This window comes from Rhodococcus sp. UFZ-B548 (assembly GCF_903819475.1).
GTDB lineage: Bacteria > Actinomycetota > Actinomycetes > Mycobacteriales > Mycobacteriaceae > Rhodococcus_F > Rhodococcus_F erythropolis.
On record NZ_CAIJDS010000014.1, the window covers coordinates 1 to 57,671 of the forward strand.

Sequence of the window (57,671 nt, forward strand, 5' to 3'; positions counted from 1 at the left end):
GTTCTTCTCCACAGCGCCCATGTCCGCGAACCCGTGCCACAATGCCGAAGCCATCGTCGTTCTCTCCCAACTGGATACGTTCGAAATAGATTAGGTCAGTTCACGCGGAGTGCGGGAGGAAGAACCCGCTCGACCCACTGGGTTGCCTGCTCGAATGCGTAGGCGAGTTGGAGTACGTCCACGTCGGCTCCGTGCCGACCGATGATCTGGATACCCATGGGAAGCGAACGATCGTCGAAGCCGACCGGCATCCCCGCAACCGGAACCCCGGCCATCGTCCAGGGAACAACCGTCTCCATCCACCGGTGATACGTGTCCATCGACCGCCCGTCGACGGTCTCGGGCCAGTGAGTGTTCTTGTCGAAAGGAAACACCTGAGCACTCGGCGCGAGAATGTAGTCGTAGGTTTCGAACATCTTGGTAATGGCCGACAGCCAGCCGTTGCGGGCCTCCGCAGCCTTGGTCACGTCGAGTGCCGAGAGGGTGACCGCATGCCCGAGTTCCCACAACAGTTCGGGCTTCATCAACTCACGCAAACTCGGATCGTTGTACTGATCGATCAAACCGAGCTGCGCCCACCAACGCCATCGCAGGAACAGTTGCCAGATGTCCTCGGGTTTGAAGTCAGGAAGCGCAGCCTCGACGCGGCACCCCAACTGTTCGAAGACCTCGAACGAGGATTCGCACAACTCGAGAACTCCAGGTTCGGTTGCCAGGTAGCCGTTCCAGTCACCGACCCATGCGATCCGAGAGCCCTTCAGATCCCGTGCGAGGCTTTCGGTGAACACAGCGGGATTCTCACGAATCCCCAACGGTGCATAGGCATCCGGTCCCGCCATCGTGGAGAGCAGGTGAGCCACGTCGGTGACGGTTCGGCCCATCGGACCCACAACAGCGCCCTGAGCGATGAATCCCGTCTCCGGTATCCGACCCCAGGAAGGTCGAAACCCCACAACGTTGTTGAACGCCGACGGGTTTCGGAGCGAACCCATGTAATCGCTTCCATCAGCCACCGGCAGCATGCGAAGCGCCAACGACGCTGCTGCGCCTCCGCTGCTACCGCCGGCAGTGCGCGAATTGTCGTACGGCGACACCGTCGTACCCCACACCGGGTTGTACGTCTGCGATCCGAGCCCGAACTCCGGTGTGTTCGTCTTGCCGATCACGATGGCACCGGCAGACTTGATCCGCTTGACGAACAGGTCGTCCTCTTCGGCGATTCGATCCGCGAACATCGGCGACCCGGACGTGAACGGCAGACCCTTGGCTGCCGAAAGATCCTTCACCGCATGCGGAAACCCGTGCATCCAACCGAGATACTGCCCACTCGCCAACTGCGAATCACGCTCGCGCGCCTCCGCCGTCAACGCTTCCCGATCCCGCAATGCGACGATCGCGTTCACCGCCGGGTTATGAACTTCGATCTGGTCGAGGTAGCTGTCCATCACCTCGACACACGACACTTCACGCCTGCGTATCAGACCACTGAGCGTGACCGCATCGGCCATGACGAGCTCGCGATTCTCGGGCGCACCGGAAACGCTCTCGTCGACAGGGTCAGCAGCATGAACCATCGTGAATCCTTTCAAGCAGTGAAGTGGGTTGCGCCGGCAGAATCTCGGTCGGATTCGCCGCCACCGGCAACTGATTCGAGGACGAATTACCGGTGGCGGCGCGCGACTGTCGAAGTTTCCAGCGAGGTTCTTACCGGCTACTGACCGAGATCGACGATGGCGGCGACAGGGCCGCCGCCCTCGGGGCCCTGATGCGCTGCCGAGACCGAGACGAACACTGCCGGATCACCGGTGACAGCTGCCGTGACTCCACCTACGCACGACTTGATCTGGCGGTGCCAGTGCACGTCGGAGTCGTCGAGCATCGCATTACGACGGCCGCGGACCGTTCCGTCCTGGCTGGCCTCGCACTTCAAGAACACGTTGACGAGTTGACCGTCCAGGTCGCTCGAGTGCGGCCGCTCCGGAAGTTCGAGTCCGGCGTCACGGATCGCCGCCCAGATGCCGTCCTGGTCGAGCGGATCCTTCATCACGCTGTGGCCGATCCGGTAGCGTCCGCCGACGCCACGTGCGTTACCGACGACAACGATCTGAGCACGGTCCAACTCGACGCCGGACGAGCAGGATGCAACAGAGGAGAAGAGCTCGCGGCTGTGCATGACATCCTCGTCGGTCGGCATGTCGATTTCGCCGAGTGCAACCGCGATTCCGAGCGCCGTACCGCCGTTGGACAGGTCCATCGACTCATGAGTCTGTTCGGTCCACACGGTCTTGCCGCGACTCTTGGCGTCACGGATGGTGTGGATTGTCAGCAACGGAGTCTTGGTCTGTACGTAGTGCACGTCGGCGGGATCGGTGATGCCGGCATCGGCCATCGCATCTTTCACTGCCGCAGCCACTTTGGTGATCATCGCGGTACGACCGATGTCCTCGGGCAGCAACTGCTCACTCATGGCGACACCCACGGTCAGTCGCGGCTCGTCGGTCTTGGTGACCTTGTCTGCCGGTACCGTCGCGAAGATCGTCGCGTGCGGGCTGATCACACCGTCCGTGCCGCCTGACCAGACGATCGGCACCTCCGCCACCTCTTCGGGGCTGCGATTACCCTTGGCGGAGAGAACCTCTCGAAACGCTCGGTCCGCGATGATGCGCGTGTAGTCGTTGACGCCGCCGTTACCCTCGGTTTTGCCGATGACTGCAATGACGCGGTCGGCCTCGAGGACACCGTCGTCGATCAGCTTGGCGAGCTCACTGGCGTCGGAGACGCTGTGTAGCGGAACCTTACGGACCTCGATTGCTTCGGGCATTGGCATCTCCTTGTATAGGGAATCGTGGAGGCAAAATTGGGCCTTGACAGCTCCTGGCGCCCAGTCCAGCCGAGCGGTTCGGAACTGCCATGCCGACCACGCTATGACGACTCGAACCCTTCGGCATCGTCAATAGTTGCCCAAACGAAAACCGCGATTGGTTATTTCGACTCCAATTCACCGGTTGTGCGCCGCCCCATCGGTTCTCACTTACGATTCGACCATGGACACCACTGTTGTCGACCATCCGCTGGCGGCATCGCTGCTCACGACCATGCGCGACGCTCGCAGCGACAACGCAACTTTCCGGTCCGCCTTGCGCAGACTGACCCATATGTTGGTCTACGAGGCCATGCGCGGCGCAGAAGTGGAGCAGTTCGACATCGAGACGCCAGTTGCTCCGACGCTGGGAGTGCGGCTGGCAAATCCACCGCTCCTGGTACCGGTCTTGCGAGCAGGCCTCGGCATGGTCGAGCAGGCGAGTGCCCTCATTCCGCAGGCAGGCGTCGGTTTCGTGGGAATGGCACGAGACGAGAAGACACACCAACCGGTTCCGTATCTGGAGTCCCTTCCCGCTGATCTGTCGGGCACCCCCGTCTACGTCCTCGATCCGATGTTGGCGACCGGTGGATCCATCATCCGCACAATCGATCTGCTCATTGCACGCGGAGCCACCGATGTGACTGCAATATGTGTCGTCGTGGCTCCGGAGGGGATCGAAGCACTGAGGAACTCCGGACATCCAGTCAGGCTCCTCACTGCGAGCATCGACGACGGCCTGAACGAAAATGCTTTCCTGATACCTGGACTCGGAGACGCGGGCGATCGCCAATTCGGCCCACGGTAGTTGGCAGACATACGGAGAACCACTCATTTCGAGAGGCTATTTTCGTCAACTGTTGACAATGTTCGTCGCGTGATCGAGCGTAGTCTCGCGACATGGATAGATCTGCCAAATATTCGAGCGAAGAGCTTCAACATTTGCCAGAAGGTGGCGACTACAGACTGACGGTTCGGGATGTCCTCGAGCTGCCCAGTCTGCGTGGAGCCGAAGCCCTTGCCGGGCACGGGGGCTTGCGCCACCTCGTTCAATCGGTGAACGTGATGGAAGTACCGGACATCCTCGCTTGGGTGAAGCCGAACGAACTGTTGGTGACAACCGGGTTCCCGCTGCGTTACGGGCGAACCGGAGAGCTTCTCGACGATACAGATCTCAGCGACCTCGTCGACGGTCTCGCACGCCGAGGAGTCGCGGCACTTGCCGTGAAAACGGGCCGCTATCTCGACGAACTGCCGGAAGCCATGCTGCACATGGCAGAGCAGCGAGGGCTGCCGTTGTTGGTTCTTCCCGTCACCGCAGGATTCGACGAGGTGATCTCGGAGGTCTTCACCAAGTTGGTGGCGAAGCAGTCTGCGGCACTCGACATTGCCGATCGTCTTCACCGCTCGTTGACGTCGATCGTCTTGGAAGGTGGCGATCTACCCCAGATCGCCGCGGAATTCGCCGCGCTTTTCGACGTCAGCGTTCTCATCTGCTCGCCGGACGGAAGAGTGTTGACGGAGGCCGGAGATTCAGCCGCGCTGAACGCGCTTCCGTTGTTCGAAAGCACCGGTCGGTTCCTGACCGAACGGGTCGCTGTCGGTTTACAGAACGCGCCCAAAGGATTTCCTGGTCAGTTGGCGCTCACCCGGGTGGTGGCCGGCGGCACCGACCACGGCCGAATGGTCGCGTACGCCGGCACCCACGAACTCGGCGCAGTTGTCGTTCAAGCACTGGAGCGAGCGGCCACCGTTGCTGCGCTGGCCGTCACCAAGCAGCTGGCAGTTGCGGCAGTGGAATCCAAATTCCGCGGCGACTTCCTCCGCGACGCACTGATAGGTGAAGCCGGCTCGCCGGCGGAAGTGAGCGCGCACTTCACCCAGTTGGGGTGGGATGTCACTCGTCCACTTGCCGTAGTGGTTGCAGAACTCGACGTCGATCACCCGGAATCCCAGCACGCGAATTCCACGCGCACGGACCAAGATCGACTCAGCGACGGCTGGCAACAAGTGGTACGCACCCACGAGCGGACGGCACCCTCCGTCGGGTTTCGACACGAGGTGGTCACGCTTTTCCCCACCAGCACCGACCGTGCGGTTCGGGACATCGAAGGGTTGGTGCGCAAGGTTGCCGGAGATCGCACCAGCGGCCGCCGCTCCTTCAGCACGGGAGTGAGCCGGGTGATCTACTCCCTGGCCGATCTACCTGCTGCCTACGACCAAGCCTGTACGGCCGTGGTCGTCGGCCGACGTATCAACGGGCCGGGCCAGATCGCGCACTTCGACGAACTCGGCGTACACCGACTCCTCTCGCTCCAGACGGACAAGAGCGAACTGCGTTCGTTCACCGATGACGTTCTGAAGTCACTGTCGGCAGACAACGCCGAAGCCGCAGATTTGCGTCTGACACTCCAGACGTTGCTCGACTGCAATTGCAATGTCGCCGAGGCGTCCCGGGCACTGCATATGCACTACAACACTTTGCGATACAGAATCGGAAAGCTGGAGAGCGTCGTCGGATCGTTCACCGACGACCCCGTCCTTCGATTGAACGTCTCACTCGCCCTGCAGGTCATGAAGATGCACGAAATGTCATGAAGATGCACCAAATAGGCTGACAGAGCGCCCTGATTACGGTTCGACACAACCGCAATCGCGCCATGCGTTGAGCGTTCGTCACTTCTTACCCACCACTGATACCCGTCATCGGCAAGGTTACCCATGTGCCGTTTACCGGTGCGCGCTTACGGTTCGAAAGACGGGCCGCACATACCTCCTTCAGTGGCCCTGGCCGATTTCTCGGTCCAGCGGACCGGAGTCGACCGAACTACGGAGGCCTCAACCACCAACTGGCTCAGCCAATTACACCAGAACACGGCGGTGCGACATGAACTCGACTTCGAAGCCTCACAACACAAGTGCTCGTAGTGGTCCGCTACACGACGTGATTGTCGTCGACCTCACGCGCGCACTCGCGGGTCCTCACGCGGCAATGATGCTCGGCGATCTGGGTGCCGACGTGATCAAGGTCGAATCACCTCACGGTGGCGACGACACCCGTGGGTGGGGGCCGCCTTTTGTGGAGCCACCGCTGGAACCACCGAACACGCAACGGGAATCGACGTACTTCCTCTCCACGAACCGGAACAAGAAGTCGATCACGCTCGACCTCAAATCCGACAGCGGGCGCGCAACCCTCGAAGATCTTGTCTGCCGCGCCGACGTTCTCATGGAGAACTTCCGCACCGGAGTTCTCGATCGACTCGGATTCTCCACCGAGCGGCTGGCCGAACTCAATCCTCGACTGATCGTCCTGTCCATCAGCGGTTTCGGCCACGACGGCCCGGAAGGTGGTCGCGCCGGCTACGACCAGATCGCCCAGGGGGAAGCCGGACTCATGTCGCTGACCGGCTCGAATCCGGACGACGTTCAACGAGTCGGAGTTCCGATCGCCGATCTTCTCGCCGGGATGTACGGGGCGTTCGGTGTCGTCGCGGCTTTGAAGGAACGCGAACAGACGGGCAGAGGCCGTGTCGTTCGAACGTCTCTCTTGGCCAGCGTGGTCGGTGTTCACGCGTTTCAAGGAACGAAGTGGACCGTCGCCGGCGAGGTAGGCACAGCGCAAGGCAACCACCATCCCTCGATCGCACCGTACGGGCTCTTTCGTACCGGCGATGGCGCAGTGCAGATCTCGGTCGGCAGCGAAAGCCTGTGGAGAAGATTCTGCGAAGGGTTCGAACTCGATCCCGATGCCCCCGGTATGGCAACAAACGCCGAACGCGTCGAGAATCATTTCCAGGTCGTCGAATTGATCGAACGTACCTTCAAACCGTATTCGCGTGACGAGCTTCTGACCGAACTCGACCGCATCGGAGTACCGGCAGGACGGGTTCGGACGATCTCCGAAGTGTACGAATGGGAGCAGACCCGATCACAGGGATTGCTCGTCGACGTCGACCACAGCACGCTCGGCAACATCACTCTGCCCGGGCCGCCGCTGCGATTCTTCGATCCGGACGGAACAGAAGTGACGGAGACCCGGCACACCGCACCGCCGGTACTCGGTGAAGACACTGACGAAGTCATGTCGTGGCTACAAGGATTCACCCGATGAACCGCCTGACGGCTCGCGACTTGCTCGACCTGGTGATCGATGCCGGCACCTGGGAGTCGTGGGATACCCCTCCGATCCCCGTCGCGACCGACTCCGATTACGCCGAAGCACTTCTGCGGGCGCAGGAGAAGACCGGGCTCGACGAGTCCGTCCTGACCGGAAGCGCCTCCGTCCGAGGCCGCCGTGTGGCAATCATCGTCTGCGAGTTCGGTTTTCTCGGCGGATCGATCGGCGTGGCGGCGGGCGAACGCCTCGTCGTCGCCATCCGTCGAGCGACGCAAGAGCAGCTGCCCCTTCTTGCGCTTCCCACCTCCGGAGGAACGCGTATGCAGGAGGGGACAACGGCATTTCTGCAGATGGTCAAGATCACCGCGGCGCTCATCAAGCACAAAGAAGCGCACCTGCCCTACATCGTCTACCTCCGAAACCCCACCACCGGAGGCGTATTCGCGTCCTGGGGGTCACTCGGTCACGTGACGATCGCGGAGCCAGGAGCCCTCGTGGGATTCCTCGGCCCCCGGGTGTTCGAGGCTTTGTACAACTCACCTTTCCCCGTCGGTGTCCAGACAGCGGAGAACCTTCACGAGCACGGACTCATCGATGCGGTGAGGCCGCCAGACCAGCTCGCCGAAATCGTCGACCGCGCATTGCGCATCATCACCTCGAGACGTCGTGGGTACTCGTTGCCGAGTGACCCGTGCTCGTACGATTGCCCACCCGATACGTCGGCCTGGGAATCCGTCGTCGCATCCCGACGCGAAGACCGACCGGGGATCCGGGAAGTGTTGCTCAATTCGGCCTCGGACATGCTCCCGCTCAACGGAACCGGCCAAGGAGAGAACGATCCCGGCATCATGCTCGCGCTCGTTCGCTTCGGCGACATGCCCTGCGTCCTTCTCGGACAGGACCGACGCGGGCAGACTGCTCACTCCCCACTCGGCCCCGGCGCTCTGCGGGAAGCTCGGCGAGGGATGCGGCTTTCCGCAGAGCTCGACCTGCCGTTGGTGACGATCATCGACACGGCAGGCGCGGCACTGTCGAAGGAAGCCGAAGAAGGTGGATTGGCCGGCGAGATCGCTCGGTGCATAGCCGACATGATTTCACTCGAGGTCCCGACCATTTCCCTCCTGCTCGGGCAGGGCACCGGCGGCGGCGCCCTGGCACTGATTCCGGCCGATCGAGTGCTGGCGGCCCGCCACGGTTGGCTCTCGCCCTTACCTCCCGAGGGGGCGAGCGCGATCATGTTCCACGACATCACGCACGCTCCGGAGATGGCGGCCGGTCAAGGGATACGGTCCTACGATCTGCTCACGGGCGGCATCGTCGATCGGGTCATCCCCGAATTTCCCGATGCCGCGGACGAATCCGCCGCCTTCTGCACTCGCGTCGGAGCGGTACTGCACTACGAGCTGAGCGTGCTCAGTGCTACCGGTGCGACTGAACGGCTCATCACCCGCACCGAACGCATCGACCGTATCGGCCTGGCCGAAGCCAGCACTGCCGTCTGATCGATCAGCACACAGCACACAGAACACGCACACACCGCGAAAGGCCGGACATCCTCCAAGGAGGATGTCCGGCCTTCGACAATCGAGCACACTCAGCCAAGTGTCACGTGAGCTGCGGGGCGGGTTCTTCCCGTTCGCCGCCGGGAGCCTTCGATTCCGGCTTGTTCGGTTCCGGATTCTTCGCATTCAGCTCCGGGTTCTTCGAACCGATGAACTGGCACAGGTGGTACATCCCGATCACGACGATGGTGCCGAGCGCGATGCCGCTGAGCGAGAACGTGTCACTGAACTTCAGAGCCGTGTCGCCGATACCGATGATCAGACCGGCCGCGATCGGCATGAGGTTGAGCGGATTGCCGAAGTCGACGCCGTTCTCCTTCCAGATCTTGGCGCCGAGCAGACCGATCATGCCGTAGAGCACCACTGTGATTCCGCCGAGAACACCGCCGGGCGTCGCCGAGATGACGGCACCGAACTTGGGGGAGAAGCCGAGCATCATCGCGACGATGCCCGCGACCGCGTAGGCGGCGGTGGAGTACACACGGGTCGCTGCCATGACACCGATGTTCTCGGCGTACGTCGTGGTGGGCGAACCGCCGACGCTGCTGGCGATAGCGGTGGCGAAACCGTCACCGGCGAGCGCGCGTCCCATGTACGGGTCGAGATCGTCGCCGGTCATCTCTGCGACTGCCTTGACGTGACCGGCATTCTCCGCGATCAACGCGATGACGCCGGGAAGGACCAGGATGATGAACGTCAGGCTGAACGACGGAGCGTGGATGCCGACGATTCCGTTGGCCTCGTCCGAGAACGGGGGCAGGCCGAACCACGACGCCGACTGCACCGAATCCCAGTTGACGCGGAAGTGCTCGGTGATCTGACCGGTGCCTGCGTCGTACGAGGTGATCGTGCCCGAGACCCGGTCGAGGATCCAGGAGAGGACGTAGCCGAAGATCAGCGCGAGGAAGATGGCGATGCGCGCCATGAAGCCACGTAGCGCGATACTCATGACGATCAGGGCCACCATGACGATCAGAGCCACCCACTGGTCCTGCGGCCAGTACAGCCCCGCGACGACGGGTGCCAGGTTGAATCCGATCAGCATCACCACTGCGCCGGTCACCACCGGGGGAAGAACCTTGAATACGACCCGGCCACCGAGGAAGTGGATCGCGATACCGATGGCTGCCAGGACCAGTCCGGACACCAGGATCGCGCCGGTCACCTCTGCGGACGTTCCGCCTTGGGCACGAATGGCGGCGATACCGCCGACGAAGGCCGCCGACGTACCGAGGTAGCTGGGAATGCGTCCCTTGACCACCAGCAGGAAGAAGAGCGTACAAAAGCCCGACATCATCACGGCAAGTTGAGGATTGAGCCCCATGATGATCGGGAAGACGAACGTCGCGCCGAACATCGACACCACGTGCTGGCTGCCCAGCCCGATGGTTCTTCCCCAGCTGAGCCGCTCGCCGGGAGCGACCACTTCACCCGGTCTGATGTTCTTTCCATCTCCGTGCAACGTCCAAATCGGCATGATGGGACCTTTCGTGCAGAGGAAGGTGTCCGAACGCTGAGTGTGCTCCAGCTCACAAAACACCGTGACTGGAGTGAAACGCTATTACAGCGAGGGGGTATCGACGTGATGACAATCTGCCAGAACCCACGGACCCGGATTGGCAATATTAGTGATTGATGCCGCGCATCGCGGTTATCTTCAGTGCTAGAGACAGATCCAGCCGGAGCTCGGGTTGCGCGGTGAAGGGTCCAAGCATTTTCTCCAGCTTAACGACCCTGTAACGCAGTGTGTTGTAATGGAAGTGGAGCTTGCGCGCTGTCTCGGCGATGTTGATGTTGGTCGCGAGCAAGACTTCCAATGTCTTGCGCATGTCCTGCGCTTCGGCAGTTTCCTCCGTCAGTTCCCGCAATGTCTCCCGGGCGAACGTCTCCAGCTCGTTTTCGTCCTCGACCAGACTGAGCAGTCTGTACACACCGAGATCGTCGAACTGAGTCACCGTCCACGGACCGGAGATCCGGCGTCCGACGGTCAGTGCGGTGCGCGCCTGACTGTAGAGCGCGGGGACGGCGTCGATCGCCGCTGTCGGCCGGGACACCCCGACACTGAACGGCCTTCTCCCGCCGCCACCTTCACCGCGAACGACCGTGACAAGGTCCCGCACCAATGCCATCGTGTCGGTGCTGACGCCCATGACGATCACCGTCTCGCCCGTCAGCGCGGTCACCGCCGCACCGGGATCGCGGTGGGCGATCGCCCCGGAGAACGCCATCGCCTGGCGATCGACGACGGGCAGCCGAGCGGGCGCCGCAGAGGCCGGTTCGTCGATCGGGTCCGGCTCGATCGAGACGATCACCAGCGGGCGATCGAAGTCCCAACCGAACGTCTTGGCGTGGGAGACAACGTGATCGTGGTCCCCGGCCCGGCCGAGGAGCAGGTCGTGAACGAAGTTGGCGCGATGGCGTTCTTCCACCGACGCCACGGCCTGCTCACGGGTGATGACCAACGCGCACACCGACGCCGCTCGCTCGACCAGGTACTGGTCGTAACTCGTCATCACGCGCTCACCGGTGAACAACGCGAGACGCCCGTGGTCGATGTGATTGGCGGAAATCGCGGACACCGCGATGAATTGACCGTCGAACTCGTGCAGACCCAACCCGCCCTCGACGGTGTCGGTCCGCAGACGACCGGTGGAATCGACGGCGGGACAGGCAGACAGATGCTTGCGCTCCGCCGCATCCCCGGCGCGGCAGATCTCGCGTCCGTCCGAGGTGGTGATCAGGGCGGCGCCCTTCATCTCCCGTGCGATGACCTCGGTCAATTGTGGGAGGCCGCCGCCGCCCATCACGACGTCGACCAGCAGCCGTCGCAAGCGCTCGGCCCCGAACATGGCGTCGATCTGGGCCGACTCCGTCTGCTCACGGTCTCTCGCCGCAGGGTGATCGCACGCACCGTGAAAAACCAGGAGCGGGAAGCCGGCGCTTTCGGCCGCGTCGACCAGTTCCGGCGCGAGAGTGTCCCCGTCTGCGCCGAATTGGACGGCGAGCGCTGCAACTCCGCGCGTCGACAACCGTCCGACAAATGCTTTGAAGGTTTCGGTGACCCGGGCGAGGGTTTCCGGCGTGGTGATCAGCAACTGTCCGTGTCGCAGCCACGGTCCGATGTCCGGAACCGCCATGAATCCCACCCGGGCTACCGTCGGGTCTTCGGAGCCGCCGGCGACCTTTCGAACACCAGGAAGGAGCGGGGTTCGAAGAAGTTCGGAGAGAACAGCATTCACCTCGGATGCCGGTACGGCCGGGTTTGCCACTTGGCAGGCACCTCGATTTCATTCGGATCACGGAAGATGGTTCACGAAAGAAACGATCCTATCCCCACCGAACACAAGATGTCCGAATTCAGCGCAGTCGACTCAGGCCGTTCGATGCAGGGCGGTCGGATTCTCCTGAGGTGGCGGGTGGATCGGCCCCTGCAGATCCCGCAGTTCCAAACCGGAGGCATTGCGCAGGGTCTTGGTCATCTCGGCGAGGATCGACACTGCAGTCTCCTCCGGCGTCCTGGCGCCGAGATCCAACCCGATCGGTGAGTGCAGACGCCCCAACTCGGCGTCGGTGACGCCTCGCTCCTTCAACAGCGCCACCCGACGCTCATGCGTCGCACGACTTCCCATCGCGCCGACGTATGCAGCCGGCGAACGCAGCGCGATCTCGAGCAAGGGGATGTCGAACTTCTCGTCGTGCGTGAGCACGGCCAGGACGGTTTTGTTGTCGATCGGTGCGGTTTCGAGGAACTTGTGTGGCCACATGACGACCAGATCGTGGGCGTCGGGGAAGCGCGCTCGTGTCGCGAAGACCGGCCGTGCGTCCACGACGGTCACTCGGTAACCCGCAAAGGCACCCAACGTACACATCGAGGCGGCGAAGTCGATGGCTCCGAAGACGTACATCCTCGGTAGCGGCGCGAAGATCTCGACCAGCAAGTCGTGCTGCGAATCGATGAGAGTTCCCGCCGGCGCGACAAAGGCTACGGACTCACCGGTGTCCATAGTGCGCAACAGGATGGAGACCTCGTCCTCCGTGGCGTCCAGATCCCCGCTTCGTCGGCCGTGCTCGACGACGAGGTGCCGCGCCGGCGCTCCCGGACGCACTTCGGTGACCACGACGACGGGCGTATCGGCTTCGATCCGTTCACAGACCTGACCGAACTCGGCGAAATCGGCTCCGACGGCCTGGACGAACACTTCGATGGTTCCGCCGCAGGTCAGCCCTACTCCGATGGCGTCGTCGTCGGAGACACTGAAGACCTCGACGCGACTGGTGCCGTCGGCGAGAACCTCCTGGGCGATCTCGTACAGCGCACTCTCGATGCACCCGCCCGAGACGCTGCCGACCACCTCGCCGGAGCGTGAGACGGCCATAGAAGCACCGGGCATGCGCGGTGAGGATCGCCAGGTACGGACAACCGTCGCCAGTGCAAAATCCTCGCCGCGGGCGTGCCACTGCGCCAGCTGAGTGGAAATGTCGCGCATCGCCTCGCCTCCCGCTTGCATCGCCGTCCGTAGAGAGTTCACGGTATCGGCCCACCGCAATCCTGCCTGTCACACAATGCGCCTAAATCCGGGCCCTGCAGTTGTGCAATGTCGCCGTCGCATCACCGTGCGCTCTCGACCAGTGTTGTCACCGAGCCCAGCCGAAAGCAGGCCTGACCTTCATTCTTCCCCTCTCCGACGATCACTGCAGCGGTAATTCACGCAGATGGTGCGACGGATCGAGTGGGCGACGTTGCACACCACAGAACCGAGGTTTCTCCCATGGACCAATTGCTCAGCGGTATCAAAGTTCTCGACCTCACCCGCGCTCTCGCGGGCCCTCTGTGCACGTCGCTGCTCTCGGACTTCGGCGCCGACGTGGTCAAGGTCGAAACCCGTGGCTCCGGCGACAGTTCGCGTCAGTGGCCGCCGTTCGACGGCGATCGAAGCCTCTACTTCGCTTCCGTGAACCGCGGCAAGAGGTCGATCGCCATCGACATGCGCAGTGACCGCGGGCGGAAACTGCTTCGCAGCCTGGCCCTCGACGCGGATGTGCTGGTCGAGAACTTCCGTCCGGGAGTGCTGGCCGACATGGGGCTCGATCCCGATTCGCTAGAGCAGGAGAATCCGGGTCTCGTCGTGATGAGCATCAGTGGTTTCGGCCCGGTGGGCCCGGACCAGTTCGCGCCCGGACTCGATCAGGTGGCCCAGGGCATGTCCGGGTTGATGTCGGTCACCGGCGCCGGGGAACAGACCCCGATGCGGGTCGGTATCCCCATCATCGACACGGTCTCGGGCATCTACGCGGCGCTGGGTATCACGGCGGCGTTGGCTTCGCGCGGACGCGACGGTCGTGGGCACCGCGTGCAGACCTCGTTGCTGGAATCCGCGATCTCGATCATGACCTTCCAGGCGCAGGACTACCTGAGCACCGGGCGGGTGTCGACGCCGAACGGCAATACGCACCCGACGATCACGCCGTACGGCGCTTTCGACACTGCCGACTTCCCGATCAACATTGCCACCGGCTCGGACAAGCACTGGATCGCGCTGTGCTCGGTGATCGGCGACCCCGATCTCGCCTTCCGTGCCGAATATGCCACGGGTAAAGAACGTTTGGCGCACCGAGACCAACTGACCAAAGAACTCGAGGACCTACTGACCACGAAGGGCGCCGCACAGTGGATCGCCGAGATCCGCGGTGCCGGAATCCCCTGCGGCCCGATTCATTCGATCGATCAGGTGTTCTCCGACCCGCAGGTCGAGGCATTGCAGATGGTCGAGCAGACCCAGAGCGCCGACGGAACATCGATTCCCGTTGTCCGCGGACCGTTCTGGGTGGACGGCAAGACCCTTCCCGTCAGGAATGCGCCACCCATGACTCTCGGCGGTGACGCCGACGGCGTACTCACCGACTTCGGCCTGCGCCCGGAGGAGATCGAGGATCTTCGCGCAAATTCGGTGATCTGACCGCACACTAGTAACAGAGCAGACGCTCTGTTACTGTGCGTTCATGCCTCGGCCACGCGTCCACGATCTCGACACGCTGCTCGACGCTGCCGAAAAACTTGCCGCCACTGCCGGGCCGAGCGCTGTCACGGTCAGGGCGGTCTCCGACGCCACCGGTGTATCCAACGGGGCGATCTATCACGCATTCGGCTCTCGCAGTGGACTGGTCGGTAGCGCGTGGCTGCGTGCCGCGCAACGATTTCTCGCGCTTCAGCAATCGAGAGTGGACGACGCTCTCGCGGACCCCGCGCCGACCTCCGCGGTTTCCGCCGTCGTCGCAGCCGCCGAAGTTCCGGCCGTCTTCGCGCTCGACTACCCACAATCCGCGTTGCTGCTGCTGACGATTCAGCGCGACGAACTGCTCGGCACCGACGTCCCTGCCGACATCGCCGAGAAACTCACACAACTCGACCGGTCTCTGGTCGAGTTGTTCATCCGGTTGTCGACCGCGCTCTGGGGCCGCAAGGACAGCCGAGCCGTCGAAGCAATCGAGGCCTGTGTTGTCGGCCTGCCTACCGGACTGCTCATTCATCCCGCCAAACGCGCCGACGGTTGGCGAGTCCCCGACGCCGCAGCACGCGCGCGGTTGGATGCCGCCGTTCGAGCGGTTCTGCATCTCGACCCACCACTGCCCAAGCCCCGCAACAGGAAAGGCCAATCATGACCGCAACTCTGCGCTTCGAAGACAAGATCGCCGTTCTCGATCTCGGTGAGGACGAGAATCGATTCTCGCCGGATTGGCTCGATTCCGTCGACAAGCTACTCGACCAGGCTTTAAGCGAAGGCGCACATGCCCTGGTCACCACGGCGACGGGCAAGTTCTACTCCAACGGACTCGACCTCGACTGGCTGGGCGCGAACGGCGACAAGGCGAAGTGGTATGTGCAGCAAGTCCAGTCGCTGTTCGCCCGGATGCTGACGTTCCCCATGCCCACCGTCGCGGCGATCAACGGCCACGCCTTCGGAGCCGGCGCCATGCTCGGCATCGCGCACGATTACCGCGTCATGCGCGATGATCGCGGCTACTACTGCTTCCCGGAGGTGGACATCAACATCCCCTTCACCGAAGGAATGGCAGCTCTCATCCAGGCCAAGCTCAGCCCGGCGTCGGCAATCGTCGCCATGACCACGGGGCGGCGATACGGCGGAAGTGACGCATTCGCAGCCGGTTTGGTGGACTTCACCGCATCCGTCGATGCTTTGACCGCCAAGGCCATCGAAATGGTTGCGCCGATCGGCCCGAAGAATGCGGGCACACTGGGGGCAATCAAATCGACGATGTTCGCTTCAGTGGTCACCGCTCTGAACACCGACAGCTAGGAGCGCTGGACTGCGTTCTCGCAGAGCCGCTTCCAGATCATCGGCAACACTTTCGGGATCGCGGCCTTCTGTGCTCAGAACCACGTCGACCCCACTGAGCGTCGGCATCGAACCGGCCAGCAGTTGTGACGCTTCCACCAGATCGTCCAACCCGGCCCAGCCGGCCGGTTCACGTTCGATGATTCTGGTGCGCAACGTATCCGGATCGGCCTCGAGGCGCGCCAGCAGGTGCCCCTCGGCGCCGGTCGCGGCCAGCAGGGCACGCCCGTAGTCGTCGTCTTCGACGGTCGCCGTGAGGAACAGGAGTTCGTACCCCGCTTCCCGGTACGACGCGCACAGCATCCCGACATGTGCGATTGCCCGTTCGGTTCCCAACGGCGGGTAGCACCGCTCGAGTTCGTCCACCTCGATCATCGCGTTGCTCACCCCGACCTCGCCGAGTCGATCGTGAAGCGCGGTCAGCACGGAACTCTTCCCCGCGCCCGGCGGGCCTGTCAGCAGTAGTACGAACACGTCCTCCACTATTCCAGAGCCTTGTGCAGGCGCGAGGCGGCGAGAAGGCTGGAGAAGACAGATTGACGTGCACAACAGCCCTGATCGGAGCACAGCGATGACCACCACGATCACCGAAATCGCGCCGGACATCTACCGACTGTCGACCTTCGTGGACGAAGCGAACCTCACGATGAACCAATTTCTCGTCGACGGCGAGGAACCCTTGCTCTTCCACACCGGGCAGCGAGCGTTGTTCACCTCGGCTTCCGACGCACTCTCCACGCTGATCGACATCGACCGTCTGAAATGGATCACGTTCGGTCACGTCGAGGCCGACGAGTGCGGGTCCATGAACTCCTGGCTTGCGGCGGCCCCCGAAGCACAAGTGGCGCACGGCGCGATGGGGTGCTTCGTTCAGGTCAACGATCTGGCCGATCGGGCGCCACTTCCCTTGCAGGACGGCGACGTACTCGAAACCGGCAGCCGCCGAGTCCGGCACATCGACACCCCACACGTCCCGCACGGTTGGGACGCGGGCCTGATGTTCGAGGAGACGACGTCCACGCTGTTCTGCGGAGACCTCTTCACAGCGTTCGGGCACCACCCCGCGACTACCGAGCACGAAATCGTCGGTCCCGCTTTGGAAGCCGAGGACTTGGGCCACGCCACCTGCCTCACCCCGGATCTTGAACCCACGATCCGCGCCCTGGCCGACCTCGAGCCGCGGATTCTGGCTACCATGCATGCACCGACGTACTACGGCGACTGCGTCACCACGCTTCACGACCTGGCCGACTCGTACGCAACACGTTTCGCAGCCGAAACCGAAAGATGGAAGTCAGACTAGAGCTTGCGCATTCGACGTGATTCGCGCCGCCACGGACAGCGCAACATGCTCGTGGAACGGCCGCGCCACCACCTGCACTCCGATCGGTAAACCGTTGCGGGAGAGTCCTACCGGAACCACGACCGACGGAAGGCCGAGCACACTGATCGCCCGGCAACTCGCGAGCGCGTCCATCCACGTGAGTTTGCGACCGCCCACCTCGAAGCTCTCCACACCGAGCGGCGGAGCGAGCACCGACGCAACCGGCAGAATCAGGACGTCGCCCATCTCGTCGAGGAAGTCGGTGATCAACACCGCGCGATCCGCCCACAGCGCTTCCACCTCGGCGGAACTCCGATCATGGCCTGCCGCAAGCATGGCGGTGATGTCCGCGTCGAAAGAGTGCACTGAACCTGCTGCGAGAGAGTGGATGTCCGCGTGAGTCTCGACCGATCGCAACGCGCCGAACAGTACGTTAGCCCGCGGCAGAGCCAGACCGTCGTACTCGCTCGCATCCAGACTGTTCGCCGCCGAGCGAACCGCCGCCAGGATTTCTTCGTCGACAGGCATGGTCCCTTCGCCGGGTGCCCAGCGGATGTCGAGGTGTTCGACGTCGACCGACTCCGGCTCGGTCCACGAGAAATGCGGCTTCGACAGGACGCGCAGCGCAAGCGTCGCATCACCGAGGTTGCGGGCCAGTGGGCCGATGGTCTGGATCGTGCCGTGCATCGTCGCCGGATTGGCGAGTACCCATCCATCCGAAAGCACGCCGGGGTATTGCCCTTCCGGGTCGATACGGCCGAGCGTCGGGCGAACCGAAGTGAGGCCGGTGCAGTGGGCGGGCCAACGCACCGAGCCACCAAAATCCGTACCGAGTCCGAGCACGCTCATTCCGGCAGCAACCGACGCGGACTCACCGCCACTCGATCCGCCGGGGGACCGGACGACGCCGTCCGGTCGCACCGGGCTGGCCGTGGTTCCAAACAGTTCGTTGCGCGTCAGGCCGCACGCGCCGAATTCCGGCGTGTTGGTCTTGCCGATCAGGATTGCGCCGGCAGCCTTGAACGCTGCAACGGCCGGGGCGTCGACGGCCGGTATGTTGTCCGCCAGAGTGCGAGAACCGGCGGTGGTACGCACGCCGGCAGTAGCGATCAAGTCCTTGACCGTGAACGGAACCCCGGCAAGGGGACCGAGTGTCTCGCCGAGAAGGCGACGTTCATCCAGGTTGTCTGCGGCCGCACGCGCGTCCTCGGCGCACACGGTGACCAGTGCGTTGAGTTCGCCGTTACGTTCGTCGATCCGTGCGAGATGATCTTCGACGACGGTCCGCGTCGACGCCTGACCCGATCGCACGGCTTCGGCGATGGATCGGGCATCACGGCCCACCCAGCTCTCACGACTCATCGCACGCCTCTCCTCGCCGGACTCCTCTGCCGAGCGTAAGGACAGTAAGCAACCCGAGAAACGACCACAATGCACATACCGACGGCTCCGGCGATGTGAGGTTTTGCCACAACGTCCGCGGTTCCGGAGGGATCGGTCAGGTGCTGGTACCTACAAGCCCTGCCTGATGAATGCAGCAAGCTTCTCGATCTGTTGCTCGTTTCGTTTGTAATGCCTCCACTGGCCGATTCGTGTGGTGGTGACCAGATCCGCGGCCTGGAGTGCGGCCATGTACTGAGACGCAGTCGATTGCGACACCTTCGCCCTCGCTTGTATGTGCTTGAGGCACACTCCGACCTCCTCGGCAGGCTCGAGCTGAGGGGGAAAGCTCCCGGGGTCTTTCAACCACTGCAGGATTTGTACACGCATCGGGTTGGCCAGCGCCTTGAACGCCGTTTCCCACTCGGTTGTTGCGTCTTCCATGCTCGAGATCATACCGCTAGATCGCGAAATGCCGATATATATGGTTCACTCCCTATATCGCAACATCGCGATATTCCAATGGGAGGCTGAAATGGTGCATCACAATAAAGTCGCACTCGTGGTCGGAGCCCGAGGTGTGATCGGTGGGAACTTGATCGATCACCTCGAATCAACCGACGAATGGAAGATCATCGGACTCTCGCGCCGAGGCGGCACGAACACCGACCGGGTCGAACACATCGCAGTCGACCTGCTCGATCCTTCCCGGACTGCAGCGGCACTGAGCGGACTGGACGACGTCACCCACGTCTTTTACGCCGCCTATCAAGACCGCCCGACATGGGCCGAGCTGGTTCCGCCCAACTTGGCGATGCTGGTCAACACTCTCGACGCCATCGAACCCGTTGCCGGCGGACTCGAGCACGTCAGCCTGATGCAGGGCTACAAGGTTTACGGGGCACATCTCGGACCGTTCAAAACTCCGGCCCGCGAGAGCGATCCACCGCACATGTCACCCGAGTTCAACGTCGACCAACAGCAGTTCCTCGAACGCAGGCAGCTCGGCAAGTCGTGGACGTGGTCGGCGATCAGACCCTCGGTCGTCTCCGGATTCGCGTTGGGCAACCCGATGAACCTCGCGATGGTCATCGCCGTCTACGCGACCATCTCGAAGAAACTGGGTGTCCCACTCCGATTCCCCGGCAAACCCGGCGCGTACACCAGCTTGATCGAGATGACCGACGCCGGACTCCTGGCCGAGGCAACGGTCTGGGCCGCGACCAATACCGAGTGCGCAAATCAGGCGTTCAACATCAACAACGGCGACCTGTTTCGCTGGCAGGAGATGTGGCCGAAGATCGCAGCCTTCTTCGACATGGACGTCGCACCTCCGCTCCCGATGTCCCTCGATGTCGCAATGGCGGACAAGGAGTCGGTGTGGGATGAACTCGTCGAGGAACACCAACTTGCTCGGACCCCGTATTCCGATGTCTCGTCCTGGGGGTTCGGTGACTTCGTATTCGGATGGGACTACGACTTTTTCGCTGACGGATCGAAAGCTCGGCGGTTCGGATTTCACCGCCACGTCGACACCGAAGCGATGTTCCTCGACATCTTCGCCAATCTGCAGGCTCGGAAGATAATCCCCTGACTACGAACATCGTCACTTCGGATCCTACGAACGCTGTCACTGTCGGACCCCGGGACTACCGTCGTAGGCGGGGTTTGAAAAGCAGGGGTTTCGGCGAGTCGTCGGTAGGGCCCCATGCGCCCCCCCGGACCAGAGGAGCGACGATGTCGGACAATACTTTCGATCTGGAAATCCTGAGTGCCTGGACTACTTTCGAGACTCATCTCGCTCGCTACATCTCCGTGATGGAGGACGACGACACTCTCGTGGTGGAGTCGCATTACGACAGCATGGACGAACTGGCCGACGCACCCGCGTGCATCCAGTTCTTCGCGTGGAATCAGACCTCCGTGCGCTGTGAAGTCCCTTCCAACAGGTTTCTGCATCCACTGCGGATGCTCGAACCGGAAGATCACTCCGCACTGCTCGACATGGGGTTCAGCGCTCCCGATCTGTGCGAGCACGAGCCCGAGGGCAACGGGTCCATGTCCTTCTACATCGACGTCGACCGCACTCGTCCCGAGGAACTGGTGACAAAGGTGTTGCGTGTCTTCCGCGAGATGTGGAGCATTGCGCACCCGTCGTTCCTGCGTGCCAGCACCAGTGGACGCGAGTCGACGCCGGCGTTCGCCACGACGCCGTCGCACGCTCCCTCGGGTTCGGGTGACATGCTGCGGATCCTGGTCGACGGGGCCGTCGAACGCCTTCTCGGCCATCCACCCAAGCGTGACGACGACGGCGACATCCCGCTCGTCCGCGGTGAGCAGGTCACCTATGTTCGTGTCCTCGAGGACGACGAGTACGTGGAGGTGTTCTCGCGGGTCGTGCATTCGGTGGAGAACGTCGATAACGCTGCTGTTGTTCTCGCCCAGCTCAATCGGCAGTGGCCGACCATCAAACTCATTCTCGTCGAGCAGAGTGTGCTGGGCGTGGTCCGCGTAGACGGCGCACCCTTCGTCGCCGAGCACCTCCTGCGGGCTCTGCGCTCGTTCGCCGAATTGGCCGAAGCATCCGACGAACTCGCCGAAGAACTGGGCGGGCAACCCATTCGCGCTACCGGAGACACCGCCTTCAACGACGGGATGGCCTCCGAGCACGAAGATCCCGGTGCCGAATACGAGTCACACGAGTGCCACGAATTTCCTCCGGCACTCATGGCGCTCCTCGAACTCGACGCCGACGGAACGGGCGAGCTCAGCGCCGAAGAGGTTGCCGTGATCTGTGAGCACGACCGCGACACCATTCTCGACTACCTGAGGATCAGCCAGGAGCAGGAGACGGCGTGGCACGAGGCGTTGACCGAGTCCATCCGGCGCAAGGACGACGACACCGACCTGTGTGCGGGCGAAAAGCGCGCGTGGACGCACGCGATCCGCAACCTCAGGCGCGGACTGCGCGTCGTCGTGCTTCCCTCCAAGGATGCAGCGCCGACCCAGCTCGGCCTCTTCGACGATCAGGCCTGAGAGCCGGAAATCGAGCGCTGTGTCAGCCCGGTAGCGGGATGACGATGCCAGGCAAGATCTCGATCTGACGCGGCAACTGGGGAAGCTGCGGCACTTCGATCGGCGGCAGGCCGGGCACCTCGATGGGTGCTGGGGGAGCGGCCGCGCCCGTCGTGGGCGTGCCCGTCCCGTCACCCGAGGTCACACCGGAGTTGGCGGGAACGCCGGCCTGCCCGCCGATGGGATCGGGCCACGGGAAGCTCTCCCAGTCGGAACCCTTCAACGCGCCGTCCATCGTGCTCTTCCAAATATCCGCAGGCACTCCGGAGCCGTAGATCAAACCACCGTAGGAGTTGGTGATGGCCTGAGCGTCGGAAGTTCCGATCCACACCGCGGTGGACAGCGACGGCGTGTAACCGACCATCCACGCATCCTTGTTCTGCCCCGTGTCACCCAACTGCGCGGTGCCGGTCTTGGCAGCAGACGGGCGTCCACCGGCGAGCGCGTGACCGTTCGAGTACGACGCGATAGGCAGCATTGCCTGCGTGATGTTGTCGGCAACGGCAGCATCGAGACGACGCTCACCGGGAGAGACCGGACGATCGAGCAGGACTTCACCTTCGGCCGTCACGACCTTCTGGATGTAGTGCGGCTGCTGGTACACACCGGAGTTGGCGAGCGTCGCATACGCGGACGCCATGTCGATAACACGAGACTGATACTGGCCGAGCACGATTCCGTTCTCCGGCGGGCCACCCTCCTGTGTGAGCGTCGGGTAGTCGAGTCCGGGAATCTGTTCGGGGATGCCGGCCAGATGGGCGGCGTCAGCGATCTTCTGGGCACCGTTCTCCATCGAGAGCATCAACCGGTAGAAGCTGGTGTTCAGCGAACGCTTGAGTGCCTCGGCGATGGTGCATCGACCACAGGTTTCGCCGCCGACGTTTCCGATGGTCACACCGTTGATCGTGAGCGGTGAACTGTCGAACCGTGCGGACAGCGGAATGTCTTCCATCAATGCTGCGACCAGGCCGAAGACCTTGAACGCTGAACCGGTCTGCAGCGGCGCCTGGGCGTAGTCGAATCCCGCTCCGTCGTCACCGCCGTAATAGGCGTCGACGCCACCGGTCTTGGGGTCGATGGACACTACTGCGGTCCGCAGGTCTTCCGGTTCACCGTCGAGATTCCGCTTGACGGCGCCAAGCGCAGCTTCCTGCGCAACCGGGTCGATGGTTGTCGTGATTTGCAGACCAGCGGTGTTCAGCGTCTGGTCGCTGATACCGGCCTCGGCCAGTTCCTTGAGTACCTGAGTCTTGATGTGGCCTTCGGGTCCGGGCGCCTGGTTCAGATCGGTCGGCCGATTGGCGGGGGCGACAGCCGGGAACTGCATCGCGTCGCGATCCGTCTTGGTCAGGCTGCCCAGTTCCACCATGCCGTTGAGAACGTAGTCCCAGCGCGCTTGCAGCGCGGACAGATTGGTCTCGGGGTCCAGGAACGACGGGCTCTGGATGACGGAAGCGAGAACTGCGCCTTCCTCGACGCTCAGCTCACTGACCGGCTTGTCGAAGTACGCGTTCGACGCGGCGGCGATGCCGTAGGCACCGCGACCGAAGTAGATGGTGTTGAGATACGCGGCAAGAATGTCGTCCTTGGACCATTCGCGCGCCATCTTGGCGGAGATGACAAGCTCACGCAGCTTCCTGTCGATACTGCGCTTGTCACCGACCAAGACGTTCTTCACGTATTGCTGAGTGATCGTCGAGCCACCGCCGGCGCTTTCCTTGCCCATCACGTTGTCTCGGGCAGCGCGAGCAAATCCGGAGATCGAGAAGCCGGGGTTGGTATAGAAGTTGCGATCCTCCGCCGAGAGCACCGAATCGCGGACGTGAATCGGGATGGCCGACAACGCGACCTCGGTGCGGTTTCCCTCCGCCGGCACCACCTTGCCGAGCACGGTCGTGCCGTCGGCCATGTAGATGGTGGACACCTGATTGGTCTGCATGTCCGAGGGGCGCGGGACATCGGTCCGGCTGTACGCGACAGCAAAAACCGACGCAGGCACGATGACCATCAGGAGTACGAGTACGTAGATTGTCCGCCGGACGTACCGCCACTTGGAGCGCTGCTTCTTCTCCGGCTTGGCCGACTTGCTCGACCGTGGGGAATTAGCCGACTTGCCCGATCGAGCCGACGACTGATCGCCACCCGTCGCACTCGATCTGTTCGATGGACTCACTCAACACTCCCGGTCGTGGATCCGGACTTACCGGCACCATTCCACCAGGGTGATATCTCGATCAGATAACTCCCGGCAACTGCGATACCGAAATGTCACCCTACCGGGCTGGCTACTCGCGACGTTCTGCTCGGACCGCGTTCCGATATCCGCGGAACGCCAGCCCGAGAGCGACGACGCAACCGAGCAGCACCAAAGACGGCATCACGCCGGGGTCGCCCTTGACGATCGCGACCACAGCGCCGATCAACGCCATGAGGGCGAAGACCGAGATGAAGCCGGCGATCAGCTCCATGCGCTGGGCGCGCGAAGCCCGCCTCATCGAAACCGCGCGCAGGCGCGCATCACGACTTGACGCCGCCTGCGGTCAGACCGGCGATGATGCGTCGCTGGAAGATGAGAACCATGATGACCAGCGGGATCATCACAAGGGTTCCGCCGGCCATGATCGAGGTGTACGGCGTGACGAATGGGTCGGTTCCGGAGAATTTGGCCATCGCCACCGTGACGGGCGCGGTTTTGTCACTAGAGAGTTGCAGCGAGAGCAGGTACTCGTTGACCGTTGCGATGAAAGCCAAAATCGCGGTGGTGAACAGTGCCGGCGCGGCGAGCGGCAGCATGATCAGACGGAACGCCTGGCCACGGGTGGCGCCGTCGATACGCGCCGCTTCTTCGAGCTCCCACGGAAGTTCGGAGAAGAACGACGTCAGCGTGTAGACCGTCAGCGGCAGCACGAACGAGATGTTCGGGATGATCAGCGCTTTGTAGCTGCCGATCCAGCCGATGTCGGTGAACAACTGGAACAGCGGGGTCACGAGGGCGACGACCGGAAACATGGACGCGCCGAGGATGATTCCGGTGACGAAGTATTTGCCACGAAAATCGAATCGCGAGAGCGCGTACGCCGTGAACACGCCGATGACCAAGGCGATCAGCGTGGTCGCACCCGCGATGATGAGGCTGTTCATCAGTGCCCGGGTGAAGTTCACCTTCGCGTCGGGATCGAGCGCCGCGGTGAAGTTGGACAGCGTGAGATTTGTGGGCCACAGCGACGTCGAGAACGTGTCCGCCGGGTCGCGCAACGCCGTCACAATCATCCAGTAGCAGGGAGCGAGTCCCCACACGATGATCAGTACGACGCCGATGTAGGTGCCGATCTTGCCGCGTAGTGCCTTGTTCATACCGGCTCCCCCTTCCGCTGCTTTTCCTGCGTGCTGACCGCATTGGCTCCGAGGAATCGGACCAGGATGAAGGCCACAGCGAAGATGATGAGGAACGTGATGGTGGACAGTGCCGACGCCGAATTGGCGCCGACGCGCATCTGATCGACCACCAGAACCGAGATGGTGGAGGTGGCGGGATTGGATCCCATCATGATCGCGGGCAGGTCGTACATGCGCAGCGCGTCCATCGTGCGGAAGAGCACCGCCACCATGAGTGCGGGCTTGACCAGCGGAAGCGTGATCATGCGGAATCGCTGCCAGGCCGTCGCGCCGTCGACCTTGGCGGCCTCGTAGACGTCGGCGGGAATCATCTGCAGACCCGCGAGAATCAGCAACGCCATGAACGGCGCGGTCTTCCAGACGTCGGCGACGACGATCGCGAATCGTGCCGGCCAGGGATCCGCCGTCCACAGGATGTTGGTGCCGAGGATCTTGTTGGCAATGCCGTCGTTGGCGAAGATGAAGAACCAGAGCTTCGCGGTGACGGCGGTGGGGATGGCCCAGGGAATCAGCACGGAAGCGCGGAGCAAACCGCGGCCGCGGAACGTCTTGGCCATGATCAGCGCCATCGACAGACCGATCACCGTCTCGAGCAGAACGGTGACGACGGTGAAGCCGAACGTATTTCCGATCGACTGCCAGAACTGCGATCCGAGCGTGCCGGGCGGGCAGGGAATCGAGCCGTTGGCGGTGTTGCAGGACTGGGTGATCCAGTTCTTGTAGTTCTCGAACCACGTGAACTGACCGGTGACGAACATGCCGGTCTCGGGGTCGAGCTTCTTGCCGTCGCTGTGCATCGACATCCAGATCGCTCGTCCGAGCGGATACAGAATGATGACGGCGAGAACGATCAGCGACGGTGCGACGAACGCCCACACCGGAACTCGTCGACGCTTCTTCGGCTTGTCGGCCGACGCAGGCGGGGGCGAGGTCGGTGGGGGTGGAGTAGCTGCAAGGTCAGGCAGAACCTTGGTCAGGGATGTCCCTGCTGCCTCGGATGCCGACGGCTCTTCTAGCGGTTCCGGTGCACGGTGTCTCCCACCAACGCCCGAACGGTCGGGACCGGTTGAACCGGCCCCGACCGTGGGGTTGGTAGGCACAGCCGCGGAAGGATCCTGCGGTTCTGCCATTGCTTATTGCTCCTGGTAGATCAGTTACCGGCGGTTTCGATGCCGGCCTTGGTGTCCGCCAAAGCCTGCTCGACGGTCTTCTCGCCGCGAATAGCAGCGTAGGTGTTGTCGGAGATCGACTTCGACACCTGCGTGTAGTACGGCGTGACGGGGCGCGGCTGAGCGGTAGCGAGTGCTTCCTTCAGGGTCGCGAAGTACGGGAACTGAGCGAGCACTGCCGGGTCGTCGTAGACAGCCGAGAGGACGGGTGCGCCGCCGACCTCGGTGAAGTACGTCTGCGACTTCTTGGTCTGCATGAACTCGAGGAAGTCACGAGCCGTTGCCGGCGCGTCGGAGTACGCGCTGATGCCGACGTTGTAGCCGCCGACGGTCGAAGCGCCCGGTCCGTCGACACCCGGAAGAACGGTGTAGCCGTACTTGCCGGCAACCGAGGTCTTCTCACCGTCGACCGAGAAGCCGGACCACGTGCGCATGAAGAGTGCCTTGCCGTCACCGAACGCGGTCTGCGACTCGCCCTCGGAGTAGGTCAGTGCTTCCTGCGGGATGGTGTTGTCGGCGAAGTTGTCGACGATCGACTGAACGCCTGCCTTCGTCTTGTCGTCGATGGCCGGGGTGAGTCCGTCCGGGCCGACCCACGGGCCGTCGAAAGCGTTGGTGATCTCGGTGGTGTTGACCGTCAGGCCCTCGTAGTTCTTGAACTGACCGATGTAGCAGGAGATGCCGGCTTCGACAGCCTTCGGGCAGTTTTCCTTGAGCTCGGCCCACGTGGTGGGAGCCTTCTCGACGAGGTCCTTGCGGTAGTACAGGAACGCGGCGTTGGTGTTCTTCGGCGCTGCGTAGAGCTTGCCGTTGTAGGTGCCCGACGCGACGGTCGACGGCAGGAGGCCGGACTCGTCGATCGCGAGGTCACCCTCGAGCGGCAGCAGCCAGCCGTTTGCGGCGAACTGAGCGGTGTTGACGACGTCGACGCCGATGAGGTCGTACTCGTCGCTCTTGGCCTGCATGCGCTGGGTGATGTCGTCGACCTGCGCGTTGGCTTCCTTGGCCAGCGGCTTGAGCGTGACCTTCTCGTCCGGATGCTCCGCATTCCAGTCGGTGATGATGTTTTCGAGCGCCTCGTTCAGGGCATCCTGCCCCTCGACGATCGTGATGGGTCCGCGGCCTTCGCTCGAGGACGATCCCCCGGATGCGGCCGTGGTGCTGGTTCCGCTGTCCTTGTCCGAATCGGACGAGCAGCCTGCCAGTACCAGCATGGACGCTGCCGTGGCTGCAATTGCAGCGCGGCGCATCGCCTTCGAGTTCAGAACCATGGATTCGCTCCCCGTATGTGTATGACAAATAGACGGTCACCGAGAGCCGGCTCACGGCATGCGCCATGGGTGCCGGCTCCCGGCATCGGCCCCTACTGTGGCACGAGACACCCCTACTTGTGGGTATTACGCCGAACCTGAATCGGTCATGTGTCGTTTGACAGGTCCGCCTAACCCAGGCGACGCCCGTCGGTGGTGGCAAAAATGTGCACCTTCTCAGGGTCGACGCGCAGGTTGACTCGCTCGCCCTTCTGCGGCGGGTTGCGCCAGTCACCACGCGAAACGATCTGCTGCAACCGTCCGCCGATCGTGGTGCGTCCGTAGACGTAGGCGTCGGAACCGAGTTCCTCGACGACGTCGACCTCCATCGGCAGGCCTTCGGCGGCGATCTCGAGGTGCTCGGGGCGAATACCCAGAACAACCTCGGTTTCGACGACACCGTTCATCGTCTCGCGCGGAACCGGAACGATCCCGTCACCGAATGCGACGCCGCCGTCGACGACGGGGAGGGTGAACAGGTTCATCGCGGGTGAACCCATGAAGCCGGCGACGAAGACGTTCTTCGGCTTGTTGTAGAGCTCGCGCGGCGAGGCGCACTGCTGCAGGATTCCCTTTTCGAGGACTGCGACGCGGTCACCCATCGTCATGGCCTCGACCTGGTCGTGGGTCACGTAGACCATCGTCGTCGCGAGGCGTCGTTGCAGCTGAGCGATCTGCGTGCGTGTCTGAACACGGAGTTTCGCGTCGAGGTTCGAGAGGGGCTCGTCCATGAGGAAGACCTGCGGCTGGCGGACGATGGCGCGGCCCATCGCCACTCGCTGACGCTGACCACCGGACAGCGCCTTGGGCTTGCGGTCGAGGTACGGCTCGAGATCGAGCATCTTCGCGACCTCTTCGACGCGGGCGCGGATCTCCGTCTTGTTGGTTCCGGCGAGCTTGAGCGCAAAACCCATGTTCTCGGCCACCGACATGTGCGGGTACAGCGCGTAGTTCTGGAAGACCATCGCGATGTCGCGCTCTTTCGGTTCCTGACCGGTGACGTCGCGGTCGCCGATGAGGATGCGCCCGCTGTGGACGTCTTCGAGCCCGGCGAGCATGCGCAGGGTGGTCGACTTTCCGCAGCCGGATGGTCCGACGAGGACGAGGAACTCGCCGTCCTCGATCTCGAGGTCGAGCTTGTCCACTGCCGGGGTGTTCGATCCGGGGAACAGGCAGGTGGTGCTCTCGAAAGTCACTGAAGCCATGACGGGGTTGATCCCTTCTACCGGCAGGAACGTGCCGGACGATCCAAGTTGAGGGTGAGCGTGTGCGCTAGCAGCATAAACGTCCGTGTCGGCGCGCGAGCGTAGTCTTTCACGGTGAGTTCGGAGAAGATGCTGACCCGCATCGGTGCGCTGCTTCGCCAAGCGGAGTCCACCGACAATCCGCACGAAGGTGAAGCCTTCATGGCCGCCGCGCAGCGGTTGGCCACCGGTTCCGCGATCGACCTGGCGGTCGCGCGGGCGCACACCGCGTCCTCGGAAAAACGTGCGACACCCACTCAGCGGCTCATCACCATCGGCGAACCGGGCAAGCGCGGGCTGCGAACGTACGCCCAGTTGTTCATCGCGATCGCCGCTGCCAACGACGTACAGTGCGACATCGCGCAGACGTCGGCCGTCATCTACGCCTACGGCTTCGCCGGTGACATCGACGTGTGCGAAGCGCTGTACTCGAGCCTGCTCTTCCAGATGGTCCGTGACTCCGACGCGTACGTGCGCTCCGGGGCGTACCGCGGCGAAACATCCGTGCGGACCGTCGTCGAAACTCGTGGACGACGACGCGTCAACACGCAGGTCCGCAAGCCGGTGGCCGGAGTGACGGCGCGCCTGAACTTCCAGATGGCGTACGCGTCCCGGATCGGTGCTCGGTTGGCCGAGACGAAGCAGGAGACGGAGAAGGCGGCGATCGCAGAATCTGCCACGTCGTCTTCGGAAACCGCACTCGTGCTGCGCAACAAGGAAATCGAGCTCAAGGACTACTACTCGTCCAACTCCCAGGCACGTGGGACGTGGCGGGGCGGTGGCCGCGCGAGTGCCGGGCATTCCTCGCATGCTCGACGGGCGGGTGATCGGGCGGCGCGCTCCGCACGTCTGGGAAACCTTCCGGAGATCGGCGGGGTGCGCGGGCAGCTCGACTCGTGAGGGATACGCAGCGGAGCGCCGTTTACGAGGCAGAGACGTTGGTGCGCACCATGTTCGATCGCGCCGACGAGCGCGGACTTCGGAGCGTCGAGGTCATGGGTTCCACCATCACGTTGCCGGTCGAGCGCAAATTCGGTTCCGTGGAGTCGGTCCAGGCGTACTGCGATCAGCTACTCGGGCTGAACTGGGTACTCGCGACCTGGCCTCGCGCAACCGTTTCGGTGTCCGTACGCTCCCGCGCCGGCAATGCCGCCGCTCACTACTCGAACGACGTCATCGCCGTCCCGGACGACCGTGACGGCCGGTGGGCGCTACGCGAATTCGTTGTCTTGCACGAACTTGCGCACCACCTCGGCGACCCCACTTCCGACGAGGCCTCCCACGGGCCCGAGTTCGTCGACCGCTATACGAGCCTGGTCGGTGAGATCATCGGACCCGAGGCGACCTTCGTTCTTCGAGCGATGTTTCTTGCCGGTGGTGTTCGAACGGACTAGATGTCAGCCCTCGGTGAACCGGGTGGTGTGCGAACCGGTCGGCTGGAATACTCGGCCTATGGATGCGCCGCGCAGACTGGTCCTGGTCAAGGGTGAGTCGGACCTCCCCGATCCGGCTGTCGCCGTGCGCAAACCCCCGCTGATTCGTGAAGCCTACGGACGAGTGCTGAGGGAGGTCCGACGCGATCAGGACCGAACTCTCGACGACGTAGCCGCAAAGGTCGGGATGTCGAAGCAGTACCTCTCCGAGATCGAACGGGGCAAGAAGGAACCGTCGTCGGAAATTCTGCGCGCCATCTGCGAAGCGCTCGGGATGCCGCTCGAGCACCTGCTGTTCCGAGCGGGCAACAGGATCGTTGCGCTCAACTCCCTCACCTTCGGACATTCTCCCGCCCCGATCTCCGGTCCCGTCCTGATGGCAGCCTGATCAGTTCCCTTCGATGAGGGTGTCAGCCAGTCCGTAGGAGATAGCGTCGTCGGCAGTGAAGATCCTGTCGCGATCGGTGTCCTTGCGGAGCCGCTCGACGCTCTGACCGGTGTGCTTACTCAGAATCGCCTCGGTCTGCTCCCGGATTCTCAGGATCTCGGCTGCTTGAAGCGCGAGGTCCGAGATGGTGCCGCTACCTTGCGTCGACGGTTGATGCAGCAGCACCCGCGAATGGGCAAGAACATGCCGATGGCCCGGAGTGCCTGCGGCCAGAAGCACTGCAGCAGCCGAAGCCGCTTGACCCATGCAGTACGTCGAAATCGTCGGCTTCAAGAACTGCATGGTGTCATAGATCGCGAGCATCGCCGTGGTGGAACCGCCGGGAGAGTTGATGTACAAACCGATTTCGCGATCCGGGTTGTCGGCCTGCAGATGCAGCATCTGAGCCATCACGACATTGGCGACGCCGTCGTCGATCTCTGTGCCGAGAAAGACGATGCGTTCGTTGAGCAGCCTGCTGAAGATGTCGAAAGATCGCTCACCCGTTGGTGTTCGCTCGATGACACTGGGAATCGTGTACTGGGACATGACGTCACAATCCGATCTTGGGGAAGGTGGCTTGCGGTGCGATCTCGGCGAAGGACGTCACGACGCGGTCGACGATTCCGTACTCGCGCGCCTGCTCGGCGGTGAACCAGCGATCCCGATCGCTGTCGGTCTCGATCTCTTCGACGGTCCGGCCCGTTTCGGCGGCGAGGATTTCCTGCGATTGACGCTTCATCAGCTCGAGGCTCTCGGCCTGGATCGCAATGTCCACCGCAGTGCCACCGATACCCGCCGAAGGTTGGTGCATCATGATGCGGCTGTGCGCCAGGCTGATTCGCTTGCCGTGGGTGCCGGAGCAGAGAAGCACCTGGCCCATGCTGGCCGCGAAGCCCATCGCGACCGTCACGACGTCGTTGGGGATGAGCTTCATCGTGTCGTAGATGGCCAGGCCGGCAAACACCGATCCGCCGGGTGAATTGATGTACAGCACGATGTCGCGCTTGGGGTCCGTGGTGGCGAGGAGCACCAGTTCCGAACACACACGTTCGGCCATGGCGTCGTTGACCTCGCCGGTGAGCAGAATCGTTCGCTGTCGGAAGAGCCTGTCTGTCAACAGGTCACGGTACCCGGTATCGGTGGGCGCTTCAGTAGTCATGAATCCATTCCTACCGGCGCGGCGGTGCCGCGGCCCCGCCTGTCTGCTGTGGGCAGACCACCCCTGTTCTTGCCCGCCCCCAGTTTCTGCCCGCCCCCCCCTTTTTGCCTGCCCGCCCCCCCTGTTTTTGCCCGCCCCCCTGTTTTTGCCCGCCCCCCTTTTTGAGCGAACGGCATGTTCAGTCGATCTAAGGCGCCGAAAGTACCGTTCGCTCGAAAAGGGGTGGGTACAAGAGCGGGCATACCCGTCACCGACGGCGGCGGTAGCGGTACCGCGCACACCCGGCCATGATGGGAGAAGACAACCATTCCTCTCGTCAGGAGCGTGGCATGACTCGTCCGGTACGCATCGGTGTTCAACTCCAACCCCAGCACGCACCCAATTACGGGTTGATACGCGACGCCGTCTTGCGGTCCGAGGACGCCGGGGTGGACATCGTCTTCAACTGGGACCACTTCTACCCGTTGACCGGCGATCCCGACGGCGCCCACTTCGAATGCTGGACCATGCTCGGCGCCTGGGCCGAGCAGACCGAACGCGTCGAAATCGGCGCCCTGGTCACCGGTGGTGGCTACCGCAATCCGGATCTGCTAGCCGACATGGCGCGAACCGTCGACCACATCAGCGGCGGACGCCTGATCCTCGGCATCGGTGCCGGCTGGTTCGAGAAGGACTACGACCAGTTCGGATACGACTTCGGCACTCCCGGTTCACGGCTGAAACTGCTGGGCGAATACCTCCCCCGCATCACGGGCCGCCTGGCGAAGGGCAACCCGCCGCCGACGCGCAACATCCCGGTCCTCATCGGGGGTGGCGGCGAAAAGAAGACCCTGCGCCTGGTCGCTGAATACGCCGACGTCTGGCACAGCTTCGGTGACCGTGAAACACACCTGCGCAAGTCAGACATCCTCTCCGACCACTGCGCCGACGTAGGCCGGAACCCGCTGGAAGTAGAGCACTCGGTTCCGTGGCCTGGGCTCGAGAATGCTGCTGACCTGGTCGCCGACGGTGTCTCGCTCTTCACCGTCGGCGTCAGCGGACCGGACTACGACCTCACGACGCTTGCCGAGGCCATCGGTTGGCGCGACGACAACACGCCGCCTGCGTTGAGCGGGCTGGCCTGAGCGGTACCAAGGACTGCGTCGTTGTCGGCGCCGAGAACGGGCGGCGCCGACGTCAGACGTGGCCTCTGGCCGGAGAAGTTGACCGGAAAGGCCACTTGCTTCAACGGTCCGAGCGTCGGATGGTCGACGGTTCCGACCATGCCGAGCGCGGCAGTGTGGGGATCGGAGTAGATCTCGTCGAGATGCCGGATCGGAGAGACCGGTACGGCGCGTTCGGCGAGAAGAGCGCACCAGTGTTCGACGGTCTCCGATGCGAAGGCGCTGGTGAGTTCTCGTTCCAGACTCTCGCGGTTCTCCACTCTGTCGCGGTTGTGGGCAAAACGCGGATCGGTGACCAGTTCACTCCTTCCGATGGCCTCGCACAGCGACGCCCACATCCCGTCGTTGCCGACAGCGATGACGAAGTACCCGTCGCTGGCAGGAAATGCTTGATACGGAGCAAGATTCGGATGACCGGAGCCCAACGCAGTCGGGCGCTCACCGATGGCGAAGTAACTGGTCGCCCAGTTCACGTGCATCGCGAGTTGGCACTCGTACAGCGACGTGGTCACGTACTGTCCGCGCCCGGTCCGGCCTCGCTCGACCAATGCGGCCAGGACACCGACCAGTCCGAAAAGCGCTGCGCCCAAGTCTCCCAACGCAAACCCGGATTTCATCGGAGCACCACCCGGTTCACCGGTGAGCGACATGAGCCCACCCGCGGCCTGCGCGATCATGTCGTACCCCGGTTCGTCGCGCAGCGGTCCTTCTTCACCGAAGGCAGAGATGTGCAGGGTGATCAGATGCGGGTATCGCTCGGACAGCGCCTGGTAGTCGAAGATCTTCTGTAATCCGCTGCCCGGCTTGAAGTTCTCCACGACTACATCGGTCTCTTCGAGCATGCGGTGGATGATCTCCTGTCCTTCGGTGGACTTGAGGTCGATCGTGACCGACTTCTTACCGCGGTTGATCGCGAGGTAGTAGGCGGCATCTACCCCGACGAAGGGAGGCCCCCACGAACGCGTGGGGTCGCCGCCTTCAGGGTGTTCGATCTTGGTGACGTCGGCACCGAGATCGGCAAGCGACATGGTTGCGTACGGCCCGGCAAGGATCTTCGACAGATCCAGAACACGGACACCGGCGAGGGGTGTGGGGCCTGTTGGCGAGTTCACCGATGACCACCTGCTACAGAGAGGAACTCGGCTACGACGTCACGTGCATCATCCAGCTCGACGTCACCGCCGTCGGTGATCACGTCGAGATTGCCGAGCGCAGCCGACGGCACCTTCCCCACAAGACCGGCCAGGTAGGAATTCGCCACCAGCAGTGACCGGTACCCATTACCGTGTCGGATGCCGTGATCCGCAAGATCGAAAAGCAGGGTCGCCATGACGGTACGAGCGAGCTCGTCGGCATACTTTGCGCTGGCGGCCTGGGCGGCATCGTCAGATCCGGAGATCAGACGATCTCCTTCCTCTACCAGTTCCTCCCAGCGCCGCAACAGAACTCCGGCCCCGGCTTCGCAATCCAGTCCGACGGTGGACAAGATGTCCGTCATCGCTTCCGCGACCGTGCGGTGCGAGTTGAACTTGCGTAGGCACCGAAGTACGTCCAGCGCAATGACATTGCTCGAGCCCTCCCAGATCGAGCCCAAGTGGGCATCCCGCACTAGTCGCGCGTTGGCCCATTCCTCGATGTAGCCGTTTCCTCCGCGCACCTCCATGGCCTCGCCGGTGACCACCCGCGCGCGTTTGCAGACAAAGTGTTTGGCGATCGGTGTCAGTACCCTGATCAGTGCGCGCGCCTGTTCGTCGCCGCCGTCTGCTGCCTGAAGACACTGTGCGCTGTACGCGACCAGGGCCAGCGAAGCCTCGGCATCGAGTGCAAGGGGAAGAAGCGTCGCCCGCATCAGCGGCTGGTCGAAGAGCTTCTTACCGAACACGACTCGGCTCTTCGAATGCTCGACGGCTTCGCGGACTGCTCGGCGCATGAGAGCGCTCGAACGCATCGCATTGGACAGGCGAGACGTGTTGACCATCTCCGCCATCTGGCGGAATCCTCGATCGAGTTCGCCGACCTGGAGTGCGTGCGCGCGGTTCAGCGTCACCTCGCCGCTCGGCATGGAACGCGTACCCAGCTTGTCCTTGAGACGATCGATCGTGAGGTTGTTGCGCTCGCCGGATCCCAAGGTCTTGGGCACCATGAACATTCCGACTCCACGCGTCGAACCATCCTGTCCGCCCGGGAATCTCGCGAGGGTGATGATCACATCGGCATCCGGGTTGGAGGCGAACCACTTCTTGCCCGTCAGAACCCATCCGTCACCGTCGCGCTCGGCGCGTGTTTCGGTGCAGGCGATGTCGGTGCCTGCCTGAATCTCGGTCATGAACATCGCACCCGTCTTCGCCTGCTCGGGGTCCGTCGACGTCAACGCGTCGATCCAGGGCGAGAACACGGCCGGATCACCGAACATACGCAGGGTCCGCGCGGCAGCATCTGTCATCGACACCGGGCAGGCCAGCCCGAACTCTGCCTGCACGAAGATGTACGACGCGAGGTACTTCGCGAGTGGCGGATGCACGGAGTCCCATCCGTGCAACCCTTTTCGGTGCGACATCGCGGACAGGCCGTACTCGTTGTACGCCGCCCGGCACAGTTCCAGGTAGGCCGGGTGATAGGAAATCCGGTCGACGCGGTCACCGGCCTTGTCGAATTGCTGCAGCACCGGCGGGTTCTTGTCTGCGATGTCGGCAAGCTCGGACAAGCGGCCGGCGGCATCTCGGCCCAGTCGGTCGAGCAATCCGTTCAACGTCTCTCGGTCCGCCCCGGCGGTCCATCTGTCCACTATCGCTGTCAGAGCGGGGTCGGTGTGTGCAAAGTTCATCAGTGGTCAACGCCTTTCAGGGTGGAAACATCGGTCATGTTCGAGGAGCTCGTCGAATCCGGCCCTTGCGCGTGCAGCGCACTCCTGCGCAACAAAGCCGTCATACAGACAAGGGAGAGAACGACATACACAAGCCCTAGAGCGACGACCGGCCAGATCGAGTTGGTTCGCGTCAGCAGATACTGGCTGACCATCGGGGCCGTTCCGGCAAATACGGCTGTCGACAATTGGTACGACAGAGAGATGCCGGTATACCGAACATTGGTGGGGAAAACCTGCGCCAGGATGCCGGCCAACGCGGCGTAATACATTGCGTGAGGCGCCGTCGCGAGGACCATACCCAGAATCGCCAAGGGCACGGAGCCCGTCTGAACCAGCACGAACATCAGTGGTAGGAGCACGATCTCCGGAAGCAGCATCCAACGGACCGCTTTCGACGGATCGATCCGCGTGGCCAGCACAGCACCGAAAGGCTGTACGAGCGCCTGGGCTACCAGTGCCACGGTGATCACGAGGAGAAAGTCACTGCGCTCGAAGCCGAGATCCGTTGTCGCCCAGGAGAGCGCAAAGGTTGTCTTGACGTACGTGATGGCAACACCGGCAACCACAGCGCCGACGCCGAGAGCAAGTTCGACGGGATGCGAACGCAACACTTCGACCAGCGGCATCCGTGTACGTTCCTGTGCCGCAACAGCCTTCTTCATCTCGGGTGTCTCGGAGATGTGCAACCTGATGTAGAGAGCGACGATCACCAAAGCTGCGGATCCGAGGAACGGCAGACGCCAACCCCACGACTCGAACACGGAATCCGACATCAACGTCAGGCCGAGGAAGGCCAGCGTCGCGAGCAGGTTGCCGACCGGTGAACCCTGCTGCGCAAACGCACCGTAGAGCACCTTTTTCTTCGGGGGAGCGAACTCGGTGGCGATCAATACGGCGCCACCCCATTCGCCGCCCATGGCAATGCCCTGGAGAACACGCAGTGCCACAAGCAGTATCGGTGCCCAGATCCCGATCTGGGAGTACGTAGGGAGGAGACCGACACCGACAGTTCCCAACCCCATGAGCGCGAGGGTGATGATCACGGCGTTCTTGCGACCGAACTTGTCTCCGAAATGACCGAACACCACTCCGCCGACAGGACGAGCCACGAATCCCACGGCAAAAGTCGCGAAGGCTGCGAGTGTTCCCACCGCCGGCGACGCATCCGGGAAGAACAGCGGGCCGAGCACCAAGGCAGATGCGGTTCCGTAGATGTAGAAGTCGAACCACTCGATAGTCGTTCCGACAAACGCCGTGATTCCGGCCTTGCGTGCCTGTTTGGTGTTGTATTCAGGCGGATTGGTGTCTTGACCTGGGTGTTGATCCACGGTTCTCCCTGATTCTCGCGTCGGGCATCACCAAGGGATGCAATGTGAGGCGTGAATCACTATCGTCCGAAATCCATGTAGAGTCCAAGACTTAGTTCGACTCTTTTATGTGGAAGAACCACATAATGAAACCCGGGAGGAGCGACATGGAATTGCGTCAGCTGCGCGCGTTTCTCGCAGTCGCCGACGAACTTCATTTCGGCCGGGCCGCCGAGCGCCTCCACATCGGGCAGTCCCCGCTCAGCCAGACCATTCGGGCGCTCGAGCGCGAACTCGGCACCGACCTGTTTGTCCGGACCACCAGATCAGTGCAATTGACCGCAGCCGGCGAGGCCTTGGTCACGCCCGCACGAATCATCGAAGCGCAGATCGCCGTCGTACGAGATATCGCATCGGCGGCGTCAACCGGGGAAACAGGCCGTGTCACGGTGGGTTTCGACGGAACGGGCGGCTACACGGTGCTGTCGGCCCTCACACGATCGCTGGCCGACTCCTATCCGGGAATCGAACTGGACCTACGGCCGCAGATGTACTCGGGTGAGGTGCTCGACGCTCTCCGACGCGGAACACTCGACATGGGCATAGTCGGCCTGCCCATTCCGCGCGGATTCGAGACTCACACTGTGCGCGAGGAAACCTTGATGGTCGCGGTCCCGGCCAGGCATCACCTCAGTACCAGGGACTCGGTGTCACCGGAAGACCTGGCAACCGAGCGATTCGTGATGTATCCCGCCGAGCACGGCTCGGTGGTGCGCGATGCGACGTTGTCCGTTTGCGCCACAACAGGTTTCACGCCCACCGTCGCGCACGAAGCCCCCGATCCGTACAGCCTGTTGGCCATGGTCGGAGCGGGGGTCGGGATCGCCGTCGTCGTGGAGTCGACGGCGCATCTGTCCATGGACGGGGTCGTGTACCTGCCGATCGCCGGGGCCACGCCCACGCTGAAAATCGCGATGGCATGGCGGCCCAACAATCCGACGCCGGCAGTACACACCGTCACCAGGGTACTGAGGGAGCAGCCTTAGGCTCTCGCGAGAATTCCGGCGAAATCTGTTCCCACAGGCAGAGTTCCGTACTCGTGACCACGGTCGGCGCCGAGGCGAGCGGCAATGAACGCATCGGACGAAGCGGCCGGGGAGTGGCGCACCATGAGCGAAGCCTGCAGCGCCAACGCCATAGCCTCGACGACGGTCCGAGCGCGGAACTGAGCGTCGGCGGGTGCCATCGTGGCGAGCTCACCGAGTTGGCGTCGTACCCGATCGAGGTGATGATCGAGGACCGGGTTGTTGCCGCGAGCGAGGTTGACCTCGTGGTCGAAGGCGGCAACGGAATCGGGTTCACGGGTCATAGCGCGCAGGACATCGAGCGCGATGACGTTGCCCGACCCCTCCCACACGGCCATGACGGGCTGCTCACGGTAGCGACGGGCAAGCGGGAAGTCCTCGGTGTAGCCGTTGCCGCCCAGGCACTCGAGTGCCTCGTAGGAGTGGTGCGGGCCGCGCTTGCAGATCCAGTACTTCGCAACAGCCGTCGCGAGTCGGCGGAACGCCTTTTCCTGCTCGTCCGCGTCCTCGTCCTGCGCGCGAGCCAATCGCAGTGCGGTGATGGTGGCGGCTTCGGATTCGAGAGCCAGATCGGCAAGCACCGACGTCATCGCCGGCTGATCTGCCAGGACGGCACCGAAAGCGCTGCGGTGCCGTGCATGCCACACCGCTTCGGCGACCGACTGACGCATACCTGCCGTGCTGCCGAGGATGCAGTCGAGTCGCGTCTGGGACACCATTTCGATGATGGTCCGCACGCCACGACCCGGTTCGCCGATCATGGTGCCGACGGTGCCGTCGAGTTCGATCTCGGACGACGCGTTGGACTTGTTGCCCAGCTTGTTCTTCAGACGCTGGATACGGAAGACGTTGCGTGTGCCGTCGGGCAGGATGCGGGGGAGAAGGAAGCAGGAAAGTCCCTCGCCGGCAGCGCCTTCGGCCTGAGCGAGAACCAGGAAGGCGTCGGACATCGGCGCGGAGCAGAACCACTTGTGTCCGGTGAGCAGGTAGTCCGCACCCGGGCCGCCACGTCCGGCCGGCTTGGCGATGGTCGTGTTGGCTCGCACGTCGGAGCCGCCCTGCTTTTCCGTCATCGACATTCCGAATATCGCGGATGCCTTTCCGGGAGCATCCAACTCGGGGGTGTAACTCCGAGACAGGGCTCGCGGCGTCCAGAGAGCGGCCACGTCCGGTTGCAGCTCGAGCGAGGGGATCACGGCGTGCGTCATGGAGATCGGGCACGCGTGGCCCGGTTCGACCTGGGAGAAGAGCATGAATGCCGCGGCCCGAGCCACGTTGGCACCCGGCTTCGGGTCAGCCCAGGCAGAGGTGTGCGCACCGTGCGCAACGGCAGCAGAGATGATCCGGTGATACGACGGATGGTATTCGACCTCGTCGATGCGGTTTCCCCAGCGATCGAAGGTCTTCAATTCGGGGATCACCGTGTTGGCCAGCTCGGCGTCGTGCTGGAATCCAGCACTGCCAACCAGTTCACCAATATCGGTGAGTTCGCTTGTGGCCCAATCGGCGTCGTGGCGCGCGACGCCTTCGGCCAGGACCGTATCGAGCTGGAACTCGTTGACGTCCGTGCGCGGTACCGACTGGTTGAGCACTGCATGGGTGCGATGCGGAGCCGGGTGGGTGACGGTCTTCTCGGAAATATCAGTCATGACAGGCCTTTCAGCTCGCTGCGCGGATGAGGTGCTTCTGGATCTTGCCGGTCGGTGTACGCGGAAGTATGGTCGCGAACACCACTTCACGCGGAATCTTGTAGCGCGCCAACTTGTCCGAGAGGTAGTCCTTGATGTCGTCGGCGCTGATGACATCCGGTTCACGCCAGACGACGTGTGCGACGACGGTCTCGCCCCATTCTTCGTTGGGTTTTCCGACAACGGCGACGTCGACGACGTCCGGGTGGCCGGAGATCACGTCCTCGACCTCCTTGGAGTAGACGTTCTCACCGCCCGTGATGATCATGTCCTTCGCGCGGTCGACGATGAAGAGGTAACCGTCCGCATCCTTGCGCGCCAGATCGCCGGTGCGATACCAACCTCCGTCGGCAAAAGCAGCCTTCGTGGCAGTGGGGTCGTCGAGGTAACCCTGCATGACGGTGTCGGCACGCAGCCAGATCTCACCGATCTGATCGGGCTCCGCGTCGGTGCCGTCATCGGCAACCAGGCGCAGGTCGACGCCGGCCAACGCGACGCGGCCGATCGAGCCCGCCTTGCTCAACTGCTCCTCGGGGTACAGCACAGTGCCCACCGGCCCGGTCTCGGTCATGCCGTAGACCTGCCGGAATTCGGTGGTGCCGTACGACTCCACCAGTCGCCGAGCGACATCCGCGCCGATCGGTCCGCCGCCGTACAACCACGCACGAACGCTACCGAGGTTGTAGTCGGCAAAGTTCGGCACGAGGTTGAGTGCAGTGGTGTAGATGACCGGCGGGCCGAAGCAGAGGGTAATACGTTGTTCCTGAACAGTTTCCAGGAATTTGACGGGATGGTACTCGCGCAGCAGCACGACGGTTCCGCCCATGTAGAGCGTGGACATGAACCAGTTGTTGAGCGGGGAAGCGTGCCAGATCGGGACGGCCATGAGCAGGCGCTCGTCCCGAGTCGTCGACACGGCGAGGGCCGCGGTGACGGCAACACCGACGACGTTACGGTGGCTGTGGACGCAGCCCTTGGGTGAGCCGGTAGTCCCCGAGGTGTAGAGGATTTCAGCCGGATCGTTCTCGTCGATGTCGATACCGTCAACGCCCTCCTGGCGGGTGATGGCGTCGTCGAAGAAGTCGAAACCGTCTGCGACAGAGTCCGTGCTGATCAGCTTGGCCGTTGTCTCCAGTCGACCGACAACCGGCGCCAACTCACCGTCGAAGACGCACACCGACACCTTCGCGTGTCCCAGCACGTAGGCAACTTCCGGAGTCTGCATCTTGTGGTTGATGGGGACCACGACGGCGCCCAAGCGCCAGGCACCGAGCATCGCGTACACGAATCCCGGAGTGTTGTAACACATCAGCGCGACGCGGTCGCCCGGCTGCACGCCCAGCGACTGCAAATAGCCTGCGGCGCGTCGACTTCCGTCCTGAACCTGGGAGTACGTGTGATCGTGACCGTCGAATATCAGGAAGGGTTTGTCCGGGGTCTTGGTGACATTGCTGTCGAATACGCGAACGATGTTCATCGAAGTCCTTGTCGGAGAATCACGCTCGAAGAGAGTTCATTCCATCGAGCTGTTGAGTACGGCGTCGGGTATCTGGAGAGTGGCGAAGATGACGGCGACCGCCTCCTCGAGGGAGTAACCGAAGCTCTCGCCGGTGGCAGTTTTCTGAATGACGAGGCCGAAGATCGAAGACCAGAAGGCCTTGGATTCGACGTCGATGCCCGCGCGCAGCTGCCAGCCGGTGCGGATCAAGGTACGGAGGAGGGCTGTTTCACCCGAGGAATGCAGAGTGCGAAGCGTCTCGGAGATCAGATCGCGGAGTTCACCACGGCGACCCGTCATCATCATCGCTTCCACGAACAGTTCGACACTGGGAGCGCCCGAGCCGAGGAGTGATCCGACCAGCTTCTCGGTGTAGTCGCCCACGGTGTCGGCGTCGGCGGCATCGACCTCGGCACGCTTGCCTGCGCGCAGAACGGCTGCACACGCCACCTCGACGAAGAGCTTCTCTTTTGAGCCGTAGTAGTAGGTCACCTGGTTGGGATGGGCGCCGGCGGCGGTGCAGATATGCGCGATGGACACGCTGTCGCCATGTTCGAGGAAGAGCTCGGTTGCAGCGTTGAACAGTGCCATGCGCGTCTGCTTGCCCGACTCACGCGTCGCGCGCGCTGCGGGAACTGACTCGGTGACCATCACGAACTCCTACTTGTTTGTATGACAAACAATAACTCGGCGTTGTTTGTATGGCAAACAATTTCTCCCGACGTGATGACATGTCGACTCCTATCGACATGTCCGATGTGCGGGATTACTCTCTGAACATCGAGCAGCCGAGAACTTCGGCTTTTCTGCGAGGAGGCGCCCTGCAATGCTCGCGCGATCCGGCTTCTCCCTGCCCACACGCACGACTCTCACGGGCGACTGGGCAGATTTGTTGCGTGAGCATTTTGTCGCGCTCGACGTATCCGATATCGAAGACGGCGATGGATTCAGCGGGGCCGTGCACTCGGCCCAACTCGCACACGTTCGGGTGTCCGCAGTTCAATCGATGGAACAACGAATAGTCCGTAGCAGCAGCCTGATCAAGAGTGACGGTGCGGACTATCTGCAAATTGGCATGATCCGCCGCGGTGGCGCGGTAGTGCGGCAAGACGACCGCGAATGCGTCCTGCGACGTGGCGACTACGTCCTGTACGACACCACGCGCCCCTTCGATTGGCAGATCGAGGGACACGCACACGACGGCATCTGGGGACTCGAGGTGTTCACCTGGCCACGGTCATACCTGTCCCTCAGCGACGCGGAGGTCACGAGCTTGACAGCCATTGCCTTCGACGGACACGCGGGCCTGAGTGGCCTGCTGGGTCGCTTTCTTCACGATCTTGCCTCCGTCCGCATGACGTCCGACGCGAGCGGAGACGAGGAGGAAGTCGTCAACGAGATCGGCAGCCTGGTCAAGTCGGTTCTTCACGCAACCGCGCGTCCGATCGTCTCCCGGCGAACTGGCCTGTACGAATCCGCTCTGTCGGCCATAGACGCCCGCCTCGCTGACCCGGCCCTGTCTCCGGTGGACATCGCGGGATCAGTCAAAGTCTCCATTCGCCAGTTGCACCGAGCCTTCGCCGAACACGGCACAACGGTGTCGCGTTCGATTCGCAGCCGTCGACTCGACGGTTGCCGTCGTGAGATCGTGCAACGCCACGGCGTAGAGCGGTCGCTGACCCAGATTTCTCACCGCTGGGGATTCACCGACCTGGCCGCCTTCAGTCGCGCATTCAAGGCGGAGTTCGGGATCAGCCCGCGGCAATACCGGTCGCAAGCAGTGGCCCCCACAAGTACTGCCCGCTGATCTGTAACATCCTCGGACACTTACCCATTCAACATGATGTTCAAAACGTTCTGTCGCCGACGCCTATCCACAATTCTCGGCGCGGTAGGCCAAGTATCGGGCGCTGACGGCCAAGTTTGCTCGGCCTCGCGGGCGTAGATTTTCGGCACGGCGTTGCCAAGTGCCAGGCACCCGATCCGGCCACCTACATCACAGGGAGCACTCATGGAATCTGCAATCGGTGAACATCTTCAATGCCCGCGCACGCTGACCAGGCGCGTTCCGGATACCTATTCGCCACCATTTCCCATGTGGGTCGGGCGTGCGGACGACACATTGCACCAGGTCGCGATGGGCTATCTCGGCGTGCAGTTCCGCGGCGAGGATCAGCGCTCGGCAGCACTGCAGTCCATGCGGGATATCGTCGCCGGCTTCGACTTGCCGGACGGACCGGCACACCACGATCTGACCCACCACATCGACAACCAGGGCTACGAGAATCTGATCGTGGTCGGGTACTGGAAAGATGTTTCTTCCCAACATCGTTGGAGCACATCAGCTCCGGTGGCCTCCTGGTGGGAGTCCGAGGACCGCTTGTCCGACGGATTGGGGTTCTTCCGGGAGATCGTGGCCCCGAGAGCCGAACAATTCGAAACGCTCTACGCGTTCCAGGACGATCTCCCCGGAGTGGGAGCAGTCATGGACGGTGTCAGCGGCGAGATCAACGAGCACGGCTACTGGGGTTCGATGCGCGAGCGCTTTCCGATCTCTCAGACCGACTGGATGCAGGCCTCGGGCGAACTACGGGTCGTCGCCGGTGACCCCGCCGCAGGTGGGCGGGTAGTAGTGCGGGGACACGACAACATCGCACTGATCAGATCCGGGCAGGACTGGGCCGACGCGGAAGCAGACGAGCGCAGCCTCTACCTCGACGAAATCCTGCCGACTCTTCAATCGGGCATGGACTTCCTCCGCGACAACGGCCCGGCCGTCGGGTGCTACAGCAACCGTTTCGTACGCAATATCGACATCGACGGAAACTTCCTCGACCTGAGCTACAACATCGGTCACTGGGCCTCACTCGACCAACTCGAGCGGTGGTCGGAATCTCACCCGACCCATCTGCGGATCTTCACGACGTTCTTCCGGGTCGCCGAGGGCCTGTCGAAATTACGTCTCTACCATGAGGTCTCGGTATTCGATGCCGCCGATCAGCTGTACGAGTACATCAACTGCCATCCCGGGACCGGGATGCTGCGCGACGCGGTGACCACCGCCGCGCACTGACCGAAGCCGCCGGAAAACTTCGGCCACGTTCTTTCCCTCGGAGGCAACTCGAGATATGTTGACGAGTGTCGACATATCTCAGTAGAGGCCATCGAGGAAGCGCGGACAGCACACAGTGACTACTCAACGAAACGAAGAGTTGGCGTTTGCTGTGCTGGCCGACCAGGTGCGCCGACAGATTCTCGACACTCTGGCTACCCACGGCGAATGCAACGCAGGCTTCATCAGCGATCAAATTTCGACGGTCGGTCGCACCACGGTATCCACACATCTCAAGGCGCTGCGGCTGTCCGGAGTTATCGTCGAACGCCGTCAAGGACGTCATCGCTTGTTTTCGATCGATCCGTCTGGGCCCGCCAACGATGCACTCCAGTTCCTGCGCGACGTCCTCGGGCGAGCGCTGGAAGCAGGTTCGAACGCCTCCGAGTTGCCGACCACGGCGACTGAGGATTCCGACGCGGCTTCGGTGCGTCGCCGGGCTTGAGGCCCTGTTTGAGCCCCAGCATCTATTTCAGGCAGGAAGTAGAACGTGCCAGGTCTCTCCGTAACGGCACAGATCGTGACGACGGACCCGCCAGGGTCAGCCTTCGAGCGCTTCGAAACGGGGCAACTGTCGAACTCGAATGTGAGCAACTGACGGTCGGGGCCGCCGTCGCCATCTCCCTTCCCGTCGGCAACGGCGCACGCGCAGATGTAGCCGGAATGCCGATCACTCTGTTGGGGTACGTCGCCGGCGTGAAGCGGGGCCGATCGGTCGTGATCGTGCACCACCAACCGTGGCGCGGCCGTCTGACGATCCGGTTCTTTCCCGACGGCACCGGCACCCGAATCGTTCTCGAGTCCAGCCTCGATCAGGACGGCATTTCCTGGCTTGCCAACAAGCGCGGATTCGCTCCACCCGAACCTCCGCGCTCCGACCGACATCGGATCGGACTGCTGGTCAGCAAATCCGGCTCGGCGGCTGTATTCGCCCAGGCCACAGAAACACTCGCTGCCCTGGCGGTCGAAGAGATCAATGCCGACGGCGGTGTCGGCGGCGTTCTCGTCGACTTGGTGATCGGCGATGACGCTTCCGACTCGGCGGCCGGAGCGGCGACCGCACTGCGATTGGTGAAAAGCGGATGTCGCGCCATTTTTGCGTGCGTGACGTCGTCGACCTTCAACGCCGCCGCATCTGCGTTGCAAAACACCGGTGTGTTGTTGGTACACACAGTTCTCAACGAAGGAGGTCGATCGCGTCCGGGGATCCTTCGATTGGGTGAGCGGCCACTCGACCAGACGCGAGCGGGCATACCCGCAATGATGTCCGAGACCGGTTCTCGCACTTGGTTCCTGGTCGGTCAGCAGTATTCGTGGTCGTTCGGAGCACATTGGGCGGCTCGGCGTGTGATCGCCGAATCCACAGGTTCGGTGGCCGGCGAAGTCTACGTACCGTTGGGAACAACCGACTTCTCACGGATCATCGAGTCGATAGTCGACTCCGGGGCGGAACTGATTCTTTCCACCCTGGTGGGCCATGACGAGGTCTTCTTCGAACGGCAATGCGCCCAGCACGGACTGCGGGCCACCACGCGGACGTTCGCGCTGGTCCTCGACGAGGCCACTCAGCAGCTCATCGGCAATTCCGATGCCGACGGAGTCTGGGCGGCATTCGGCTACTTTCAATCCGCAGCCGGCGAGCACGACCTCGAAAAGCGATACAGCGCAAGCTCGAACGAACTCCTGCCTCCGCTCAGCTCTCTGTCGGAGACAACGTACGAAGCGATCGTCGCTTACGCACGCGCAGTCGAACGAACATCGGCGGGCGATCCGGAAACAGTACTTCGGCAGCTTGTCACAACGTCGAAAAGCTCGACGGACACCGGCGTTCCACTGCATCGGCCGATTCTGATCGCTGAATCACGCCATGGGCGTCTGTACCCCCGCTCTCTCTGAGCGCGCGTAACCCGAACTTAACGAGTCAATATGTCGATACCTATTGACGCAATTACTGATCCGGCCCTAGTCTGAAAGACAAGTGAAGCCGATCACATCAGGAGCACACTTCTCATGGCGACAATCCGACCTGACGACAATGCAATAGACACCGCTGCAAGGCATTACGGCATCACTCTCGACCAATCAGCCCGGCTCGAGTGGCCGGCACTGATCGACGGAGCACTGGGCTCCTACGACGTCGTCGACCAGTTGTACGCCGACGAGGCAACCTCGCCGACCACGTCACGCGAGCATGCGGTGCCAACTGCGAACGAAAATCCTTTGAGCGCTTGGTATGTGACCACAAGCATCCCGCCGACGTCGGACGGCGTCCTGACCGGCCGACGCGTGGCGATAAAGGACAACGTGACCGTGGCCGGAGTTCCGATGATGAACGGGTCTCGGACGGTAGAGGGATTCACTCCGTCTCGCGACGCGACTGTGGTCACTCGACTACTGGCGGCCGGTGCAACCGTCGCAGGCAAAGCTGTGTGTGAGGACCTGTGTTTCTCCGGTTCGAGCTTCACACCGGCAAGCGGACCGGTCCGCAATCCATGGGACCCACAGCGTGAAGCAGGTGGATCATCCGGTGGCAGTGCAGCTCTCGTTGCAAACGGGGACGTCGATTTTGCCATCGGCGGGGATCAAGGCGGATCGATCCGGATCCCGGCGGCATTCTGCGGCGTCGTCGGACACAAGCCGACGTTCGGGCTCGTCCCGTATACCGGTGCATTTCCCATCGAGCGGACAATCGACCATCTCGGCCCGATCACACGCACGGTCCACGATGCCGCACTGATGCTCTCGGTCATCGCCGGTCGCGACGGTAACGACCCACGCCAAGCCGACAGCGTCGAAGCAGGTGACTATCTGTCCACCCTCGACTCCGATGTGGATGGTCTGCGAATCGGGATCGTTCGAGAAGGTTTCGGGCACGCGGTCTCACAGCCCGAGGTCGACGACGCAGTCCGCGCAGCGGCACACAGTCTGACCGAAATCGGTTGCACGGTAGAGGAAGTAAACATCCCGTGGCACCTGCATGCTTTCCACATCTGGAACGTGATCGCCACGGACGGTGGTGCCTACCAGATGTTGGACGGCAACGGATACGGCATGAACGCCGAAGGTTTGTACGATCCGGAACTGATGGCACACTTTGCTTCTCGACGCATTCAGCACGCCGACGCTCTGTCCGAAACCGTCAAACTAGTGGCCCTGACCGGCCACCACGGCATCACCGCCCTCGGCGGCGCGAGCTACGGCAAAGCCCGGAACCTCGTACCGCTCGCCCGCGCCGCCTACGACACTGCCTTGAGACAATTCGACGTCCTGGTGATGCCCACACTGCCCTACGTCGCATCCGAATTGCCGGCGAAGGACGTGGATCGTGCAACCTTCATCACGAAGGCTCTCGGGATGATCGCCAACACGGCACCATTCGACGTGACCGGACATCCGTCCCTGTCCGTTCCGACCGGCCTGGTAAACGGGCTTCCGGTCGGAATGATGATCACCGGCAAGACCTTCGACGATGCGACGGTCCTCCGGGTCGGGCGCGCATTCGAAAAGCTTCGCGGCGCGTTTCCGACGCCTGCCGACCGCATCTCCGACTCTGCACCACAACTCAGCCTCACCTAATCCTGTATCCGCACTTGCACAACAAATTCCACCGATTCACACATGATCAGCCCGCATAGAAAAGGTGAACCAGATGTCAGTAACGATCGACCACACAACGGAGAACGCCGCACCGGCCCAGGCGCCGGTCTCCGATCGCGCGTGGGCCCTGTTCCGCGCACTCGACGGTAAGGGATTGGTACCCGACGGTTACGTCGAGGGATGGAAGAAGACCTTCGAGGAGGACTTCAGTCCAAGGCGCGGAGCGGAATTGGTCGCGCGGGCTTGGACCGACCCCGATTTCCGGCAGCTGCTTCTCACCGACGGTACCGCCGCGGTTGCCCAGTACGGATATCTGGGCCCCCAGGGCGAATACATCGTGGCAGTCGAAGACACCCCGACCCTCAAGAACGTGATCGTGTGCTCGCTGTGTTCATGCACCGCGTGGCCCATCCTCGGTCTGCCGCCGACCTGGTACAAGAGTTTCGAGTACCGTGCACGCGTGGTCCGCGAGCCACGGAAGGTTCTCTCCGAGATGGGAACCGAGATCGCGTCGGACGTCGAGATCCGCGTCTACGACACCACCGCCGAAACTCGGTACATGGTCCTACCGCAACGTCCCGCAGGCACCGAAGGCTGGAGCCAGGAACAACTGCAGGAAATCGTCACCAAGGACTGCCTGATCGGCGTCGCAGTCCCGCAGGTCCCCACCGTCTGACCACCCCGACAAGAAAGAAGCACACCATGGATGGAGTACACGATCTTGCCGGAGTTCAAGGCTTCGGCAAAGTCCCGCATACCGTCAACGCCGACATCGGCCCCACCTTCCACGCCGAGTGGGAACACCTGCCGTACAGCCTGATGTTCGCCGGTGTCGCCGAACTCGGGGCCTTCAGCGTCGACGAAGTTCGATACGTGGTCGAGCGGATGGAGCCCCGCCACTACATGATGACCCCGTACTACGAGCGGTACGTCATCGGCGTCGCGGCGCTGATGGTCGAAAAGGGAATCCTGACGCAGGAAGAGCTCGAAAGCCTTGCAGGAGGACCGTTCCCACTCTCACGGCCAAGCGAATCCGAAGGCCGACCGGCTCGCATCGACACAACCACCTTCGAGGTCGGTCAGCGAGTACGTGTGCGAGACGAATACGTTCCCGGGCATATTCGAATGCCTGCTTACTGCCGAGGACGGGTGGGGACCATCGCTCACCGGACCACCGAGAAGTGGCCGTTCCCCGATGCAATCGGTCACGGCCGCAACGACGCCGGCGAAGAACCCACCTACCACGTGACGTTCGCTGCGGAGGAATTGTTCGGCAGCGACACCGACGGCGGAAGCGTCGTTGTCGACCTCTTCGAGGGTTACCTCGAGCCTGCGGCCTGATCTTCCAGCATTCCAGGCGGCGGTCACGCGATCGCAGCGGTTCGCGTGACCGCCGCCTGATCACAACGATTCACTCATTCGGAAGGACACTGGAAATCATGGTCGACACACGACTTCCGGTCACGGTGCTGTCAGGTTTCCTGGGCGCCGGGAAGACGACGCTACTCAACGAGATCCTGCGCAATCGGGAGGGCCGCCGGGTTGCGGTGATCGTCAACGACATGAGCGAAATCAACATCGACAGTGCAGAAGTCGAGCGTGAGATCTCGCTCAGTCGCTCCGAGGAGAAACTGGTCGAGATGACCAACGGCTGCATCTGCTGCACTCTGCGAGAGGATCTTCTTTCCGAGATAAGCGCCTTGGCCGCCGATGGCCGATTCGACTACCTTCTCATCGAATCTTCGGGCATCTCCGAACCGCTGCCCGTCGCGGAGACGTTCACCTTCATCGATACCGACGGCCATGCCCTGGCCGACGTCGCCCGACTCGACACCATGGTCACAGTCGTCGACGGCAACAGTTTTCTGCGCGACTACACGGCTGGGGGTCGCGTCGAAGCCGATGCCCCGGAAGATGAACGAGACATCGCGGATCTGCTTGTCGATCAGATCGAATTTGCCGATGTCATCCTGGTGAGCAAGGCCGATCTCGTCTCGCACCAGCACCTGGTCGAATTGACCGCGGTCCTACGATCTTTGAACGCAATTGCTGCGATAGTTCCGATGACTCTCGGCCGTATCCCACTCGACACGATTCTCGATACCGGCTTGTTCTCGCTCGAGAAAGCTGCTCAGGCCCCTGGATGGCTACAAGAACTCCAAGGTGAACACACCCCCGAAACCGAGGAGTACGGAATCGGTTCGGTGGTGTACCGCGAGCGCGCGCCCTTCCACCCACAACGCCTGCATGACTTCCTGAGCAGCGAGTGGACCAACGGAAAGTTACTTCGGGCCAAGGGCTACTACTGGAATGCCGGCCGGTTCACCGAGATCGGGAGTATTTCTCAGGCCGGTCATCTCATTCGCCACGGATACGTCGGCCGTTGGTGGAAGTTTCTACCCCGTGACGAGTGGCCGGCCGACGACTACCGTCGCGACGGAATCCTCGACAAGTGGGAAGAACCTGTCGGTGACTGCCGACAAGAACTCGTCTTCATCGGCCAATCCATCGACCCGTCTCGACTGCACCGAGAACTCGACGCGTGTCTACTCACCACAGCCGAGATCGAACTCGGGCCAGACGTGTGGACCACCTGGAGCGACCCCCTGGGCGTCGGCTATACCGACCAGACCGTTTGATATTGGTCCGATTTGCCGTAAGTTGTGCGCAATGGGGCTATCACGCAACCGAACTCGGGCGTTGTTGATCGTCGCGGCAATCGCAGCCGGGACCGCTGCCGCGGTGACGCCGGCGGAAGCCACCTGGACAACCGCGCCGATGTGCGGCGATTGGCAGGTCGAGACCGTAGCCCAGGGGTTGGAACAGCTCGAAAACCTCGAGACCGATGACAACGGCGGGTTCTACCTCTCCGGCGAGTCGAAGATCTATCACGTCGACGCCGAAGGACAGGTACGAACCGTCCTCGACGGCATTGCTGCTCCTGGCGGTTTGCAGCTCGACGGTTCGAGGCTGTCCTTCCTCACCAGACAGGACGGCAAGCTGTGGCAACTGGACACCACGACGGATCAGCTGTCCGCACCCGTCGACTTCGCGGGCAACGGCTTGCTCCGACTTCCCGACGGCGATCTTCTGACGACGTGGGTCGGAACGGAGGGCGGCCCGTCGAAGGGCGTGTCGCGCTATCAACATGACTCCCGAACCGTCGTACCCAATTGGGCCGCAGTGCCACGTTCGGAGGGGCTCGCGCTCAGTCCGGATCATCGAGCCGTGTACACCGATGATCTGTTCACAGGTCAGATCATTCGAGTCCCTGTGGATACCCCTGATGCGTGGGCCGTTGTCGCAACCGTCCCGAGCCCGGTACCCGGTCTCGACGATCTGACCGTGTCGCGGGATGGGATGCTCTACGTCGCTGCTCACCTCGAGGGCGCGATCTATCGTGTAGATCCCGAGACCGGGAAGTCCTGCGTCGTCGCTTCGGGTCTGTCGGGTGGGTGGACCGGGCCGAGTTCAGTGCGTATCGGCCGGGACGGCGACGGCTGGGCGCTCTACGTCACCGGCTTCGACGGGACACTGCGCCGCCTGGTACCGCCGGCGGGCGTCGAACTCGCACCGGTTCGGTAACTCCGTTCTCTTCGAGACGGGATTCTCCGACCTGGCGATACTTAAAATCACGCTGATTTGAAGGCATGCCCGCAGCGCAGCGGCCGCTTGTCCGAAAACTGTCAACAGTTCTACACGGAGAAATGGCTACCCTTAGGTTTACGCTGCTCGCATGTTTTCTTCCGTCGCAGCGAAGATCCGCCTGGTGGTGGCACTGCTCCTCACTGCCCTCCTGGCGCTGACTCTGTCATCGTGCTCGAGTGGTTCGGATTCGTCGGCAGCCCCCACAGACCTGTGTGCACCTCCGGGAGTGGGAGCCGCAACCGCGGCCCCCACCAATCTGGATGCGGCAGCGGGTGCGGGCGCCGAAGACCGCTACACCACGGCCACCGTCACCCCGGTCGATCGGATCGACACCTCGAAGCTGAACTTGATCAAACCCGGGGTCATCACGGTCGGCACGCTCGGTGACGCGCCCCCGAGCATCTGCGTCAACTCCGATAATCAGTACACCGGATACGACAACGAGCTGCTGAAGGCCGTCGCGGACAAGCTGGGCCTGAAGGTCGAGTTCGTCGGCACCGAGTTCGCCGGGCTCCTCGCCCAGGTTGCCGGTCGACGCTTCGACGTCGGCTCGTCGTCCATCACCACCACAGACGACCGTCGCAACACCGTCGGCTTCACCAACGGTTACGACTTCGGATACTTCTCCCTCGTCGTGCCTAACGGCAGCCCGATCACCGGCTTCGGAGACCTGGACGCATCAAAGCGCATCGGCGTCGTGCAGGGAACCGTGCAGGACGACTACGTCGTGAACACGCTCAAGCTCGATCCCGTGAAGTTTCCCGACTACGCCACGGCGTACGCGAACCTCAAGTCCGGACAGATCGACGCCTGGGTAGCTCCGTCTCAGCAGGCCGAAGGCGCAATCGCTCCGGGTGATCCGACCTCGATCATCCAGAACACCTTCTCGGTCAACAACTTCGTCGGCTGGGCGGTGAACAAGGAGAACCAGCCGCTGATCGACGCCCTCAACTCCGGCCTCGACGCAGTCATCGACGACGGAACCTGGTCTCAGCTGTACGCCGACTGGGTACCGCGCCAACTCCCTGAAGGCTGGAAGCCCGGATCCAAGGCCGCGGCCACTCCGGAACTGCCCGACTTCGCAGCCATTGCCGCGGAAAACGCAGCAAACGGTGACGGTGGCGATACTGCGTCGTACCAACCGAAGTCGACGCTCGAACAGCTCAAGGACACGTTCTTCGACTGGGATCTGTACAAGAAGGCATTCCCCGATCTCCTCAAGACCGGTCTTCCCAACACCCTGATCCTTGCGCTCGCGTCTGGCATCATCGGCACGATCCTCGGCATGCTGCTCGCTGTCGCCGGTATCTCGCGAACCCGTTGGCTGCGTTGGCCCGCCCGCGTCTACACCGACATCTTCCGTGGCCTGCCCGCCGTCGTCATCATCTTGATCATCGGGCTCGGCGTCGGACCGATCGTCAAGGGAATCACCGGAAGCAATCCGTACTGGCTCGGTGTCGCGGCGCTGTCACTGCTCGCGTCGGCGTACATCGGTGAGATCTTCAGATCCGGTATCCAGAGCGTCGAGTCCGGGCAGCTCGAGGCTTCACGTGCCCTCGGCTTCAGCTACCGCAAGTCCATGTCGCTGGTCGTCATCCCGCAGGGTGTACGACGCGTTCTGCCGGCGTTGATGAACCAGTTCATCTCGTTGATCAAGGACTCGTCGCTGATCTACTTCCTCGGTCTCCTCGTCACCCAGCGGGAGCTCTTTGCCGTCGGACGTGATCTCAACGCCCAGACCGGCAGCCTGTCCCCGCTCGTTGCGGCAGGCTTGTTCTACCTTGCTCTGACCATCCCGCTGACGCACCTCGTCAACTACATCGACAACCGACTCCGGACCGGACGCGCCGACACTTCAGGCACGTTGGATCCGCTCGAGCAGGCCATCGTCGTGGAAAGGGGCTGAGGACATGACCACCAGCTCTGAACTGAAGTCCGTATCGCTCACCGGCAAGGACCTGCATCTGTCCTTCGGCACAAACAAGGTGCTTCGCGGCGTCAACCTGCACGTCGACGCCGGAAACACCGTCACCGTCATCGGGCCCTCCGGTTCGGGCAAGTCGACGCTCCTGCGCGTGCTGAACCGTCTGCACGAGCCTGAGCAGGGTGACGTGCTGCTCGACGGGAAGTCCGTCTTGAAGGACAACCCCGACGAGCTTCGCCAGCGAATCGGCATGGTGTTCCAGCACTTCAACCTGTTCCCACACAAGACCGTCGCCGAGAACATCGCGCTCGGGCCGAACAAGCTCAAGGGGTTGTCCAAGGAACAAGCTCGGGCGCTCGCGCTCGAGCAGCTGGATCTGGTGGGGCTCAAGGAGAAGGCGGACTCGCGGCCCGGCAACCTTTCCGGTGGTCAGCAGCAGCGCGTCGCCATTGCCCGCGCCTTGGCGATGAAGCCCGAGGTCATGTTCTTCGACGAGGCGACGTCAGCTCTCGACCCCGAACTGGTCAAGGGTGTTCTGGCGTTGATGGCCGATCTCGCGAAGTCCGGTATGACCATGGTCGTCGTGACGCACGAAATGGGCTTCGCGCGTTCCGTTTCCGACAAGGTGCTCTTCATGGACCGCGGCGCCGTTGTCGAAACCGGTACTCCGGAACAGCTTTTCGACGATCCCGAGACCGATCGACTGCAGGCGTTCCTGTCACAGGTTCTCTGACCCAGGACGCTTCAGAGATCGACGGGCGTTGATCCTCGACGCCTGAAGCATCAGATGGTCACGTTCGGCGAGGTTGGATGCCTTGTGCGCTGCATCGGCATACAACCTCGCCGCCGTCTCCACGTCTCCGTCGCGTTCACGGAGATAGGCCTCGACTGCGGCATGGCGTGGAAGTGAATCGTCCAGCGCTGCAAGAGCTGCCAAGCCGGCGCGTGGCCCGTCCGCCTCGCCGACCGCCACCACTCGGTTGAGCCGGACGATCGGGCTGTCGGTCAGGGCTGCGAGTTCGTCGTACCACTCCACGATCTGCACCCAATCGGTCTCGTCTGCTGTGAGAGCGTCGGCATGAAGTGCGGCAATCGCGGCCTGGGCTTGGAACTCGCCCAATCGGTCGCGAGCGAGGGCTCCCTGAAGGATCACGACCCCTTCCGCGATCGTCTCGGTGTCCCACCGTCCGCGGTCCTGCTCGGCAAGCGGAACCAGGCTGCCGTCTGCGGCAGTGCGCGCGGCGCGGCGAGCGTGATGAAGCAGCATCAGAGCGAGCAACCCCGCCACCTCGGGATGATCGATCGCAGCGGCGAGCTGCCGGGTGAGCCTGATGGCCTCGGCAGCCAGGTCGACGTCGCCGGAGTACCCCTCGTTGAAGACCAGATAAAGGACACGTAGAACGGTGGCGACATCGCCGGGTTGCTCGAACCGGACGCCGGAGACCGTGCGCTTGGCTCGGCTGATGCGCTGAGCCATCGTCGCCTCAGGCACCAGGTAGGCCTGCGCAATCTGGCGAGTGGTCAGCCCGCCGACAGCGCGCAGCGTGAGTGCAACGGCGGACGACGGCGTCAACGACGGGTGAGCGCACAGAAAGTAGAGCTGGAGTGTGTCGTCCACGCCCGGCACCGACCCGCTGACCGGCCGCTCGCCTGGCTGCTCGTCAACCAGAAACTCCCGCTTGCGACGAGCCGCATCCGACCGGATCCCGTCGAGGAACCGCCGCCAGGCCACTGTGACCAGCCAGCCCTTGGGGTCCCGCGGCGGGTTGTCCGGCCAGGCCCTCACCGCCTCGAGCAGAGCGTCTTGCACGGCGTCCTCGGCCGACGCGAAATCTGCTCCGCGGCGGACGAGGATGCCGAGCACGCTCGGAGTCAGACGTCGAAGCAACGCGTCGTCCATGAGAGTCGTCAGTCCGTGATGGTCGGCGGCTCGGTCAGGAACGGGCGCAGTTCGAGCCATTCGTGAATCGGCTTCCCGCCTGCGCCGGGCGCGGCCGAGAGCTCCCCGGCCAATTCGACGGCTCGGTCGTAGTTGTCGACGTCGATCACCATCCAGCCGGCAATGAGGTCCTTGGTTTCCGCGAACGGGCCGTCGGTGACCGGCGGGCGACCCTCACCGTCGTACCGGACAAAGGTGCCCTCAGGAGCGAGAGCCTGACCGTCGACGAACTCGCCCGCCTTCTCGAGCCGATCCGCGAAGTCCTGCATGTACTTCACGTGGGCCGTGATCTCTTCCGGTGTCCACTGGTCCATCGGCACGTCGTTGACTGCAGCCGGAGCGCCGCGGTAGTGCTTGAGCAGCAAGTACTTGGCCATCGTGAATCTCCTCTGTGTCGGTGCCACCCATTCTGGTCGCACGTCACTACAGGGACGAAGCAAGTCGGGGATTCTCGACATCGCAGGGCCTTCGGCCCTGTGCGCCTTTTTGGTAGTGCCCGCAACCAGAAAGGCGCACGGGAGGCCCTAAATCCACCCCTGCCGGCGGGCGATCACTGCAGCTTCGTGCCGATTGGCCGCACCGAGTTTGGTGACAGCTGACGACAAATAGTTTCGGGTGGTACCCGCAGACAGGTGTGCCCGGGAAGCGATCTGCTCGATGGATGCCCCGTCGGCCGCGTATTCGAGTACGTCCGCCTCGCGCGGAGTAAGCGGTGAGTCGCCGGCGCCGATCGCCTCGGCAGCCAACGACGGGTCGACGTACCTCCCACCGGCATGGACGCTGCGGACCACCTCGGCGAGCGTCGCCGCAGGCGTCGTCTTCGGTAGAAATCCGCGGACACCTGCTGACAGTGCCTTCTTCAAGTACCCAGGACGCCCGTGGCTCGTCACGATGATCGAGACGCACCCCGAGACCGTCTGCGCAATCTGTTGCGCCGTCTCGATGCCGTCGATACCCGCCATCTGAAGGTCGAGCACGGCTACGTGAGGTTGATGCTTTGCAGCAGCGATCACGGCATCCTCGCCGGATTCGGCTTCTGCCACGACAACGATGTCGTCCTCGAGCGACAACATCATGGCCAGAGCCGAGCGGATCAGGTTCTCGTCGTCGGCCAGCAGTACCTTGATCGGCTCGGTCACCGAGACTCCTTCGTTCGGGACGGAAAGTGGGCGGTGAGGGTGAAGCGATCTTCGTCCTGCACGGTTTCGACAGTTCCTCCGACGGCGCCGACGCGCTCGCGTAAGCCGTTCAGGCCGGTTCCGTTGTTCGGCTCTGCGATCCGTGCGCCGTCGTTGGCAATCACGACGCCGTCCGCGGACACCTCGATGCTGCAATTCTCGGCACTGGAGTGCCGGAGAATGTTGGTCACGCCTTCACGGACGACCCACGCGGCGGCCTCGGCCAGTTCCACCGGCAGTTGATCTGCCGATCCACGTATCGCGGTGGAGATTCCGGCGGCCTCGAGCAGAGACTGCGCACCAGCCAACTCGGACGCCAAGGCGATGGACCGGTATCCCCGAACCAACTCGCGCGCTTCGTCGAGAGAATCTTGCGCAAGTTCGCGCACTTCGTCCATCTGCGCGGCTGCACGATCGTCGCCGCGTCGTGAAAGTGTCGCTGCTAGTTCGCTTTTCACCGCAATTGCAGACAGTGCCCGCCCGACGACGTCATGGAGATCGCGTGAAAATCGCAACCGCTCCTCGGCGACGGACAGGGCAGCGGCAGCTCCGCGAGCCTCGTCCAATTCGGTGACCATGCGAAGCAGCCACACCGACATGTAGACGGTCAGCCCCATGAAGGCGGCGACGATTCCGACGGACACGCCGCTTTCCGGACCCGCAAGCAGTCCCAATACGACCCCGGCAGCCACCGAGCCCACGATCAGCCAGCGCAACGACGTCAACCCTGCAAGGGGCACGACAAGGATTGCCGCGAGCCAGAAGTACGGGCCGTTCTCGGCATTGCTTCCCAAGGCGATTCCCGCCGAGCAGAACGCCGACAACGTCATCACGGCAAGAGGAATCTGG

52 protein-coding genes (1 of these 52 running past the window's edge) are annotated in these 57,671 nt (G+C 62.8%); 26 read left to right on the forward strand and 26 right to left on the reverse strand.

Going from position 1 to position 57,671, the window contains the following annotated elements; all coding sequences use genetic code 11:
* Positions 1–95: 95 nt before the first annotated feature.
* On the reverse strand, positions 96–1,574 hold the full coding sequence (locus tag H7C86_RS14310; protein ID WP_020971405.1) for an amidase: 1,479 nt from the start codon (positions 1,572–1,574) through the stop codon (positions 96–98).
* Positions 1,575–1,711: 137 nt separating this feature from the next.
* The gene (locus H7C86_RS14315) at positions 1,712–2,821 is read right to left on the reverse strand and encodes a ring-opening amidohydrolase (protein ID WP_003946033.1); all 1,110 of its coding nucleotides are present in this window, start codon (positions 2,819–2,821) and stop codon (positions 1,712–1,714) included.
* A 223-nt stretch (positions 2,822–3,044) separates the two neighbouring features.
* Here H7C86_RS14315 and upp point away from each other — a divergent pair, with 223 nt between their 5' ends.
* The 4 genes from upp (at position 3,045) to H7C86_RS14335 (ending at position 8,482) form a co-directional block, all read left to right on the forward strand.
* Positions 3,045–3,668, forward strand: a complete 624-nt coding sequence (gene upp, locus H7C86_RS14320) for a uracil phosphoribosyltransferase (protein ID WP_182261712.1) — start codon at positions 3,045–3,047, stop codon at positions 3,666–3,668.
* A gap of 92 nt (positions 3,669–3,760) precedes the next feature.
* Entirely contained in the window at positions 3,761–5,458 is a 1,698-nt protein-coding gene (locus tag H7C86_RS14325; protein WP_182261713.1) for a PucR family transcriptional regulator, read from the forward strand.
* A 289-nt stretch (positions 5,459–5,747) separates the two neighbouring features.
* Complete coding sequence (locus H7C86_RS14330; protein ID WP_069145274.1) at positions 5,748–6,974, forward strand: CaiB/BaiF CoA-transferase family protein; 1,227 nt, start codon at positions 5,748–5,750, stop codon at positions 6,972–6,974.
* Positions 6,971–8,482 carry a carboxyl transferase domain-containing protein gene (locus H7C86_RS14335; protein ID WP_182261714.1) on the forward strand — a complete coding sequence of 504 codons (1,512 nt, stop codon included), beginning with the start codon at positions 6,971–6,973 and terminating at the stop codon, positions 8,480–8,482. The genes H7C86_RS14330 and H7C86_RS14335 overlap by 4 nt, the downstream gene beginning before the upstream one ends.
* Before the next feature lie 103 nt (positions 8,483–8,585).
* Here H7C86_RS14335 and H7C86_RS14340 read toward each other — a convergent pair whose 3' ends face one another.
* The 3 genes from H7C86_RS14340 to H7C86_RS14350 all read right to left on the reverse strand — a co-directional run bounded on the left by H7C86_RS14340 (position 8,586) and on the right by H7C86_RS14350 (position 13,029).
* Entirely contained in the window at positions 8,586–10,019 is a 1,434-nt protein-coding gene (locus H7C86_RS14340) for a uracil-xanthine permease family protein (RefSeq protein ID WP_046379671.1), read from the reverse strand.
* A 148-nt stretch (positions 10,020–10,167) separates the two neighbouring features.
* Complete coding sequence (locus H7C86_RS14345; RefSeq protein WP_182261715.1) at positions 10,168–11,811, reverse strand: PucR family transcriptional regulator; 1,644 nt, start codon at positions 11,809–11,811, stop codon at positions 10,168–10,170.
* 102 nt (positions 11,812–11,913) lie between these two features.
* Positions 11,914–13,029 (reverse strand): XdhC family protein, encoded by a 1,116-nt coding sequence (locus tag H7C86_RS14350; RefSeq protein WP_020909752.1) that lies wholly within the window; start codon positions 13,027–13,029, stop codon positions 11,914–11,916.
* Positions 13,030–13,311: 282 nt separating this feature from the next.
* Here H7C86_RS14350 and H7C86_RS14355 point away from each other — a divergent pair, with 282 nt between their 5' ends.
* The 3 genes from H7C86_RS14355 to H7C86_RS14365 are packed head-to-tail and all read left to right on the forward strand — an operon-like array spanning position 13,312 to position 15,858.
* Complete coding sequence (locus tag H7C86_RS14355; RefSeq protein WP_020971408.1) at positions 13,312–14,499, forward strand: CaiB/BaiF CoA-transferase family protein; 1,188 nt, start codon at positions 13,312–13,314, stop codon at positions 14,497–14,499.
* Between the two features lie 43 nt (positions 14,500–14,542).
* A complete protein-coding gene (locus H7C86_RS14360; RefSeq protein ID WP_182261716.1) occupies positions 14,543–15,202 on the forward strand; it encodes a helix-turn-helix domain-containing protein in 660 nt (219 codons plus the stop codon).
* Positions 15,199–15,858, forward strand: coding sequence for an enoyl-CoA hydratase-related protein (locus tag H7C86_RS14365; RefSeq protein ID WP_046379672.1), 660 nt, complete (start codon positions 15,199–15,201; stop codon positions 15,856–15,858). The genes H7C86_RS14360 and H7C86_RS14365 overlap by 4 nt, the downstream gene beginning before the upstream one ends.
* Here the strand turns inward: H7C86_RS14365 and H7C86_RS14370 are convergent.
* Entirely contained in the window at positions 15,826–16,371 is a 546-nt protein-coding gene (locus H7C86_RS14370) for a hypothetical protein (protein WP_259117935.1), read from the reverse strand. The two genes, H7C86_RS14365 and H7C86_RS14370, sit on opposite strands and share 33 nt — an antisense overlap.
* Before the next feature lie 97 nt (positions 16,372–16,468).
* On the opposite strand from H7C86_RS14370, the gene H7C86_RS14375 reads away from it, so the two are divergent.
* Complete coding sequence (locus H7C86_RS14375; RefSeq protein ID WP_003946042.1) at positions 16,469–17,200, forward strand: MBL fold metallo-hydrolase; 732 nt, start codon at positions 16,469–16,471, stop codon at positions 17,198–17,200.
* Here H7C86_RS14375 and H7C86_RS14380 read toward each other — a convergent pair.
* Positions 17,192–18,583 (reverse strand): amidase, encoded by a 1,392-nt coding sequence (locus H7C86_RS14380; protein WP_182261717.1) that lies wholly within the window; start codon positions 18,581–18,583, stop codon positions 17,192–17,194. The two genes, H7C86_RS14375 and H7C86_RS14380, sit on opposite strands and share 9 nt — an antisense overlap.
* Before the next feature lie 150 nt (positions 18,584–18,733).
* Entirely contained in the window at positions 18,734–19,045 is a 312-nt protein-coding gene (locus H7C86_RS14385; RefSeq protein ID WP_007735219.1) for a helix-turn-helix transcriptional regulator, read from the reverse strand.
* A 91-nt stretch (positions 19,046–19,136) separates the two neighbouring features.
* Between H7C86_RS14385 and H7C86_RS14390 the strand changes: the two genes are divergently transcribed.
* Together H7C86_RS14390 and H7C86_RS14395 are read left to right on the forward strand one after the other, a co-directional pair.
* Positions 19,137–20,195 (forward strand): SDR family oxidoreductase, encoded by a 1,059-nt coding sequence (locus H7C86_RS14390; RefSeq protein ID WP_182261718.1) that lies wholly within the window; start codon positions 19,137–19,139, stop codon positions 20,193–20,195.
* Between the two features lie 143 nt (positions 20,196–20,338).
* Positions 20,339–21,637: a T3SS (YopN, CesT) and YbjN peptide-binding chaperone 1 gene (locus H7C86_RS14395; protein WP_182261719.1), complete on the forward strand. Its 1,299-nt coding sequence runs from the start codon at positions 20,339–20,341 to the stop codon at positions 21,635–21,637.
* A 22-nt stretch (positions 21,638–21,659) separates the two neighbouring features.
* On the opposite strand, the gene H7C86_RS14400 is transcribed toward H7C86_RS14395, so the two are convergent.
* From H7C86_RS14400 to H7C86_RS14425, 6 genes are all read right to left on the reverse strand, one after another.
* Positions 21,660–23,849: a transglycosylase domain-containing protein gene (locus H7C86_RS14400; RefSeq protein ID WP_182261720.1), complete on the reverse strand. Its 2,190-nt coding sequence runs from the start codon at positions 23,847–23,849 to the stop codon at positions 21,660–21,662.
* A gap of 112 nt (positions 23,850–23,961) precedes the next feature.
* Positions 23,962–24,171 (reverse strand): hypothetical protein, encoded by a 210-nt coding sequence (locus tag H7C86_RS14405; protein ID WP_019746112.1) that lies wholly within the window; start codon positions 24,169–24,171, stop codon positions 23,962–23,964.
* Positions 24,172–24,193: 22 nt separating this feature from the next.
* A complete protein-coding gene (locus H7C86_RS14410; RefSeq protein WP_019746113.1) occupies positions 24,194–25,030 on the reverse strand; it encodes a carbohydrate ABC transporter permease in 837 nt (278 codons plus the stop codon).
* On the reverse strand, positions 25,027–26,202 hold the full coding sequence (locus tag H7C86_RS14415) for a carbohydrate ABC transporter permease (protein ID WP_020971415.1): 1,176 nt from the start codon (positions 26,200–26,202) through the stop codon (positions 25,027–25,029). Before H7C86_RS14415 ends, H7C86_RS14410 begins: the two co-directional genes overlap by 4 nt.
* A gap of 20 nt (positions 26,203–26,222) precedes the next feature.
* Entirely contained in the window at positions 26,223–27,512 is a 1,290-nt protein-coding gene (locus tag H7C86_RS14420; RefSeq protein WP_003946022.1) for an ABC transporter substrate-binding protein, read from the reverse strand.
* Positions 27,513–27,682: 170 nt separating this feature from the next.
* Positions 27,683–28,756 carry an ABC transporter ATP-binding protein gene (locus H7C86_RS14425; RefSeq protein ID WP_003946073.1) on the reverse strand — a complete coding sequence of 358 codons (1,074 nt, stop codon included), beginning with the start codon at positions 28,754–28,756 and terminating at the stop codon, positions 27,683–27,685.
* Positions 28,757–28,870: 114 nt separating this feature from the next.
* Here H7C86_RS14425 and H7C86_RS14430 point away from each other — a divergent pair, with 114 nt between their 5' ends.
* Genes H7C86_RS14430 through H7C86_RS14440 form a run of 3 tightly spaced genes read left to right on the forward strand, consistent with a single transcriptional unit; the run spans position 28,871 to position 30,616 of the window.
* Positions 28,871–29,695 (forward strand): DUF2786 domain-containing protein, encoded by an 825-nt coding sequence (locus tag H7C86_RS14430; RefSeq protein ID WP_021346121.1) that lies wholly within the window; start codon positions 28,871–28,873, stop codon positions 29,693–29,695.
* Positions 29,692–30,189, forward strand: a complete 498-nt coding sequence (locus H7C86_RS14435; RefSeq protein WP_182261721.1) for a TIGR04338 family metallohydrolase — start codon at positions 29,692–29,694, stop codon at positions 30,187–30,189. Before H7C86_RS14430 ends, H7C86_RS14435 begins: the two co-directional genes overlap by 4 nt.
* Positions 30,190–30,247: 58 nt before the next feature.
* A complete protein-coding gene (locus H7C86_RS14440; RefSeq protein WP_020971419.1) occupies positions 30,248–30,616 on the forward strand; it encodes a helix-turn-helix domain-containing protein in 369 nt (122 codons plus the stop codon).
* Here the strand turns inward: H7C86_RS14440 and H7C86_RS14445 are convergent, their stop codons facing one another.
* On the reverse strand, positions 30,617–31,204 hold the full coding sequence (locus H7C86_RS14445; RefSeq protein WP_003945993.1) for an ATP-dependent Clp protease proteolytic subunit: 588 nt from the start codon (positions 31,202–31,204) through the stop codon (positions 30,617–30,619). It abuts the gene before it with no gap.
* 4 nt (positions 31,205–31,208) lie between these two features.
* Positions 31,209–31,817 (reverse strand): ClpP family protease, encoded by a 609-nt coding sequence (locus tag H7C86_RS14450; RefSeq protein WP_020909763.1) that lies wholly within the window; start codon positions 31,815–31,817, stop codon positions 31,209–31,211.
* A gap of 329 nt (positions 31,818–32,146) precedes the next feature.
* Here H7C86_RS14450 and H7C86_RS14455 point away from each other — a divergent pair, with 329 nt between their 5' ends.
* Positions 32,147–32,941: an LLM class F420-dependent oxidoreductase gene (locus H7C86_RS14455; RefSeq protein WP_182261722.1), complete on the forward strand. Its 795-nt coding sequence runs from the start codon at positions 32,147–32,149 to the stop codon at positions 32,939–32,941.
* On the opposite strand, the gene H7C86_RS14460 is transcribed toward H7C86_RS14455, so the two are convergent.
* The 3 genes from H7C86_RS14460 to H7C86_RS14470 are packed head-to-tail and all read right to left on the reverse strand — an operon-like array spanning position 32,863 to position 37,174.
* Positions 32,863–34,092 (reverse strand): CaiB/BaiF CoA-transferase family protein, encoded by a 1,230-nt coding sequence (locus tag H7C86_RS14460; RefSeq protein WP_182261723.1) that lies wholly within the window; start codon positions 34,090–34,092, stop codon positions 32,863–32,865. The genes H7C86_RS14455 and H7C86_RS14460 overlap by 79 nt on opposite strands.
* On the reverse strand, positions 34,089–35,804 hold the full coding sequence (locus tag H7C86_RS14465; protein ID WP_182261724.1) for an acyl-CoA dehydrogenase family protein: 1,716 nt from the start codon (positions 35,802–35,804) through the stop codon (positions 34,089–34,091). The genes H7C86_RS14460 and H7C86_RS14465 overlap by 4 nt, the downstream gene beginning before the upstream one ends.
* Positions 35,804–37,174 (reverse strand): MFS transporter, encoded by a 1,371-nt coding sequence (locus H7C86_RS14470; protein ID WP_021346126.1) that lies wholly within the window; start codon positions 37,172–37,174, stop codon positions 35,804–35,806. Before H7C86_RS14470 ends, H7C86_RS14465 begins: the two co-directional genes overlap by 1 nt.
* A gap of 146 nt (positions 37,175–37,320) precedes the next feature.
* Between H7C86_RS14470 and H7C86_RS14475 the strand changes: the two genes are divergently transcribed.
* Positions 37,321–38,199: a LysR family transcriptional regulator gene (locus H7C86_RS14475; protein ID WP_182261725.1), complete on the forward strand. Its 879-nt coding sequence runs from the start codon at positions 37,321–37,323 to the stop codon at positions 38,197–38,199.
* Here H7C86_RS14475 and H7C86_RS14480 read toward each other — a convergent pair.
* Genes H7C86_RS14480 through H7C86_RS14490 form a run of 3 tightly spaced genes read right to left on the reverse strand, consistent with a single transcriptional unit; the run spans position 38,196 to position 42,075 of the window.
* Positions 38,196–39,887 carry an acyl-CoA dehydrogenase family protein gene (locus H7C86_RS14480; RefSeq protein ID WP_182261726.1) on the reverse strand — a complete coding sequence of 564 codons (1,692 nt, stop codon included), beginning with the start codon at positions 39,885–39,887 and terminating at the stop codon, positions 38,196–38,198. The genes H7C86_RS14475 and H7C86_RS14480 overlap by 4 nt on opposite strands.
* 10 nt (positions 39,888–39,897) lie before the next feature.
* Positions 39,898–41,403 carry a class I adenylate-forming enzyme family protein gene (locus H7C86_RS14485; protein WP_021346129.1) on the reverse strand — a complete coding sequence of 502 codons (1,506 nt, stop codon included), beginning with the start codon at positions 41,401–41,403 and terminating at the stop codon, positions 39,898–39,900.
* A gap of 36 nt (positions 41,404–41,439) precedes the next feature.
* Positions 41,440–42,075 carry a TetR/AcrR family transcriptional regulator C-terminal domain-containing protein gene (locus tag H7C86_RS14490; RefSeq protein WP_182261727.1) on the reverse strand — a complete coding sequence of 212 codons (636 nt, stop codon included), beginning with the start codon at positions 42,073–42,075 and terminating at the stop codon, positions 41,440–41,442.
* Positions 42,076–42,250: 175 nt separating this feature from the next.
* On the opposite strand from H7C86_RS14490, the gene H7C86_RS14495 reads away from it, so the two are divergent.
* The 11 genes from H7C86_RS14495 (at position 42,251) to H7C86_RS14545 (ending at position 54,438) form a co-directional block, all read left to right on the forward strand.
* Complete coding sequence (locus H7C86_RS14495) at positions 42,251–43,231, forward strand: helix-turn-helix domain-containing protein (RefSeq protein WP_182261728.1); 981 nt, start codon at positions 42,251–42,253, stop codon at positions 43,229–43,231.
* A gap of 204 nt (positions 43,232–43,435) precedes the next feature.
* Positions 43,436–44,497 (forward strand): phenylacetaldoxime dehydratase family protein, encoded by a 1,062-nt coding sequence (locus H7C86_RS14500; protein ID WP_020971427.1) that lies wholly within the window; start codon positions 43,436–43,438, stop codon positions 44,495–44,497.
* Positions 44,498–44,612: 115 nt separating this feature from the next.
* A complete protein-coding gene (locus tag H7C86_RS14505; RefSeq protein ID WP_020909773.1) occupies positions 44,613–44,981 on the forward strand; it encodes a helix-turn-helix transcriptional regulator in 369 nt (122 codons plus the stop codon).
* An 8-nt stretch (positions 44,982–44,989) separates the two neighbouring features.
* Positions 44,990–46,432 (forward strand): substrate-binding protein, encoded by a 1,443-nt coding sequence (locus tag H7C86_RS14510; RefSeq protein ID WP_259349123.1) that lies wholly within the window; start codon positions 44,990–44,992, stop codon positions 46,430–46,432.
* 114 nt (positions 46,433–46,546) lie between these two features.
* On the forward strand, positions 46,547–48,112 hold the full coding sequence (locus tag H7C86_RS14515; protein ID WP_182261729.1) for an amidase: 1,566 nt from the start codon (positions 46,547–46,549) through the stop codon (positions 48,110–48,112).
* 73 nt (positions 48,113–48,185) lie between these two features.
* Entirely contained in the window at positions 48,186–48,809 is a 624-nt protein-coding gene (gene nthA / locus H7C86_RS14520; protein WP_003946052.1) for a nitrile hydratase subunit alpha, read from the forward strand.
* Between the two features lie 26 nt (positions 48,810–48,835).
* Positions 48,836–49,474: a nitrile hydratase subunit beta gene (nthB, locus tag H7C86_RS14525; RefSeq protein WP_019746133.1), complete on the forward strand. Its 639-nt coding sequence runs from the start codon at positions 48,836–48,838 to the stop codon at positions 49,472–49,474.
* A 98-nt stretch (positions 49,475–49,572) separates the two neighbouring features.
* Positions 49,573–50,772: a GTP-binding protein gene (locus H7C86_RS14530; protein ID WP_182261730.1), complete on the forward strand. Its 1,200-nt coding sequence runs from the start codon at positions 49,573–49,575 to the stop codon at positions 50,770–50,772.
* A gap of 31 nt (positions 50,773–50,803) precedes the next feature.
* Positions 50,804–51,718 (forward strand): SMP-30/gluconolactonase/LRE family protein, encoded by a 915-nt coding sequence (locus tag H7C86_RS14535; RefSeq protein WP_182261731.1) that lies wholly within the window; start codon positions 50,804–50,806, stop codon positions 51,716–51,718.
* A gap of 151 nt (positions 51,719–51,869) precedes the next feature.
* On the forward strand, positions 51,870–53,687 hold the full coding sequence (locus H7C86_RS14540; protein WP_020971432.1) for an ABC transporter substrate-binding protein/permease: 1,818 nt from the start codon (positions 51,870–51,872) through the stop codon (positions 53,685–53,687).
* A 4-nt stretch (positions 53,688–53,691) separates the two neighbouring features.
* On the forward strand, positions 53,692–54,438 hold the full coding sequence (locus H7C86_RS14545; protein ID WP_020909781.1) for an amino acid ABC transporter ATP-binding protein: 747 nt from the start codon (positions 53,692–53,694) through the stop codon (positions 54,436–54,438).
* Here the strand turns inward: H7C86_RS14545 and H7C86_RS14550 are convergent.
* The 4 genes from H7C86_RS14550 to H7C86_RS14565 all read right to left on the reverse strand — a co-directional run.
* Entirely contained in the window at positions 54,424–55,605 is a 1,182-nt protein-coding gene (locus H7C86_RS14550) for an RNA polymerase sigma factor (protein ID WP_182261762.1), read from the reverse strand. The two genes, H7C86_RS14545 and H7C86_RS14550, sit on opposite strands and share 15 nt — an antisense overlap.
* 8 nt (positions 55,606–55,613) lie before the next feature.
* Positions 55,614–56,021, reverse strand: a complete 408-nt coding sequence (locus H7C86_RS14555; protein WP_021346141.1) for a YciI family protein — start codon at positions 56,019–56,021, stop codon at positions 55,614–55,616.
* Positions 56,022–56,168: 147 nt separating this feature from the next.
* Positions 56,169–56,783: a response regulator transcription factor gene (locus tag H7C86_RS14560; protein ID WP_019746140.1), complete on the reverse strand. Its 615-nt coding sequence runs from the start codon at positions 56,781–56,783 to the stop codon at positions 56,169–56,171.
* Positions 56,780–57,671, reverse strand: partial view of a sensor histidine kinase gene (locus tag H7C86_RS14565; protein WP_029256773.1) — the 3' portion only. Its footprint extends 251 nt past the window's final position; 892 of the gene's 1,143 nt are visible here — the last part of the coding sequence; the start codon falls outside the window, past its right edge; its stop codon occupies positions 56,780–56,782. The genes H7C86_RS14560 and H7C86_RS14565 overlap by 4 nt, the downstream gene beginning before the upstream one ends.

What these genes read in the sequence shown, in the direction of transcription:
- H7C86_RS14315 (WP_003946033.1), bottom strand. Translation starts at nt 2,821, where the DNA reads ATGCCCGAAGCAATCGAGGTCCGTAAGGTTCCGCTACACAGCGTCTCC.
- H7C86_RS14350 (WP_020909752.1), bottom strand. Translation starts at nt 13,029, where the DNA reads ATGCGCGACATTTCCACTCAGCTGGCGCAGTGGCACGCCCGCGGCGAG.
- H7C86_RS14395 (WP_182261719.1), top strand. Translation starts at nt 20,339, where the DNA reads ATGTCGGACAATACTTTCGATCTGGAAATCCTGAGTGCCTGGACTACT.
- H7C86_RS14375 (WP_003946042.1), top strand. Translation starts at nt 16,469, where the DNA reads ATGACCACCACGATCACCGAAATCGCGCCGGACATCTACCGACTGTCG.
- H7C86_RS14365 (WP_046379672.1), top strand. Translation starts at nt 15,199, where the DNA reads ATGACCGCAACTCTGCGCTTCGAAGACAAGATCGCCGTTCTCGATCTC.
- H7C86_RS14550 (WP_182261762.1), bottom strand. Translation starts at nt 55,605, where the DNA reads ATGGACGACGCGTTGCTTCGACGTCTGACTCCGAGCGTGCTCGGCATC.
- H7C86_RS14340 (WP_046379671.1), bottom strand. Translation starts at nt 10,019, where the DNA reads ATGCCGATTTGGACGTTGCACGGAGATGGAAAGAACATCAGACCGGGT.
- H7C86_RS14545 (WP_020909781.1), top strand. Translation starts at nt 53,692, where the DNA reads ATGACCACCAGCTCTGAACTGAAGTCCGTATCGCTCACCGGCAAGGAC.
- H7C86_RS14540 (WP_020971432.1), top strand. Translation starts at nt 51,870, where the DNA reads ATGTTTTCTTCCGTCGCAGCGAAGATCCGCCTGGTGGTGGCACTGCTC.
- H7C86_RS14310 (WP_020971405.1), bottom strand. Translation starts at nt 1,574, where the DNA reads ATGGTTCATGCTGCTGACCCTGTCGACGAGAGCGTTTCCGGTGCGCCC.
- H7C86_RS14440 (WP_020971419.1), top strand. Translation starts at nt 30,248, where the DNA reads ATGGATGCGCCGCGCAGACTGGTCCTGGTCAAGGGTGAGTCGGACCTC.
- H7C86_RS14455 (WP_182261722.1), top strand. Translation starts at nt 32,147, where the DNA reads ATGACTCGTCCGGTACGCATCGGTGTTCAACTCCAACCCCAGCACGCA.
- H7C86_RS14555 (WP_021346141.1), bottom strand. Translation starts at nt 56,021, where the DNA reads ATGGCCAAGTACTTGCTGCTCAAGCACTACCGCGGCGCTCCGGCTGCA.
- H7C86_RS14535 (WP_182261731.1), top strand. Translation starts at nt 50,804, where the DNA reads ATGGGGCTATCACGCAACCGAACTCGGGCGTTGTTGATCGTCGCGGCA.
- H7C86_RS14355 (WP_020971408.1), top strand. Translation starts at nt 13,312, where the DNA reads ATGGACCAATTGCTCAGCGGTATCAAAGTTCTCGACCTCACCCGCGCT.
- H7C86_RS14385 (WP_007735219.1), bottom strand. Translation starts at nt 19,045, where the DNA reads ATGGAAGACGCAACAACCGAGTGGGAAACGGCGTTCAAGGCGCTGGCC.
- nthA (WP_003946052.1), top strand. Translation starts at nt 48,186, where the DNA reads ATGTCAGTAACGATCGACCACACAACGGAGAACGCCGCACCGGCCCAG.
- H7C86_RS14425 (WP_003946073.1), bottom strand. Translation starts at nt 28,756, where the DNA reads ATGGCTTCAGTGACTTTCGAGAGCACCACCTGCCTGTTCCCCGGATCG.
- H7C86_RS14325 (WP_182261713.1), top strand. Translation starts at nt 3,761, where the DNA reads ATGGATAGATCTGCCAAATATTCGAGCGAAGAGCTTCAACATTTGCCA.
- H7C86_RS14420 (WP_003946022.1), bottom strand. Translation starts at nt 27,512, where the DNA reads ATGGTTCTGAACTCGAAGGCGATGCGCCGCGCTGCAATTGCAGCCACG.
- H7C86_RS14335 (WP_182261714.1), top strand. Translation starts at nt 6,971, where the DNA reads ATGAACCGCCTGACGGCTCGCGACTTGCTCGACCTGGTGATCGATGCC.
- H7C86_RS14415 (WP_020971415.1), bottom strand. Translation starts at nt 26,202, where the DNA reads ATGGCAGAACCGCAGGATCCTTCCGCGGCTGTGCCTACCAACCCCACG.
- H7C86_RS14490 (WP_182261727.1), bottom strand. Translation starts at nt 42,075, where the DNA reads ATGGTCACCGAGTCAGTTCCCGCAGCGCGCGCGACGCGTGAGTCGGGC.
- H7C86_RS14495 (WP_182261728.1), top strand. Translation starts at nt 42,251, where the DNA reads ATGCTCGCGCGATCCGGCTTCTCCCTGCCCACACGCACGACTCTCACG.
- H7C86_RS14390 (WP_182261718.1), top strand. Translation starts at nt 19,137, where the DNA reads ATGGTGCATCACAATAAAGTCGCACTCGTGGTCGGAGCCCGAGGTGTG.
- nthB (WP_019746133.1), top strand. Translation starts at nt 48,836, where the DNA reads ATGGATGGAGTACACGATCTTGCCGGAGTTCAAGGCTTCGGCAAAGTC.
- H7C86_RS14450 (WP_020909763.1), bottom strand. Translation starts at nt 31,817, where the DNA reads ATGACTACTGAAGCGCCCACCGATACCGGGTACCGTGACCTGTTGACA.
- H7C86_RS14405 (WP_019746112.1), bottom strand. Translation starts at nt 24,171, where the DNA reads ATGAGGCGGGCTTCGCGCGCCCAGCGCATGGAGCTGATCGCCGGCTTC.
- H7C86_RS14475 (WP_182261725.1), top strand. Translation starts at nt 37,321, where the DNA reads ATGGAATTGCGTCAGCTGCGCGCGTTTCTCGCAGTCGCCGACGAACTT.
- H7C86_RS14530 (WP_182261730.1), top strand. Translation starts at nt 49,573, where the DNA reads ATGGTCGACACACGACTTCCGGTCACGGTGCTGTCAGGTTTCCTGGGC.
- H7C86_RS14330 (WP_069145274.1), top strand. Translation starts at nt 5,748, where the DNA reads ATGAACTCGACTTCGAAGCCTCACAACACAAGTGCTCGTAGTGGTCCG.
- H7C86_RS14515 (WP_182261729.1), top strand. Translation starts at nt 46,547, where the DNA reads ATGGCGACAATCCGACCTGACGACAATGCAATAGACACCGCTGCAAGG.
- H7C86_RS14500 (WP_020971427.1), top strand. Translation starts at nt 43,436, where the DNA reads ATGGAATCTGCAATCGGTGAACATCTTCAATGCCCGCGCACGCTGACC.
- H7C86_RS14360 (WP_182261716.1), top strand. Translation starts at nt 14,543, where the DNA reads ATGCCTCGGCCACGCGTCCACGATCTCGACACGCTGCTCGACGCTGCC.
- H7C86_RS14410 (WP_019746113.1), bottom strand. Translation starts at nt 25,030, where the DNA reads ATGAACAAGGCACTACGCGGCAAGATCGGCACCTACATCGGCGTCGTA.
- H7C86_RS14485 (WP_021346129.1), bottom strand. Translation starts at nt 41,403, where the DNA reads ATGAACATCGTTCGCGTATTCGACAGCAATGTCACCAAGACCCCGGAC.
- H7C86_RS14480 (WP_182261726.1), bottom strand. Translation starts at nt 39,887, where the DNA reads ATGACTGATATTTCCGAGAAGACCGTCACCCACCCGGCTCCGCATCGC.
- H7C86_RS14380 (WP_182261717.1), bottom strand. Translation starts at nt 18,583, where the DNA reads ATGAGTCGTGAGAGCTGGGTGGGCCGTGATGCCCGATCCATCGCCGAA.
- H7C86_RS14465 (WP_182261724.1), bottom strand. Translation starts at nt 35,804, where the DNA reads ATGAACTTTGCACACACCGACCCCGCTCTGACAGCGATAGTGGACAGA.
- upp (WP_182261712.1), top strand. Translation starts at nt 3,045, where the DNA reads ATGGACACCACTGTTGTCGACCATCCGCTGGCGGCATCGCTGCTCACG.
- H7C86_RS14445 (WP_003945993.1), bottom strand. Translation starts at nt 31,204, where the DNA reads ATGTCCCAGTACACGATTCCCAGTGTCATCGAGCGAACACCAACGGGT.